The organism is Streptomyces sp. NPDC051211, assembly GCF_040689505.1.
Taxonomy (GTDB): domain Bacteria; phylum Actinomycetota; class Actinomycetes; order Streptomycetales; family Streptomycetaceae; genus Streptomyces.
On the sequence record NZ_JBFBAV010000053.1, the window covers coordinates 1 to 44,317 of the forward strand.

A 44,317-nucleotide genomic window follows, 5' to 3' on the forward strand; every position below is an offset into this window, starting at 1 on the left:
GACCCGCGCCTCAACCGCCGGCGAGGCTGGGGGTACCCCCGGCGGGGCCGGGAGGCTTGGGGCTCCGCCCCAGACCCCGCTCCTCAAACGCCGGCGAGGCTGGGGGAGGTACCGCCCGGCCGGGCTCCGCGCCGGGCGCCGACGGCGAGGCTGGATGTGCCCGGCGGGGCTGCGGTGTCGGGGCGCGGACCGAAAAGGGCCCGGACCTTGCGGTCCGGGCCCTTCGGGCGTCGCGTTCGGGCGGGGTGGCGGTCAGCCGGCCGGGAGGGATGCGATCTGGGTCTGGATGCGGGCGATGTCCGCCTCCGCCTTGGCCAGGCGCCCCTTGATCTTGTCGACCACGTTGTCCGGCGCCTTCGCCAGGAACGCCTCGTTGCCCAGCTTGGCCTCGGCCTGCTGCTTCTCCTTCTCGGCGGCGCCCAAGTCCTTCGTCAGGCGCTTGCGCTCCGCCGCCACGTCGATCGTGCCGGACAGGTCCAGCGCGACCGTGGCCCCCGCGACCGGCAGGGTCGCAGTGGCGCTGAAGGAGTCGCCCTCCGGCTGGAGCCGCAGCAGCTGCCGGATCGCCGCCTCGTGCGCGGCCAGCTGCGTGCCGGCCAGGTCCAGGCGGGCCGGGACCTTCTGGCCCGGCTGCAGGCCCTGGTCGGCGCGGAAGCGGCGGACCTCGGTGACGACCTGCTGCAGGTTCTCGATCTCCGCCTCGGCGGCCTCGTCGCGGAACCCGCTGTCCTTCGGCCAGTCGGCGATGACGATGGACTCACGGCCGGTGAGGGTCGTCCACAGCGTCTCGGTGACGAACGGAACCACCGGGTGCAGCAGCCGCAGGGTGACGTCCAGGACCTCGCCGAGGACCCGCCCGGAAACCTTGGCCGCCTCGCCGCCCGCGAAGAAGGTGGTCTTCGAGAGCTCGACGTACCAGTCGAAGACCTCGTCCCACGCGAAGTGGTAGAGCGCCTCCGACAGCTTCGAGAACTGGTAGTCCTCGTAGAACGCGTCGACCTCGGCCACCGTCTTGTTCAGCCGCGACAGGATCCACCGGTCGGTGGCCGACAGCTGCTCGGCCGCCGGCAGCTCGCCCTCGACCGTGGCGCCGTTCATCAGCGCGAAGCGCGTGGCGTTCCAGATCTTGTTGGCGAAGTTGCGGGAGGCCTGGACCCAGTCCTCGCCGATCGGGACGTCGACGCCCGGGTTGGCGCCGCGGGCCAGCGTGAAGCGGACCGCGTCGGAGCCGTAGGCGTCCATCCAGTCCAGCGGGTTGACCGCGTTGCCGAAGGACTTCGACATCTTCTTGCCGAACTGGTCGCGGACCATGCCGTGCAGGGCGATGGTGTGGAACGGCGGGGTGCCGTCCATCGCGTACAGGCCGAACATCATCATCCGGGCGACCCAGAAGAAGAGGATGTCGTAGCCGGTGACCAGGACGGAGTTCGGGTAGAACTTCGCGAGGCTGTCGGTCTGCTCGGGCCAGCCCAGCGTGGAGAACGGCCAGAGACCGGACGAGAACCAGGTGTCCAGGACGTCGGTGTCCTGGTGCCAGCCCTCGCCGGTGGGCGCCTCGTCGTTCGGTCCGACGCAGACGATCTCGCCGTTCGGGCCGTACCAGACCGGGATGCGGTGGCCCCACCACAGCTGGCGCGAGATGCACCAGTCGTGCAGGTTGTCGACCCAGTCGAAGTACCGCTTCTCCATCTCCTGCGGGTGGATCTTGACCCGGCCGTCGCGGACCGCGTCGCCGGCGGCCTTGGCGAGCGGGCCGACCTTGACCCACCACTGCATGGACAGGCGCGGCTCGATGGTGGTCTTGCAGCGCGAGCAGTGGCCGACGGAGTGGACGTACGGGCGCTTCTCGGCGACGATCCGGCCCTCGGCGCGCAGCGCGGCGACGATGGCGGAGCGGGCTTCGAGGCGGTCCAGGCCCTGGAAGGGGCCGTGGGCGGTGATGACGGCGCGCTCGTCCATGACGGCGAGGTTCGGCAGGCCGTGGCGCTGGCCGATCTCGAAGTCGTTCGGGTCGTGGGCCGGGGTCACCTTGACGGCGCCGGTGCCGAACTCGGGGTCGACGTGCTCGTCGGCGACGACCGGGATGCGGCGGCCGGTGAGCGGCAGCTCGATCTCGGTGCCGACCAGGTGCTTGTAGCGCTCGTCCTCGGGGTGGACGGCCACGGCGGTGTCACCGAGCATCGTCTCGGCGCGGGTCGTGGCGACGACGATGGAGGAGTCGCCCTCGCCGTACCGGATGGAGACGAGCTCGCCGTCGTCGTCCTGGTACTCGACCTCGATGTCGGAGATCGCGGTGAGGCAGCGGGGGCACCAGTTGATGATGCGCTCGGCGCGGTAGATCAGCTCGTCGTCGTAGAGCTTCTTGAAGATGGTCTGGACGGCCTGGGACAGGCCCTCGTCCATGGTGAAGCGCTCACGGGACCAGTCGACGCCGTCGCCGAGGCGGCGCATCTGGCCGGAGATCTGACCGCCGGACTCGGCCTTCCACTGCCAGACCCGCTCGACGAAGGCCTCGCGGCCCAGGTCGTGGCGGGACTTCCCCTCCTTGGCGAGCTCGCGCTCGACGACGTTCTGGGTGGCGATGCCGGCGTGGTCCATGCCCGGCTGCCACAGCGTCTCGTACCCCTGCATGCGCTTGCGGCGGGTGAGGGCGTCGATCAGCGTGTGCTCGAAGGCGTGGCCCAGGTGGAGGCTGCCGGTGACGTTCGGCGGCGGGATGACGATGGTGTACGGCGGCTTCTCGCTCTTCGGGTCCGCCGTGAAGTAACCCCGCTCTACCCAGCGCTCGTAGAGCTTCCCCTCTACCTCGGCCGGCGCGTACTGGGTCGGCAGTTCGGAGTTGGGGCTGCTGGGTGTCTGCGAGTTCTCGGTCACGGGGCACAGGATACGGGCGGCTCCGCCTCCGTTACGAATCCAATCCGCTCGGCGTCGCCGGTGGTCCCGGCGTCGTAGTTCGGTAACGCCTGGGACCCCGGCGCCCCGGCACGGCCGTGCTTCCGACAGGATGGGAACAAACATAAGAAGTTCCTAAAGGGGGACCGCAGGGATGAGCTACAACCAGCCGGGGCCGTACGGCCAGCAGCCGCAGCAGCCCAACCCGTACGGCGGGCAGCCGCAGCAGCCCAACCCGTACGGCCAGCCGCCGCAGGGCCAGCCGGGCTACGGCTACCCCCAGCAGCCGCCGCAGGGCGTGCCCCCGCAGGGCTACCCGCAGCAGCCGGGCGTCCCGCCGCAGGGCCAGCCGGCCTACGGCTACCCGCAGCAGCCGGGCACGGCCCCGCAGCCGCCGTACGGCCAGCCGCCGAAGAAGTCGAAGACCGGCATCATCGTGCTGGCGGCCGTGGTGGCGGTAGCGGCGATCGGTGGTGGCGCGTGGTTCCTGCTGGGCGGTGGCGGCGCCGACAACAGTGACGTTTCGGCGTCCACCAAGGGCTACAAGATCGTCCCGCCGGAGTCGGTGGACGAGTTCAAGAAGCCCGCGAAGGCGGACTCAGACGAGGGCGACTTCACCGAGAAGGAGAAGAAGGAAGCCGAGGAGCTCGGCATCCAGAACGCGCAGGAGGTGGAGCAGAGCTACGAGTCCGGCAGCGCCAAGGAGAACCCGCTCCAGGCCAAGATGCTCATCTTCGGCGGCTTCTACGGCGAGATCGCCGACCCCGGCAAGACCCTCGACGCCTCCTTCACCTGGATGAAAAAGGAAACCGAGGACAAGGACAAGAGCGAGGTCACCTTCGTCGGCACGGCCAAGACGATGGAGCCCGCCGGGTTCTCCGGCGCGCTGATGAAGTGCCAGGAAGTCAACGTCAAGCCGAAGGAGAAGTCGGACAACCCCATGGCGCCGAAGGAGTTCACGATGCCGCTGTGCATCTGGACCGACTACAGCACCATGGGCGTGTCCATGCCCATGGACCTCGGCGCGGTGATGACCGGCAAGAAGGGCCACACCCTCGAGGAGACGGCCGACCTCGCGGCGAAGCTCTACAACACCTCCCGCGTCAAGAAGTGATCGCCTTGCGGCCAGCCGGCAACCATTGGGGTGCAGGCTGGCCGCGGCCAGATCAGGCCAGTTGGCAGGCCTTGCTGGCGTGCTCCGGCTTGACCCCTATGTTGCCCAGGGACATGAAGCACTGCCCCCAGGCAGCCGGATTCATGACCTCGCCACCGCCATCGCCGTCGCCGCCATCACGCCGGTCACGCGCTTGAACCTGGACATCCCGCCCCTTGCCCAGAAGTTACCTACCGGCAAATCAAATAGGCATATCCGGCCACTTGTTGCCATATTTGACGCGGAAGTGACACGCGCGAAAGGGCGCCCCGGATTCCCGGGGCGCCCTTTCGCGTACGGTGCGGCGCGCGGCTAGGCCGACTTCTCGTGGGGGCCCTGGTCCTTCGGGACGATGCGGGGGACCAGGGTCGGGTTGACGTTGGAGCGGACCACGTCCGCGGTGATGACCACGCGGGCCACGTCCTTGCGGGACGGGACCTCGTACATCACCGACATCAGGACCTCTTCCATGATGGCGCGCAGGCCGCGCGCGCCGGTCTGGCGGAGGATCGCCTGGTCCGCGATGGCTTCCAGCGCCTCGCGCTCGAAGTCCAGCTCCACGCCGTCGAGTTCGAAGAGGCGCTGGTACTGCTTGACCAGGGCGTTGCGGGGCTCGACCAGGATCTGGAGGAGGGCTTCGCGGTCCAGGTTGTGGACGGAGGTGATGACGGGGAGGCGGCCGATGAACTCGGGGATCATCCCGAACTTCACCAGGTCCTCCGGCATGACCTCCTGGAACTGGTCGCTGGCCTCGATCTCCCGCTTGGAGCGGATGGTCGCGCCGAAGCCGATGCCCTTGGCACCCGCCCGCGACTCGATGATCTTCTCCAGGCCGGCGAAGGCCCCGCCCACGATGAACAGCACGTTCGTCGTGTCGATCTGGATGAACTCCTGGTGCGGGTGCTTGCGGCCGCCCTGCGGCGGGACCGAGGCCGTGGTGCCCTCGAGGATCTTCAGGAGGGCCTGCTGGACGCCCTCACCCGATACGTCGCGCGTGATCGACGGGTTCTCGCTCTTGCGGGCGACCTTGTCGATCTCGTCGATGTAGATGATCCCGGTCTCGGCCTTCTTGACGTCGTAGTCGGCCGCCTGGATGAGCTTCAGGAGGATGTTCTCGACGTCCTCGCCGACGTATCCGGCCTCCGTCAGCGCCGTCGCGTCGGCGATGGCGAACGGGACGTTCAGCATCCGGGCCAGGGTCTGGGCGAGGAGCGTCTTGCCGGAGCCCGTGGGCCCGAGCAGCAGGATGTTGGACTTCGCGAGTTCGATCGCGTCGTCCCGGCCCTGCGCGCCGCCGTTCTCGCCGGCCTGGACCCGCTTGTAGTGGTTGTACACCGCTACCGAGAGCGCCTTCTTCGCCGGCTCCTGGCCGACGACGTAGCTCTCCAGGAACTCGTAGATCTCGCGCGGCTTCGGGAGCTCCTCCCACCGCACTTCCGAGGTCTCGGCGAGTTCTTCTTCGATGATCTCGTTGCAGAGGTCGATGCACTCGTCGCAGATGTACACACCGGGCCCTGCGATGAGCTTCTTCACCTGTTTCTGGCTCTTTCCGCAGAACGAGCACTTGAGCAGGTCGCCGCCGTCACCGATGCGTGCCACGAGGTGCTTCCCCTTCGCCTGGGAGACGCCTGGTTCAGCGCTCCTGGTGCCTCATATCCGACGGTACCTTGCCGGGGCCCCGCTGCGGGGCCCCGTGCAAGTATCAGGCCGCGTTGCTCTTGCGGGTGGAGATGATCTGGTCGATCAAGCCGTACGCGAGCGCGTCCTCGGCAGTGAGGATCTTGTCGCGCTCGATGTCCTCGCGGATCTTCTCGATCGGCGTGGTGGAGTGCTTGGCCAGCATGGTCTCCAGCTGGTCGCGCATGCGCAGGATCTCGTTGGCCGCGATCTCCAGGTCGGAGAGCTGCTCACGGCCGGTACCGCCGGACGGCTGGTGGATCAGCACGCGGGCGTTCGGCAGGGCCATGCGCTTGCCGGGGGTGCCGGCGGCGAGCAGGACCGCGGCGGCGGAGGCCGCCTGGCCCATGCAGACCGTCTGGATGTCCGGCTTCACGAACTGCATGGTGTCGTAGATGGCCGTCAGCGCGGTGAAGGAACCACCGGGGCTGTTGATGTAGATCGAGATGTCGCGGTCCGGGTCCATCGACTCCAGGCACAGCAGCTGCGCCATGACGTCGTTGGCGGAGGCGTCGTCGATCTGCACGCCGAGGAAGATCACGCGCTCCTCGAAGAGCTTCGCGTACGGGTCGTACTCGCGCACGCCCTGCGAGGTGCGCTCGACGAAGCGCGGGACGACGTAGCGGTTGTCCACCTGCGCGCCGGTGTAGAGGCCGCTGGCGGAGAAGTTGTTCTGCATCTGGGTGTTCACCATCCTGGTGGCGTTCTGCGGGCTGTCGGCTGCTGGGTACTGACGGTGACTGCGGGGATCAGGCCCCGGTGCCGCCGCCGCCCGGAACGTTGGACGCGGCCGAGATGATCTCGTCGATGAGGCCGTACTCCTTGGCCTCCTGAGCGGTGAACCAGCGGTCGCGGTCACCGTCGCGGATGATCGCCTCGACGGTCTGGCCCGAGTGGAACGCCGTGATCTCGGCCATGCGCTGCTTGGTGCGCAGCAGGTACTGGGCCTGGATCTTGATGTCCGACGCGGTGCCGCCGATGCCGGCGGAGCCCTGGTGCATCAGGATGTCGGTGTTCGGCAGGGCGAAGCGCTTGCCCTTGGCGCCGCCGGTGAGCAGGAACTGGCCCATGGAGGCGGCCATGCCCATGCCGATGGTGACGACGTCGTTCGGGATGTACTGCATGGTGTCGTAGACCGCCATGCCGGCCGTCACCGATCCACCGGGGCTGTTGATGTACAGGTAGATGTCCTTCTCCGGCTCGGCGGCCAGGAGGAGGAGCTGCGCAGTGATCTTGTTGGCGATCTCGTCGTCGACCTGCTGGCCGAGGAAGATGATGCGCTCTCCGAGCAGCCGGTTGTAGACATGGTCGCCGAGGCCACCACCGATGGACGGCTCACCCGCGGCGTAAGGCATCAGATTCGTCACGTATCCACCTGCTCGTCTCCGACGGCTCACGTGCCGTCTCAGCGTCTCGTTCGGAGGGCAGTGCCCTCATAGTCATGGACCCTAACGCGCAGGTCGGACAACGCCATCCCGGTTCCCGAACTGTTCGCTCGGAGCGCAAGGTGCGCGGGCCCGCCCGCGGGGATGCGGAAGGGCCCGGACGCGCGCGCGTCCGGGCCCTTCCGTCGCAGCTCAGAGAGCCGTGCCGGACTTACTTGGACTCGGCCTCGGCGTCGTCCTCGACAGCGGCCTCGACGACGTCGGCGGCCTGCTCGACCTCGTCCTCGTCGTCGGAGAGGTCGACGACCTCACCGTTGGTGTCGACGACCTTGGAGCCCTCGACGACCAGCGCGAGCGCCTTGCCGCGGGCGACCTCGCCGACCAGCATCGGGACCTGGCCGCCCTCGACGACCGCCTGGGCGAACTGGTCGGGGGACATGCCGGAGGAGGCCGCACGACGCATGAGGTGCTCGGTGAGCTCCTCCTGGTTGACGTTCAGCTTCTCCTTGTTGACCAGGGCGTCCAGCAGGAACTGGGTCTTGATGCCCTTGACCGCGGCTTCCTTGGTCTCGGCCTCGAACTCCTCGACCGTCTTGCCCTGGAACTCCAGGTACTTCTCGAGGGTCAGACCCATCTGGCCCAGCTGGTGGTTCACCAGGTTGTGCTTGCGGGTGTTGACCTCGTCCTCGAGGAGCTTCTCGGGGACCGGGATCTCCGCGAGCTCGATGAACTTCTCCAGCACGCGCTCCTGGGCCTGGGTGGCCTGGTCGTACTGCTTCATGTTCTCGAGGCGCTTGCGGCTGTCCGCCTTGAGCTCCTCCAGGGTGTCGAACTCGCTCGCCATCTGGGCGAACTCGTCGTCCAGCTCCGGGAGCTCCTTGGCGGCGACCTTGGTGACCTTGACGGTGACCTCGGCGTCCTTGCCCTCGGCGGAGCCGCCCTTCAGCTGCGAGGTGAAGGTGGCCTCGCCGCCGGCCTCGAGGCCCTTGACGGCCTCGTCGATGCCTTCGAGCAGCTCGCCCGAGCCGATGGTGTAGGCGACGTCGGTGGCGACGCCGTCCTCCAGCACCTCGCCCTCGACCTTGGCCTCGAGGTCGATGGTGACGACGTCACCCTCCTCGGCGGCGCGCTCGACGGTGTTGGTGGAAGCGAAGCGGTTGCGCAGCTGCTCGACCGACTTCTCGACGTCCTCGTCGGAGACCTCGATGGCGTCGACCTCGACCTCGATGCCGGAGTAGTCCGGGATCTCGATCTCGGGGCGGACGTCGACCTCAGCGGTGAAGGAGAGCAGCTCGCCGTCCTTCAGCTCGGTGATGTCGACCTCCGGCTGGCCCAGCGGGTTCAGGTCGGCCTCGTTGATCGCCTCGGTGTAGAACTTCGGGAGGGCGTCGTTGACGGCCTCCTCCAGAACCGCACCGCGGCCGAAGCGCTGGTCGATGACCCGGGCCGGGATCTTGCCCTTGCGGAAGCCCTTCACCGTGACCTGCTGGTTGATCTTCTTGTACGCCGCGTCGAGGCTGTCCTTGAGCTCCTCGAAGGGCACCTCGACAGTGAGCCGAACCCGAGTCGGGTTCAGGGTCTCCACGGCGCTCTTCACGGTTCGGTCTCCTTGTGGCTGACTTCGGGGGGTTCTGCCGACGCTGATCTTCAGCGGTTCGGCGGATCGGGCCCGGCACATCAGACACACGGGCACGCAGCTTGCATAGTAACCGCAAGCGGGAAGCAGCCCACAACGCGATCATCGCGGGTGGAGGTGGTGATGGTGGTCGGGGTGGCCGGATTCGAACCGACGACCTTCCGCTCCCAAAGCGGACGCGCTACCAAGCTGCGCCACACCCCGTCGGTGCGACACGTAGGGTACATGCCCGCGGACCGTCCGACGCGCAGGGTTTTTCGGCAGGCGGCGGGGTCCCCGGGAATGGGGTGTGCGAGCGGCGGACCGGACCCGCTAGGATGCTCTTCGTGCCGCGGTTTCCGACCTGCGGCGCGCGCTGTGCGGGCGTAGCTCAATGGTAGAGCACTAGTCTTCCAAACTAGCTACGCGGGTTCGATTCCCGTCGCCCGCTCTGAACGGCTCAGGGCCAGGTCAGAGGATGTTTCCTCCGCCTGGCCCTGATGCGTTTCCGGGACTGCCGCCGATCGCGGAGTCCCTGCCTCCGCTGCGGACCCCCGCACTCCTTTTCGGCCTTCCCGCGTGGGTTCGTGCCGCGCGCGGGAGGTCGCTTCGGTCCGGCCGGGGCTGGGGATGGCGGTGCGCCGGCTTGTTCGATCCGTCAACTCCAGGCCACCGGACCGCGTCCGCCGGGTCCGCCGGGTCCGCTGTCAGAGCTTGATGCCGGAGATCGTGTCGGCGAGGGAGTTCAGGAAGCGGTTGACGTCCGGGGCGATCGAGCTGGATGCGAGGAAGAAACCGAAGAGGACCGCGACGATGGCGGGGCCCGCCTTGAGGTGGTTGCTGCGGATCAGCACCACCATGATGACCGCCAACAGAACCACCACTGACAGCGAAATGGCCACTACTGATCACACCTTCGGTCGTCCCCTGGTCGGCCCGAGGGTACGGCCGCGCACCCCCACACGGACCATCGTGCCACCAACGGGCCTCCGCTATCCGCCCCATGAGGACGATTTCTGCCAACTCGGCTGTACTCAGAGCCCCAAGAGGCCCCGGACGTGCGCATACTTCGCGGTCAGCCGGGCGCGGGTGGGCTCGTCGAGTACGGACAGCCGGGCCGGGTCGGCGTTGTGGGCGAGGTCGGCTTCCTTGACCAGGAGGGCGCCCGGGGTGGCGAGGATGCGGGCGGTGTAGTCCTCCGGGGTTTCGCCCGGCCGCTTGGTGACGGCGAGGACCATCTCCTTGACGGACTGCGGGAGGGCTGCGGACTCCAGCCAGCCGAGGGAGAGTGCGTGGTCCTCGACGGCGTCGTGCAGCCAGGCGGCGGCCTGCTGGTCCGGGCTGCCGCCGCGCGCCCGGACGCCCTCGGCCACGGCCGCGAGGTGTTCCGCGTACGGCCGGCCGGCCTTGTCGGTCTGCCCCTCGTGCGCCGCGCGGGCCAGCGCCTCCACCTCGGCGAGGGTGAGGTGCGGTGCGCCCTCCGCGGGGGGCGTGCCGGGTGTGGTGCCGGGTGTGGTGCCGGTCATGCGAGTCCCTTCGCCGCGGTACGGAGGGCCTCGGCGGCCCGGCGCACATCGGCTTCGGTGGTACGCCAGTTGGAGAACGCGGCGCGCAGCGCGGGGGTTCCCGCGTGGACGGTGGGGGTGACGAACACCTCGTCGGCGGCGGCGAGCCGCAGGGCGGTCAGGCGCTCGGGGGTGGGGTCCTCGGCGAGGGTGAAGCAGACCACGTTGAGGCGGACCGGGGCGAGGAGGCGGAAGGCGGGGTCGGCGGCGAGCCGGGCGCCGAGGGAGCGGGCACAGGCGATATCGCGTTCGACGATCTCCCGGTGCCCTTGGCGGCCGTACGCGCGGAGGGTGAACCAGGCGGCGAGGGCGCGCAGCCGGTGGGAGTTCTCCGGGGTGAGGTGGACGAGGTCGGGGTCGGCGCCGAGGGGGCCGAGGTAGGCGGCGGCGTTCTGGAAGACGCGGGCCTGGAGGTCCTGGCGGCGGGTGAACTGGACGGCGCTGTCGTAGGGGACGTTCAGCCATTTGTGCAGGTCCACGCAGATGGAGTCGGCGAGGCCTAGGCCCGCGGTGAGGTGGGCGTGGTCCGGGGAGAGGGCGGCGAAGGCGCCGAAGGCGGCGTCGGTGTGGAGCCAGAAGTCGTGGCGCTGTTTGAGGGCGGCGATGGCGTTGAGGTCGTCGAAGTCGACGGTGTTGACGGTGCCGGCGTTGGCGACGACGACGGCCGGGCCGGGCGTGTCGGCGAGGGCACGGGCCAGGGCGGCCGGGTCGACGGCCTCGCGGCCGGGCAGGGTGGGGACCCGGACCAGGGCGTTCCGGCCGAGTCCGAGGACGGCGAGGGCCTTGGCGATGGAGGAGTGCGGGGCGCCGGAGAGGACGCGGACCGGGCCGAGGGCGCCGGCGCCGTCCTCGGCCGGGGAGACGCCGAGCCGCTCGCCGAGCCATTCCCGGGCGATGGCGAGGCCGGTGGTGTTGGACATGGTGGCGCCGCTGACGAAGGTGCCGTTGTGCTCGGGACCGAGCCCGAAGAGGTCGCGCAGCCAGCCGACGGTCAGGCGCTCCAGGTCCTGGCCGGCGCCGTCGAGGGCGGAGTTCGAGTTCTGGTCGTGGGCGGCGGTCAGCCAGTCCCCGGCGAGGGCGGCGGGGGTGGCGCCGCCGGTGACGAAGCCGAGGTAGCGGGGGCCGGCGGAGGCGGACAGGCGCGGGGCCCACTGCTCGGCGAAGGCGGCCAGGGTCCCGGTGAGGCCTTCGCCGCGGTCCGGGAGCGGCGGTTGCTCGGCGGCCGTGCCGGCGGGCGGTACGACGGGCCGGTCGGGGAGGGCGGCGAGGGCTTCGGCGGCCTGGCGGGCGGTGGCGCCGAGCAGTTCGGGGAGGCGGTTCAGGTCGGCGGCGAGGGAGGCGTCCATGGGGGGCACGGTAGGGGGCCGGGCCGGTGGCGCACCGGGCCAATCGCCGACAAGTGGCCGCCGCTGTGCGCGGGTCCGGCAGAGCCCGGGGGGTGGAGCGGGGTGGGCCGGAATCGTAGGGTCGGGCGGGTGATCGTGAAACGGTGGGGACGCAGGGTGGTCGGGGGTCTGGCCGTGGTGCTGGTGCCGGTGCTGGCCGGATGTGAGGCGGCGCCGCCACCGGAGCGGGCGCCGCGGCCGACCGCCGCCCTGCCGGTCCCGTCGGAGTCGGCGAAGCCGTCGATGCCCGGGGACGCGGCGAAGGTGTCGCAGGCTCCTCCCGGTCCGGAGTGCCCCGAGGGCGGGGTCCGGCTTTCCGAGGGGACCGGGGACTCCGCGATGGGGCTGCGGGTGGAGAGCGTACGCCTGGTCAACTGCGGCACCGAGCCGTACGTCCTGGACGGCTACCCGGACCTGCGGGTGCAGGACGAGGACGGGACTCCGGTGCAGGTGCAGGTGGGCCACGGAGCCAACGGCATCGCCTCGGGGACGGGTTTCGACAGGCCGGCGCAGAAGGTGGTCCTGCAGCCGGGCGAGGCGGCCTCGTTCGGGCTGCTGTGGCGCAACCTGGTCACCGAGGTGAACGCGTCGGCGGTCGAGGGGTGGTCCCTCGACATCGCGCCCGGGCCCGGCCGGCCGCGCCAGGTCCTCGAGCTGACCCGCCCGGTGGACCTGGGGAACACCGGCAGGCTGGGCATCTCCCCGTGGAGCAGGGAAGGGCGGTGACCCCGGGAGCGGCTCCCGGAGGTCAGCCCCTCCGCAGGATGTGGCGGGCCGGGAGGGTGGTGGCGGTCAGGCCGAGGGTGAGGATGGCGGCCACGAAGGCTCCGTAGACCGTCGGCGGGATGTACGGGGACTCCCCCGTGATCGCTGCCACCAGCGGGAACAGGGTGGCCAGGGCGATGGCGGAGCCGAGGGTGAGGCCGGTTCCGGTGACCAGCAGGGCCTCCCAGCGGATCATATGGAGGACCTGGCGGCGGGTGGAGCCGACGAGGCGGAGCATCTTCAGCTCGCGCCGCCGGTCCAGGACGGTCATCACCAGGGTGTTCGCCGCGGCGATCGCCGCGAACCCGCCGAGGACGGCGGCCATGGTGGTGTTGGCCCAGGCGCTGAGCTGCCGGTCCACGCTCTGTGCGGTGGTCCAGCCGGCCCGGTCGGTGACCGTGCCGAGGGCGCCCAGGGCTGCCGGTGAGCCGCCGCGGACCAGGAGTTCGGTGGCCGCTGCCGAGGCGGTGTGCCCGGCGAGGTCGGCGGCCGGCAGGGTGACCTGGCCGAGACCGAGGCCGCGGGTGTAGACGGCGACGATCTCCGGGGTGACGGGGGTGCCGTCGGGGAGCCGGGCGGCGAGGCGGTCGCCGACGCCCAGCCGCGCGGAGTCGGCGAGGGTGCGGTCGACGGCGACGGTGCCGGGACGCAGGGAGGCGAGGCTGCCTTCGCGCACCCCGAGGTCCTGTACGGCGGTCAGATCCCCCCGTACGCCCTGTGCGGGCGCGCCGAGCAGGTAGCGGTCGCCACCCGACCCGGCGGTGACCAGCAGGGTGGTCCGGATGACCGGGACGGCGGCGGTGACGCCGGGGGCCGCCGCGGCGCGGGCGGCGGCGTCGGAGGCGAGGCCGGTGGTGCCGGGGGCGGGGATGACCACGTGGTCGGCGAGCAGTCCGGCGGACTGCTGCCGGGCGGTGGCCCGGTCCTCGCTGGTGTGCAGGAAGACCAGGACCGAGGAGAAGGACGTCGCGAGCACGATCGGGGTGATCGCGGAGGCGAGCCGGCGGGCGTTGCTGCGGGAGTTGGCGGCGGCCAGCGAGGCGGCCGGTCCGGCCGCGCGCAGCGGGAGCCCGAAGAGCGCGGCGCAGGTGCGGGCGATCAGCGGGCCGAGCAGTGCCACGGCCAGCATGAACAGCATGACCACGCCCAGCGCGGCATTGGCGGCGTCGTCGCCCCGGCCGGTGGCGGCCAGGCCGGCGCAGGCGATGCCGCCGCCGAGGGCGAGCAGGCCCAGCGGGGTGCGGACCCAGCCGGGGCGTACGCGTTCCACGGCGGCTGCGGCCAGGGCCTGGCCGGGGCGGATCCGGGCGGGCCGGCGGGCGGCGGCCCAGCCGGCGAGCAGGGCGGTGATCAGGCCGATGCCGGCGGCGGAGAGCAGCGGGAGCCAGGAGACCGTCAGCTGGACCGGGCCGGGGACGGCGCCCTTCTCCTGGAGCTGCCCGAACCACCAGCGGGCGAGGGCGATCCCGGGTACGCAGCCCAGCGCGCCGGAGACGGGGGCGACGAGCAGGGCTTCGGTGGCGACGGTACGGCGGATCTGGCGCGGGGTGGCTCCGACGGCGCGCAGCAGGGCGAACTCGCGGGAGCGCTGGCCGACCCCGAGGGCGACGGTGCCGGCAGCGGTGAACACGGCGACCGTGGTGGCGATTCCGCCGAAGGAGCCGCCGAGGGCGGTCAGGGCCTCCTTGGCGGTGACGAGTCCGCCGTCCACGGCGCGGTCGTTGCCGGTGAGGACGTGGGCGTTGGTGCCGGCTACGGCCTCTTCCGCCCGCTCGGCCAGGGCGGCCGGGGCGGCCGGGGTGGTGGCGTCGGTGCCGGGATGCGGGAGCAGGGCGATGGCGTCGAGGGCCTGCGGGTGCCCGGAGAGGGTGCGGGCCTGGGCGTCGGTGAACCAGACGCCGGGGGCCTCGGACCGGCCGGAGACGCGGAACTCCCGCTTCCCGACCGGGGTGTCGAGGCTGATCCGCTGCCCGGTGGCGGCTGTGGCGGGGGCGTCGGCGCCCAGTACCACCTCGCCCGTGCCCGGCGCGCGGCCCGAGCCGAGCGGCGCGGGCGCGAAGGCGGTCGAGCCCCAGCCGTGGGCGGTGGCCTCGCCTGACACGGAGCCGGACGCGGACGCGGAGCCGGGCCCGGACACCGAGCCGGGCCCGGACACCGAGCCGGGCCCGGACACGGAGCCCGCGGTGGATCCGGCGGTGGATCCGGCAGTGGAGCGGACCGGGAAGGACACGTCGGGGACGGCCCGGCCCAGCGGGGCGAGCCGGTCGAGGAGGGCCGCGTCGACGCGGGCGTGGTCGGGGATCGGGGCGTGGACGTCGTAGGCGCCCTCGCCGCTGCCCACCCGCAGGGTGGCCTGTTGGTCGGCGGCGATGACCACGGGCGCGTCCGCGTACCGGGTGGGCGGCAGGGACGCCCGCAGGCCGGTCTCCAGGAGGATTCCGCAGGCGGAGACGATGGCCACGGTCAGGAACAGGGCGACGAAGGTGCCGACGAAGGCGGCCGGCCGGAAGCGGATGGCCGCCCGGGCGAGGCCGTTGGGGCGCATCATGCCGCTGCCCCCGCGTACGGATGGGCGGTGCGGGCGGCGACGGCGGTGAGGGCGGTCATCCGGGCGGCCACCGCCTCCGCGGAGCCGCGCGGCATGCGGTCCGCGATCAGCCCGTCGGCCAGGAAGAGGACCTGGTCGGCGTGGGCGGCGGCGGACGGGTCGTGGGTGACCATGACCACGGTGGCGCCCAGGGTGTCCACCGCGCCCCGCAGCAGGGCGAGGACCTCGGCGGCGGTGGTGGTGTCCAGGGCGCCGGTGGGTTCGTCGGCGAAGACCACGTCGGGGCTGGTGACGAGTGCGCGGGCGATGGCGACGCGCTGCTGCTGCCCGCCGGAGAGTTCGGCGGGCCGGCGGCGGCCCTTGCCGGCGAGGCCGACCTGTTCGAGGAGCCGGGCGGCCCGCTCCCGGTCCTGCCGGGCGGAGCGTCCGCCGGCCAGCCGGGTCGGGAGCAGCACGTTCTGTTCCACGGTGAGGGAGGGCAGGAGATTGAAGGCCTGGAAGATGAAACCGAGGCGGGTGCGGCGGAGTTCGGTGAGCCGGTTCTCGTTCATGCCGGTGATCTCGGTGCCGCCGAGGCGGACGGAGCCGGCGTTGGGGCGGTCGAGTCCGGCGGCGCACTGGAGGAAGGTGGACTTGCCGGAGCCGGAGGGGCCCATCACGGCGGTGAAGGTGCCGCGGGGCAGGGTGAGGTCGATGCCGCGCAGGGCGTGCACGGTGCCGGAGCCGCGCCCGTACTCGCGCCGTACGCCGCGCAGTTCGACCGCGGCGTCGTACGCCGGGTCGGCCGGGCCGTCCGGGCCGGCCGACGGCGCCGCCGTCCCGGTCCGCTGCTCGGCCTGCTGCCGGCGTGTGCTCCTGCGCAACCCCATGGGGTGCCTGCCTTCCCTTGCTCCGCTGTGCCCGGTGGTGTGCTCCTCACCGAAGCTACGGATCACGGGGCGGGCCGGGCCATGGCGGAAACCGGCGGATGGGGGGTGGGGCAAACCCCACCGGTGACCTTCCGGACCGGGCGGGACGGCCACGGCGGGACGGCCACGGCGGGAGGACCCGAGCGTGAGGGCCCGGGCGGACGGCCCGGGCGGGGCCCCGGGCGGACGGCCAGGGCGGACGGCCAGAGCGGGACCCCGGGCGGACGGCCAGGGCGGACGGCCAGAGCGGGACCCCGGGCGGACGGCCAGGGCGGGACACCCGGGCGGACCAGGGCGGGACCCCGGGGGGCGGGACGGGACTATGGGGAGCGGCGGAGTAGGAGGAGGGCGCGGTCGTCGTTGACGTCCTTGGCGACCTTTTCGATCAGGTGCCAGGCCGCGCCCTCCCAGCCGGCCGCGACGTAGCGGTCGGCTTCGCCGGTGAGCCGGTCGATGCCCTCGCTGATTTCCCGGTCGGCGGTTTCCACCAGGCCGTCGGTGAAGAGCATGAGGACGTCGCCGGGGCGCAGGTTGCCGCGGGCGGGTTCGAATGCGGCGCCGTCGTAGACGCCGAGGAGGGGGCCGGTGCCGGACTTCTCCTGCCAGCGGCCGGTGCCGGCCGAGAGCTGGAGGGCGGGCAGGTGGCCGGCGGAGAGGAGTTCGTAGTCCCCCGTGTCCAGGTCCAGGACGAGGTGGACGGAGGTGGCGAAGCCCTCGTCCCAGTCCTGGCGGAGCAGGTAGCCGTTGGCGGCGGGGAGGAAGTCGTGCGGGGGAAGGGAGCCCAGCAGGCCGCCGAAGGCGCCGGAGAGCAGCAGGGCGCGGGAGCCGGCGTCCATGCCCTTGCCGGAGACGTCGGTGAGGACGACTTCGAGGGTGCGGCCGCGGGGGCCGGTGCGGGCGGCGACCACGAAGTCGCCGGAGAAGGACTGGCCGCCCGCCGGGCGCAGGGCCATCTCCCGGTGCCAGCCGCGCGGCAGGTCGGGAAGTTTGCTCTGGACCCGGATGCGTTCGCGGAGGTCGAAGAGCATGGTGCCGCCGCGCCGCCAGGGCACCCCGACGCGGCTGCGGAACTGGGCGATGACCAGCCCGAAGAATCCGCAGGCGGCGACCACGAGGACGGTTCCGGGGGTGACCCGGGCGGGCCCCTGGGTGTAGGGGCCGAGGACGAGCGCCTCGACGATCAGGGCGGCCGCGGAGGCGGCGTACAGGGCGAGCAGGCTGGCGGGGCGCAGCAGCAGGCCGCCCGCGACGATGGGGAGGACGAGGGCGGACGGCGAGAACCAGACGGGCATCATCAGCGTGCCCCAGGTGATCGCGGGGATGGTGAGCAGCAGTCCGCCGAAGGCGAGCCAGTCCGAGGCGTCGCCGCGGAAGTAGTCCACGGCGGATTTGCGCATGGCGGTACGGGCCCGGTGCGACAGCTTCCGCATCCGGGCCATGAGGGTCTCTGCACGTGCTCCGGCCATTGTCCGGGACCCTATCCATCCTGGCTGTGCGCGCGCAGGGGTACCCCCTGAGCAGGGGTCGGAAGGGGTCCGGGAGGGGTGCGAAATATGGTCGACGCGCGACTAATGCCCTGATAGGTATGGCCTTATGCCTTATGAGATGCGGGTCGTGCGGCCGGACGAGTGGGACACCTGGTACGACTGCCTGGAGCTGGCCTTCGGCGGTGTCCCGGAGGCGCCGGAAGAGCGGGCGTTGTACAAGTCTCTGACGGAGACGGAGCGTTCGCTGGGGGTGTGGGACGGCGGGGACTGTGTGGGTTCGGCCGCCGCGTTCAGCTTCCGGCTGTCGGTTCCGGGCGGCTCGCTGGTGCCCGCGGCCGGCGTGACCATGGTGGGGGTGGCCCCGACGCACCGGCGTCGCGGCATCCTGAAGTCGCTGATGCGCCGTCAACTCGACGACATCCGGGCGGGTGGCGAGCCGCTCGCGGTACTGACGGCCTCGGAGCCGGAGATCTACGGCCGGTTCGGCTACGGCGTCGGCACGCACTCCCTGTCGCTGGACATCGATACCACCCGGGTGCGGCTGTCGGTGCCGCCGGGCACCGATGCGGTCCGGCTGCGGCTGGCGGATGCGGAGAAGGCGCTGCCGGAGTGCGAGCGGGTGTACGCGGCGCTCACCGCGCGGCGGGCCGGGATGCCGGCCCGGCAGCCGGGCTGGGAGCGGCAGGGGGTGCTGGATCCGCCGGGTGGGCGGGGCGGCGGTTCGCCGTTGAAGTGCGTGCTGGCGGAAGGGGCGGACGGCGAGGTGGTGGGCTACGCCCGCTATCACGTGAAGCCGGACTGGGATCTGGACGGTTCGGCGGGCAGCGTCGAGGTCCGCGATCTGGACGCGCTGGATCCGGCGGCGTACGCGGCGCTGTGGCGGTACGTGTTCGAGATCGATCTGACCTGGCGGGTGCGGGTGCACAAGCGGCCGGTGGACGATCCGCTGCTGCACCTGGTGTCGGACGTCCGGCGTTCCCGGCCCCGGACGCGGGATTCGCTGCACCTGCGGCTGGTGGACCTGCCGGCGGCGCTGACGGCCCGGACGTACGGCTCTCCGGTGGACGCGGTGTTCGAGGTGGCGGACGCGTTCTGTCCCTGGAACGAGGGCCGCTGGCGGCTGACCGGCGATGCGGAGGGGGCGGTCTGTGTGCGTACGGAGGAGCCGGCGGACCTGGCGCTGTCGGTGCGGGAGCTGGGCTCGGCCTATCTGGGCGGGGTGACGCTGAGCGCGCTGGCCGGGGCCGGCCGGGTCACCGAACTGCGGCCGGGCGCGCTGGCCCGGGCGTCCCGGGCCTTCCGGGGTGAGCTCGCGCCGTGGCTGCCGCACCAGTTCTGACGTACCGGCCCTAGCGGGTCTGGCAGTCCGGGCACCAGAAGAGGTTGCGGGCGGCGAGACCGGCGGTGCGGATCTCGCCGCCACAGATGTGGCAGGGCAGGTTGGCCCTGCGGTAGACGTACACCTCGCCGCCGTGGTCGTCCACGCGCGGCGGGCGGCCCATCGCTTCCGGGGTGTGCTCGGGGCGCACGGTGTCGATGCGGTTGTTGCGCACGCCCTCGCGCATCAGCTCCACCAGGTCGAGCCAGACGGCGTCCCATTCGGTCCGGCGGAGGTCCTTGCCGGGCCGGTACGGGTCGATGCCGTGCCGGAAGAGCACCTCGGCGCGGTAGACGTTGCCGACGCCCGCGACGATCTTCTGGTCCATGAGGAGCGCGGCGATCGTGGTCCGGGAACGGGAGATCCGCGCCCAGGCACGGTCGGGGTCGTCCGTGCGGCGCAGCGGGTCGGGGCCGAGGCGGTCGTGTATCGCCTGCTTCTCGGCTTCCGTGATCAGCTCGCAGGCGGTCGGGCCGCGCAGGTCCGAGAAGTGGGTGCCGTTGGCCAGCCGGAGCCGTACGGTGTCGCCGGCCGGCGGGAGCGGCGCGGTGCCGAGGGTGTACTTGCCGAAGAGTCCCAGGTGGATGTGGACCCAGTCGCCGCCCCGGAAGCCCAGGAAGAGGTGCTTGCCGTGGGCGTCGACGCCGTCGAGGACGCGGCCGTCGAGCAGTGCCGCGCTCCCGGCGAACCGGCCCTGGGGGCTGCTCACCGCCACGTCCCGTCCGGCGAACCGGTCGAGGTGGTCCTCGGCGAGGCGGTGGATCGTATGCCCCTCGGGCACGGCACTGCTCCTGTGTACGTACGGGTGCGGGTGGGCGTCAGCCCTGCTGCGGGTGGTGGGCCGGGATCGGGGGGAGCTCGCCGGTGGTCTCGTAGGCGGAGAGCATGTCGATGCGGCGGGTGTGACGCTCCTCGTCGGAGTACGGGGTCGCCAGGAAGGCCTCGATGAAGCCGGTGGCCTCCTCCTCCGTGTGCATGCGGCCGCCGACGGAGATCACGTTGGCGTTGTTGTGCTCACGGCCGAGCTTCGCGGTCTCCACGCTCCAGGCGAGGATCGCGCGGACGCCCTTGACCTTGTTCGCGGCGATCTGCTCGCCGTTGCCGGAGCCGCCGATCACGATGCCGAGGCTGTCCGGGTCCGCGGCGGTCTTCTCCGCGGCGCGCAGGCAGAACGGCGGGTAGTCGTCCACCGCGTCGTAGATGTGGGGCCCGCAGTCGACGGGCTCGTGGCCGTTGTTCTTGAGCCAGTCCACCAGGTGGTTCTTGAGCTCAAAACCGGCATGGTCGGATCCGAGGTACACGCGCATGGTCACGAGTGTGGCACGAGGGGCGCCGCGGACCCGCAGCGGGTGTCGCGTAGGTCACTCCCCAAGCTCAAGTAATCCCAAAGTGCCCAGTTCAGACAGGGGTGCGGCATTCGGGACCAACGTCCTGGACCTTCGCCTCACGGAAACGATCCGGATTCAGGTCTTCCGCCTCGCGTTCATCCCGGGTTTTACTTCCGGGGCTCGCAACCCGAGAACTTAAGGATTCGTCCATGAGCTCCACGACGACCCTTCAGAAGGCAGGCGGCCCCACCGGTGAACCCGGCGCCCCCCAGTCTTCCGACGGTCTGAAGGCCGGTCTCAAGAACCGCCACCTGTCCATGATCGCCATTGGCGGCGTCATCGGAGCGGGACTCTTCGTCGGCTCCGGCGGCGGCATCGCCAAGACCGGTCCCGCCATCCTGATCTCCTACGCGCTGGTCGGCGCGATGGTGGTCTTCGTCATGCGGATGCTGGGCGAGATGGCCGCGGCCAGCCCGAACTCCGGCTCCTTCTCGGCCTACGCCGACCGGGCGCTGGGCCGCTGGGCCGGTTTCTCCATCGGCTGGCTGTACTGGTTCTTCTGGGTCGTCGTCCTGGCCGTCGAGGCCACCGCCGGCGCGGTCATCCTCGAAAGCTGGGTCCCGGCCGTCCCGCAGTGGGCCTGGGCCCTGATCGTGATGGCCGTCCTGACCATCACCAACCTCGGCTCGGTCGCCTCCTACGGCGAGTTCGAGTTCTGGTTCGCCGGCATCAAGGTCGTCGCCATCGCCGCCTTCGTCGGCATCGGCCTGCTGGCCGTGTTCGGCGTCCTGCCGGGCTCCGACAACCCGGGTGCGGGCTTCGCGCACCTCACCGACACCGGCGGCTTCATGCCGAACGGCTGGGGCTCCGTCCTCACCGGTGTGCTGATGGTCGTCTTCTCCTTCATGGGCAGCGAGATCGTCACCCTGGCCGCCGGCGAGTCCGAAGACCCGCGCCGCGCCGTCACCAAGGCCACCAACTCGGTCATCTGGCGCATCGGCGTCTTCTACCTGGGCTCGATCTTCGTCGTCCTGACCCTGCTGCCGTGGAACGACGAGTCGATCACCGAGAAGGGCTCGTACGTCGCCGCCCTGGACTCCATCGGCATCCCGGCCGCCGGCCAGATCATGAACGTGATCGTCCTGACCGCCGTGCTGTCCTGCCTGAACTCGGGCCTGTACACCGCCTCCCGCATGGCGTTCTCGCTGGGCGAGCGCGGTGACGCTCCCAAGGCGTTCGCCAAGGTCAACAAGCGGGGCGTGCCGACCGTCGCGATCCTGGGCTCCACGGTCTTCGGCTTCGTCGCCGTCGTCTTCAACTACACCAACCCGGACACCGTCTTCAGCTTCCTGCTGAACTCCTCCGGTGCGATCGCGCTCTTCGTGTGGCTGGTCATCTGCCTGACCCAGCTGCGCATGCGCCGGATCCTGGAGGCCGAGGCGCCGGAGAAGCTGACCGTCAAGATGTGGCTGTTCCCCGGGCTGACCTGGGCGACCGCGGCACTGATCACGTTCGTGATCGGCTACATGTTCTACGACGACGCCAACCGGGAAGTGGTCACCCTGTCCACCCTGGTCGCCGGCGCCGTCGTGGCCGTCGGCTTCGTGCTCGACCGGCGCCGCAAGGCCGCGGCCCGCGCCGCCGCCTAGCCGCACCCCGTACACACGAAAGGGCCCGGCCCGCCGATCACGGCGGGCCGGGCCCTTTCGTACGCAGGCGGGTCAGCCGCGGCGGCCGGCCAGCTTCCAGGCGGCCGGCAGGGCACCCATGGCCAGGGCCGCCTTGAGGGCGTCGCCGATCAGGAACGGGGTGAGCCCGGCGGCGACGGCAGCGCTCAGGGACATGCCGGTGGCGGCCATCAGGTACGGCACACCGACCGCGTAGATGATCGCGGAGCCCAGCACCATGGTGGCGGCGGTACGCGCCACCGAGCGGTCGGCGCCGCGGCGGGCCAGCGCACCCACCACGGTCGCGGCCAGCACCATGCCCAGGACGTAGCCGAAGGAGGCGCCGCCCGCACCCGAGGTGCCGCCCGCGAACCACGGCATGCCGGCCATGCCGACCAGGGCGTACACGGCCAGCGCGAGGAAGCCGCGGCGGGCGCCCAGGGCGGTGCCGACCAGCAGGGCCGCGAAGGTCTGGCCGGTCACCGGGACCGGGGAGCCGGGGACGGGCACCGCGAGCTGCGCGGCCAGGCCGGTGAGCGCGGCACCGCCGGCGACCAGGACGGCGTCCCGGACGCGGGTCGCGGGCAGCAGATCGGCGAGGACCAGGCCCGGCCGGGTGACGACGGAAGCAGTGCTCATCAGGGGACTCCGCGGGGATGCAGGGGAAAGCGGGACAGCACGAAGCTAATCGCGGTCACCGGCCGGTCACACCGCGTTCCGGGACAAAGCCGTGAGGGCGCTCTTGGTGGGGAGTGCACAAAGCCGGGGCGCGAGATCGACAGCGGAACGCCCGAAGTGATGCGAATCACGCAGGGCTTTGGTTGTAGTGAGTCTGTTTTGCGTGGCCGCGCGCCACTCGGAGACACTGTCGGGATGTCACAAGCACCACTGCCGGAACTCGCCGAAGAACCCCTCGGCCACGGCCTCAAGCAGCGCCACCTGACCATGCTGGGCCTCGGCGGCGTCATCGGTGCCGGCCTCTTCGTCGGATCCGGCGCCGGGATCAGCCTGGCCGGCCCCGGCATCGTCCTCTCCTATCTCTTCGCGGGCGTGCTCGCGATGCTGGTGATGCGGATGCTGGGCGAGATGTCCGCCGCGATGCCGGCCTCCGGGTCCTTCTCCGTGCACGCGGAGCGGGCGATGGGCCGCTGGGCCGGGTTCTCGGTGGGCTGGCTGTACTGGTTCCTGCTGGTGGTGGTGCTCGCGGTGGAGGCGACCGGCGCCGCGAAGATCGCGAACGGGTGGGTGCCGGCCGTGGACCAGTGGGTCTGGGTGCTGGTCTTCATGGTGGTGTTCACCGCCAGCAACCTGGCCGCGGTGCGGAACTTCGGCGAGTTCGAGTTCTGGTTCGCCGCGCTCAAGGTGGGCGCGATCGTGCTCTTCCTGATCCTCGGCACGCTGGCCGTGTTCGGCGTGCTCCCCGACACCGACCCGATCGGGTTCGCCAACCTGACCGGCCAGGGCGGCTTCCTGCCCAACGGCTGGGAGGGCGTGATCTCCGGGGTGCTCGCGGTGGTCTTCGCCTTCGGCGGCCTGGAAGTGGTCACCATCGCCGCGGCCGAGTCCGACGATCCGGCCCGCTCGGTGGCGCGCGCGGTGCGCAGCGCGGTGTGGCGGATCCTCTTCTTCTACGTCGGCTCGATGCTGGTGATCGTCACGCTGCTGCCGTGGACCTCGATGAAGCCGGGCCAGAGCCCGTACGTGGCGGTGCTCGACTCGATCGGCATCCCGGCGGCCGGGCAGATCATGAACGTGGTGGTGTTCGTGGCGCTGCTGTCGGCGCTCAACGCCAACCTGTACGGCTCCTCGCGGATGGTGTTCTCGCTGGCCGAGCGGGGCGAGGCGCCGAAGGCGCTGCTGGCGGTCTCCCCGGGCGGGGTGCCCCGGCGGGCCGTGTTCGCCTCGGTGGCCTTCGGGTTCGTGTCCGTGGTGCTGAACCTGCTGTGGCCGGACACGATCTTCCTGTACATGCTCAACGCGGTCGGCGCGGTCCTGCTGTTCGTATGGGCGCTGATCGCGGTGTCCCAGCTGCGGCTGCGCCGCCGGATCGAGCGCGAGACCCCGGAGCGGCTGACCCTGAAGATGTGGGCCTTCCCGTATCTGACGTGGGCGGCGCTGGCCGGGATGGCGGCGGTGCTGGTGCTGATGCTGACCGACGCCGACGCGCGGCCGCAGGTGCTGTGGTCGGCGGGGGCGGCGGCCGTGGTGCTGGCGGTGGCCGGCCTTCGCGAACTGCGGGCCCGCCGCGCCGCTTGAGCCGTGGTCCGGTGGGGCCCCGGGGGGCGCGCTTGAGCCGTGCTCCGGCGGGGTCCCGGGGCAGCCTCGCCGACGGCGGTGGCCCCGGCGCTCGATCGCCGCTCGGGCTCGAAGTGCCGCTGCGCGGCATCTCGGCCCGGCGGCATCGCCGCCGGACGGCGGGTCAGCGGAGGTGGGAGGCGCCGTTGACGTCCAGGACGGTGCCCGAGCTCCAGAGGGCGGCGGGCGAGGCCAGGTAGAGCACGGCCGAGGCGATCTCCTCCGGGGCGGCGACCCGGCCGAAGGGGCTCTGGGTGCGGATCTGCTCGCCCTCCGGCCCGGTCAGCCGGTCCGCGACCCGCTCGGTGGCCACGAACCCCGGCGCCACCGAGGCGACGGCGATCCCGTGCGGGGCGAGGGAGACGGCCAGGGACTGGCCGAGCGCGTGCAGGGCCGCCTTGGTGGCTCCGTACGCCGGGTGGTCCGGCTCGCCGCGGAAGGCCCCGCGCGAGCCGATGTTGACGATGCGCCCCGCCCGGCCGTCGTCGATCATGCGGCGGGCCGCGCAGTAGCTGAGGTTGGCGGCGCCGAACAGGTTGACGGCAGCGGTCCGCTGCCAGGCCGCCTGCCAGTCGGCGTACGAGGTCCCGGGCAGCGGGTGAGGGACCATCACCGCGGCGTTGTTGACCAGCACGTCCACCCCGCCGAGCGCGTCGGCGGCCTCGCCGGCCAGGGCTTCGACCCGCGCCGGATCGGCGAGGTCGCCGGTGACGAGCACGTGCCCTCGCCCTTCCAGCGCGGCCAGGGTCTCCTCGGCGTCGGCCTGCCGGCCGGTGCTGTGCACCGCCACCCGGTCGCCCTGCCGGGCGAAGGCGGTGGCGATGGCGCGGCCGATGCCCCGGGAGGCGCCGGTCACCAGCACGCCCCGGCCCGTCGCGGCCAGTTCGCGCACCCGGCCGCCGTTGCCCGGGTTGCCGCTGCCCGCGTTGCCGCTGCCCGCGTTGCCGTTGCGCTCGTCGCCGTTGCCCTCGTTGCCGTTCCCGCCGCGCATCCGGATCCCCCTCGGTCCGCTCCCCTGCTGCCGCCGACAGCGTACGGACCTGATCACTGCGGGTGAGCCGCCCGTCCGGATAACGGACACCAAACGTCCGCTGAGCGGACCGGGACCACACTGGGGCGCGTTTCCCCCGTCCACCCGCACACCGGACAGGCACACCCAAGATGAGCCAGACCACCCTCACACCTCCCGAGCAGGCGGCGCCGGCCGGCGCCGCCGGATCCCCGCTGTCCAACGGTCTCAAGCAGCGCCACCTCTCGATGATCGCCCTCGGCGGGGTCATCGGCGCCGGGCTCTTCGTCGGCTCGGGCGCCGGCATCGCCGCCGCCGGTCCCTCGATCGTGCTCGCGTACGCCGCGTCCGGTCTGCTCGTGATGTTCGTGATGCGGATGCTCGGCGAAATGTCCGCGGCCAACCCGGCCTCCGGCTCCTTCTCGGTGCACGCCGAGCGGGCCATCGGCCCGTGGGCCGGCTTCACCGCCGGGTGGATGTTCTGGACCCTGCTCTGCGTGGGCGTGGCCATCGAGGCCATCGGGGCCGCCGCGATCCTGACGGGGTGGTTCCCCGGCACCCCGCCCTGGATGTGGGTGCTGATCTTCATGGCGGTGTTCTGCGGCACCAACCTGGCCGCCGTCTCCAACTTCGGCGAGTTCGAGTTCTGGTTCGCCGCCCTGAAGATCGGCGCGATCGGCCTGTTCCTCACCCTGGGCACGCTCGCCGTTCTCGGCGTGCTGCCCGGCACCGACTCCCCCGGCACCGCGAATCTGCTGCACGACGGCGGCTTCCTGCCCCACGGGGTGGAGGGCCTGCTGGTCGGCCTGCTCGCGTCCGTCGTCGCGTACGGCGGTCTGGAGACCGTGACCATCGCGGCCGCCGAATCCGACGACCCGGTGCGCGGGGTGGCCAAGGCCGTGCGGACCACCATGTGGCGCATCGGCATCATCTACGTGGGCTCGATGCTGCTCATCGTCACCCTGATCCCGTGGAACTCCGAGGGCGCCGCGAAGGCCCCGTACGCCACCGCCCTGGACCACCTCGGCATCCCCGGCGCCGGCCAGATCATGAACGCGGTCATCCTGATCGCCCTGCTGTCCGCGATGAACGCGAACATCTACGGCTCCTCCCGCATGGCCTACTCGCTGGTCTCCCGCGGGCAGGGCCCCAAGGCCCTCGGCAAGGTGACCGGCCGGGTGCCGCGCCGCGCGGTGCTGGCCTCCTCCGGTTTCGGCTTCGTCTGCGTACTGCTGTCGTACTGGTACCCGGACACCCTCTTCACCTGGCTGCTGAACATGGTCGGCGGCGTGATCCTGGTGGTCTGGGGCTTCATCGCCGTCTCCCAGTTCGTGCTGCGGCGCCGGACCGAGCGGGAGGCCCCGGAAAAGCTGGTCGTGAAGATGTGGGGCTTCCCCTATCTCACCTGGGTGGCGCTGGCCGGCGTGCTCGGCGTGCTGGTGCTGATGGCCTGGGATGCCGACACCCGGGTGCAGGTGGTCTTCACCGGCGGGCTGACCGCCGCGCTCGCCGCCACCGGCTACGCGATGCAGCGCCGGGCCGCCGCCGCCCGCGACTGACCCGGCCACACCTCCGCGAAGGGCCCCGTGCACCGCACGGGGCCCTTCGCCGTTCCCGTGTCGATCAAGAGAGGTAACCCTTACGTGTGAGACGGAATAGATACTGCTAGCGTGCAGTTGCGCATTGATTGCAATAAGCAGTTGGCACGCTGAGGGGACCGGACACACGCATGGCCATCTACACGCTTCCTGAGCTTCCGTACGACTACGCGGCGCTGGAGCCGGTGATCAACCCGGAAATCATCACGCTGCACCACGACAAGCACCACGCGGCTTACGTCAAGGGCGCCAACGACACCCTCGAGCAGCTGGAAGAGGCGCGCGACAAGGAGAACTGGGGCGCGCTGAACGGCCTGGAGAAGAACCTGGCCTTCCACCTCTCCGGCCACATCCTGCACAGCATCTACTGGCACAACATGGCCAGCCCGAAGACCGGCGAGGGCGGCGGCGAGCCGACCGCGGCCGACGGCGTGGGCGAGCTCGCGGACGCGATCACCGAGTCCTTCGGCTCCTTCGCCAAGTTCAAGAAGCAGCTCACCTTCGCCTCTTCCGCCACCCAGGGCTCGGGCTGGGGCGTGCTCGCGTACGAGCCCATCAGCGGCCGCCTGATCGTCGAGCAGATCTACGACCACCAGGGCAACGTGGGCCAGGCCTCCGTGCCGATCCTGGTCTTCGACGCCTGGGAGCACGCCTTCTACCTGCAGTACAAGAACCAGAAGGTCGACTTCATCGAGGCCATGTGGAACGTCGTCAACTGGCAGGACGTGGCCAAGCGCTACGCCGACGCCAAGGCGAACACCCCGCTGCTGATCCCCGTCAAGGGCTGACCGGCACCCCCGGTCCGTCCGCCTCGTGATCGTCTTCTCAACCTTCACGGCGGACGTGTCAAGCAGAAGGCCCTCGCGAGGACGTGACTCGCGAGGGCCTTCTGCCGTGTACCGATGCCCGGGTGACCGGGTGACCGGATCACTCGAAGGACGGCTCGGCGGTCCGGGTGCGCTTGATCTCGTAGAAGCCCGGGGTGGAGGCCACCAGCAGGGTGCCGTCCCACAGCCGGGCCGCGTCCTCGCCGCGCGGGGTCGGGGTGACCACCGGGCCGAAGAACGCCACCTCGCCGTCGGCGCCGGGCACCGAGATCACCGGGGTGCCGACCTCCTGGCCGACCCGCTCGATGCCGTCGTTGTGCGAGGCCCGCAGGACCTCGTCGTACTCGTCGGAGTCGGCGAAGTCGAGCAGCTCGGCCGGCAGGCCGACATCGGCCAGGGCCGCGGCGATCGCCTCGCGGGTCGGGCCCTCGCCGTTGTTGTGGAAGCGGGTGCCGAGCGCGGTGTAGAGCTTGCCGACCGCCTCGTCGCCGTGCTTCTGCTGGGCCGCCGTCACCACCCGGACCGGGGCCCAGCCCTTGGGGCCGAGCAGCTCCCGGTAGATCTCCGGGAGTTCCTCCAGCCGGTCCTCGTTGAGGACGGCGAGGCTCATCACGTGCCAGCGGACCTCCACGTCGCGGACCTTCTCGACCTCCAGCATCCAGCGGGAGGTCATCCAGGCCCACGGGCAGAGCGGATCGAACCAGAAGTCGACGGGGGTCTTCTCGCGCACCTGGGTGTCCGACATGTCACTCCTCATGCTCAATGGATACTCAATGGCCGTGACGCTGTTCCCCCTGGCCAACCGGCCGGGGGCGCGCCGCATTCCCGTGGGAGGATTCGAAACGTAGAAGGCGAGATCGCACGAAGGAGTGCCTGTGCCCGGAGAGAATCTGTCCCGCGACGAGGCCCGTGAGCGGGCCGAGCTGCTGTCCGTCGACGGGTACGAGGTGGTCCTCGACCTGAGGTCCGCGGTGGACGAGGCCGAACCGGCCGAGGGACCGCGCACCTTCCGCTCGGTGACCACCATCCGCTTCCGGGCGGCCGCACCGGGCACCGCCACCTTCGCCGACCTGATCGCCCCCTCCGTGAACTCGGTGACCCTCAACGGCCAGGAGCTGGACCCGGCCGCCGTCTTCGACGGGGCGCGGATCGCGCTGCGGGACCTCGCCACCGAGAACGTCCTGGTCGTGGACGCGAACTGCGCGTACAGCCGGACGGGCGAGGGCATGCACCGGTTCGTGGACCCCGAGGACGGCGAGGTCTACCTGTACACCCAGTACGAGCCGGCCGACGCCCGCCGGGTGTACGCGAACTTCGAACAGCCCGACCTGAAGGCGCCCTACCGGTTCGAGGTGACCGCGCCGGAGGGCTGGCAGGTCTGGAGCAACGGCGCCGAGGAGACCCGTTCCGAGGACGGGCTGACCCGCCGCTTCGCCGAGACCGCGCCCATCTCCACGTACATCACCTGCGTGGTGGCCGGTCCGTACCACTACGTCACGGACACCTACACGCGCGGGGACCTGACCATCCCGCTGGGCGCGATGTGCCGCAAGGGGCTGGCCAAGCACTTCGACGCCGACGACATCTTCCTCGTCACCAAGCAGGGCTTCGACTTCTTCCACGAGAACTTCGACTACCCGTACCCCTTCGGGAAGTACGACCAGGCCTTCGTGCCCGAGTACAACCTCGGCGCGATGGAGAACCCGGGCATGGTCACCTTCCGCGAGGAGTACATCTTCCGCGGGAAGGTCACCCGGGCCTCCTACGAGCGCCGGTGCAACACGATCCTGCACGAGATGGCGCACATGTGGTTCGGCGACCTGGTCACCATGAAGTGGTGGGACGACCTGTGGCTGAAGGAGTCCTTCGCGGACTTCATGGGCTCCTTCTCCCAGGTCGAGGCCACCCGCTTCGACCAGGCGTGGGTGACCTTCGCCAACAACCGCAAGGCGTGGGCCTACCGGGCCGACCAGCTGCCGTCCACCCACCCGATCACGGCCGACATCCGCGACCTGGAGGACGCCAAGCTCAACTTCGACGGCATCACCTACGCCAAGGGCGCGGCGGTGCTGAAGCAGCTGGTCGCGTACGCCGGGCGGGAGGCGTTCCTGGAGGGCGCGCGCCGCTACTTCAAGGCCAACGCGTACGGGAACACCACCCTGGAGGACCTGCTCTCGGTCCTCGCCGAGGTGTCCGGCCGGGACATGACCGAATGGTCGCGGGCCTGGCTGCAGACGGCCGGGGTGAACGCCCTGACCCCTGCGGTGACGTACGACGCGACGGGCCGGATCACCGAGCTCGCGGTGCTGCAGGAGGGCGACGCCCTGCGCCCGCACCGGGTCGGCATCGGCCTGTACCGGCTGGAGTCGGACGGCTCGCTGGTCCGGTACGCGCGGACCGAGGCGGACGTGGCCGGCGCCCGTACGGTGATCACCGAGCTGGGCGGGTCGGCCCGCCCCGACCTGATCCTGGTCAACGACGAGGACCTCACGTACTGCAAGATCCGCTTCGACGAGGGTTCGCTGGCCACGCTGCGCAAGCACCTCGGCTCGGTGACCGACCCGCTGGCCCGGGCCCTGTGCTGGTCGGCGCTGTGGAACCTGACCCGGGACGCGCTGATGCCGGCCCGGGACTTCCTCTCCCTCGTCCTGGCCTTCGCCGGGCGGGAGTCGGACGTGGGCGTGCTGCAGATGCTGCACGGGCAGGCGCTGGGCGCGATCACCCACTGCGCGGCGCCGGACTGGCGCGAGCAGGGCGGCCGGGAGCTCGCGGCGGGCGCGCTGCACGAGCTGCGGCTGGCCGAGCCGGGGTCCGAACACCAGCTGACCTGGGCCCGCTTCTTCGCGGCGAGCGCCTCCTCGGAGGGCGACTTCCAGCTGCTGCTCGGCCTGTTGGCGGGGACGGCCCGGATCGACGGCCTGGAGATCGACCAGGAGCTGCGCTGGGACTTCCTGCTGCCGCTGGCCGCGCACGGCGCGGTCGACGAGGCCGTCCTGGCCGCCGAACTCGCCCGTGACGACACGGCTTCGGGCAAGCGGCACCAGGTGCGGTGCCTGGCGGCGCGGCCGTCGGCGGCCGTGAAGGAGCAGGCGTGGGCGGCGGTGGTCGAGTCGGACGCGCTGTCGAACGCGCTGGTGGAGGCGACGATCGCGGGGATGCAGCAGTCCTCGCAGCGCGAGCTGCTGGCGCCGTTCGCCGAGCCGTACTTCTCCGTCCTGGAGCGGGTGTGGTCCGAGCGGTCGATCCAGATCGGCATGGACGTGGTCCGGGGGCTGTTCCCGTCCCTGCAGGACGAACCGGCGACGCTCGCCCGGACCGATGCGTGGCTTTCCGCCCACCCGGACGCGGCGCCGGCGCTGCGCCGCCTGGTCCTGGAGTCCCGCGACGACCTGGCCCGCGCCCTCCGCGCCCAGTCCTGCGACGCCGCCTCCTCCACCTCCTGACCCTGCTTCCCGAACTGGGGCTCCGCCCCAGACCCCGCGCCTCGAACGCCGGCGGGGCTGGAATGTGCTGCGCACATCCGGCCCGTGCGGCGTTTGAGCGCACGTACGGGGGTCTGGGGGCCTGCCCCCAGTTCGGGAAGGGGTGGGTAGGGGAAAGGCCCGCGCAGCGGCACCCAGGGAGGGGCCGGGAGCGGGGGGCCTATTCGGTCGTCGAACGTCCGTACTTTAGCCCCAGGTTGTCCCGTTTTGGCGACGGCCGTGTAACACGGGTTAGCACCCCCCTCCCCGCCGGGAATCCCAGCCGCATGAACCACAACACCCCCCTCCCCCTCCGGCACCTCGCCGGCAACGGCTCCCGCCCCCGCGTCCTCACCCTCGCCCAGCTCCGCGAGCACGGCGTCACCCCCGCCGATGCCGCGGAGCGGCCCTGGCAGCAGATCCTGCCGGGTGTGTTCCTGCTGCACGCCGGGCCCGCCACCAGTGAGGAGCGGCTGCACGCCGTGCTGTTGTACGCCGGGCGGCGCGGCGGGGAGGCGATGATCACCGGGCTGGCCGCGCTCGCGCTGTACCGGTTCGCCTCCGCTCCCCCGCTGCTCGCCCTCCAGCACATCGACGTCCTCGTGCCGAGCACCCGCCGGCTGCGTTCGGCGGGTTGCGCCCGGCTGGTGCGGGCGCAGGCCCCGCCGCGGCCGAACGAGGTGACCGGGCTGCCGGTCGCCCCGGTGGCCCGGGCCGTCGCCGATGCCGTCGCGCAGCTCTCGGACGCCGGTACGATCCGCCGGCTGCTCAGCGAAGCCGTCCGCGGCGGGCACTGCGAACCGGCCGCGCTGGTCCGGGAGCTGACCGTCGCCCGGCTGCTGAACCGGGCTCACGTGGTGGACGCCGTCGAGTCGCTGCTCGCCGAGGGCCGCGGGATCGCCGAGGACCGGCTGTACGACATGGTCCGCCGCCACCAGCTGCCGGAGCCGGTCTGGAACGTGGACCTGCGGGTCCCCGGCGGCCCCCACCTGGGCGGGGTGGACGCGTACTGGCCCGACCACGCGGTCGCGGTCGAGCTGGACACCCGGGCCCCGCGGCAGGGCGGGGACGACCAGTGGTCGGAGTACGCCCGCAAGCGGGAGGCACTGGAGCGGCTGGGGGTGACGGTCATCCACATCACCCCGCGCAAGCTGCGCGATCACGCCGAGCAGCAGGCCGCGGTCGTCCGGACCGCCCTGACGGCGTCCGGCGATCGCGACCCGGCCTCCTATCTGGTGGTGCTGCCCCGGTGAGGGCCGACAGGAGGGTTGGCCGGGGAGTATTCCGGCCGGCTCCAGCGGAGCCGGCCGGCCGGCAGGCTCTCGATCACCGACTCGATCCGGAAGACCACCGTGCGCGCCCCGTCGTCCCCGAAGGCGGTCCGGGCCCGGCCGCTGAGCTGGAGCACCGCCCCGGTTTCCCAGTCGGGGAAGAGGAGGCCGGCTCGGGAGTCGGCCGCCAGGTTGCCGAGGGTGAGGAACATCCCGTTGCCCGCGTAGTCCGGCCAGGCCAGCTCGTGCGGGGAGCGAACCTCCACGAAGCCCGGGTTGCCGCCCCGGTGGCTGGCGTCCACCCCGTCTTCTGCAGTGGTCGCGACGAAGAAGGTGTCGGCGGTGCGGACGGTCCGCACCTGGCCGGGTTCGAGCGCACCCCCGTGCCGCACGACCCCGGCTCCCTCCGTCACCGTCTCCAGCGGCTCCCGTTTCTGCAGGTACTTCGGGCAGTTGGCGAATACCTGCTCTGCCAGGACGGCGAAACCGCCGCCGACCGCAGGCGGCGCCAGCGTGCCGTTGAGCCGCATCCGGCGCCGGGTGCGCGGATCGAGGGCGATGGTGCCCACGGGCAGCCCGGGCAGCGTGAGCGCCTCGGCCAGCGGGTCGCCGTCGGGGACGCTGCCGGAGACCTCCATCCAGCGGGGACCGACGGCCCGGACGAAACCGGGCTCACCGTCCACCACTGAGGCCCAGACCCGGCCCTCCCGGTCGGCCGCGCCGATCACCAGGAACGGCTGCCGGGCCAGGAAAGCGGCCGCGACGTCCCGGATGTCCGTGCCGATGGAGCGGCCAACGTGCTCGGCGAGCTCCCGCACCCCGACCCTGTCCTGCACCGCCCGGGTGCCCGGGTGATACGCCCCGATGACGCCGTTCATTAGAAGAATCCGCAGGTGGGGGCCCCGGCGACCGGTGCGGGCGCGCCCTCGGCGCCGGTAGGGGCGGAGATCTCCAGCCGGGTGCCGTCGGGGTCGTGGAAGAAGATGCCGCCGGAGGACGCGCCCTCCCCGTGGGCGACGATCCCGTCGTACGCGAACTGCACGCCCAGGTCGTGCAGCCGGGCCTCGTACGCCCGGACCTCCTCGACGGAGCCGGCCGAGAGGGCCAGGTGGTGCAGCCCGGCGGCGGCCGGGGCGAATCCGCCGTCCGCCTGTTCCCAGAGGGTGAGGACGAGCTCGCCGTCCTGGCCGAGGAGGGCGAACCGGCGGCCTTCCTCTTTGCCCTCCGCCAGCACCTCGAAGTCGAGGGCGTCCCGGTAGAAGCCGAGCGACCGGGCGAGATCGGTGACGTTCAGGCCGACGTGGCCGGTGCGCAGCGCGCTGATGACAGCCGTCATGGCGGTTCCCTCTTCCTCGTTGTTGCCGCTTCCCATTCCTAACCTTCTAAATTTAAGTTAGGGGTTAGGAGGGGAGGTGTCAACCGGTCACGTACTCTTGAGGGGTTAGCGACGACAGGAGAGGGATCATGACGGCCGCGACCGACCCGCGCCCGCTGACCGGGGAGCCGGTGGCACTGGACCTGCTGAACACCCGCTGGGTGCAGGAGGGTGTGGTATTGGACCTCTTCGCGGGGGCCGGGGCCGGGCTGAGCCGGGTGGAAGGGCTGGCCGTCTGGCTGCGCAGCACGGGGCTCGACGACCGGTTCCGGGCCGATGCCGCGACCCTGGTGCACCTGCTGACCGCCCGTGAGGCGCTGGCCCGCGCGGTGGCCGATCCGGCCGATCCGGGCGCCCGCTCGCTGGTCGACTCGGTACTGGAGCACGGCCGGATCCGGGCCACCCTGACCACCGAGGGGCCGGGCGAGCGGGCCGAGTTCGCCGATCCCGCCTGGGGGCCGGCCTGGACGGCCGCCCGCGACTACCTCGACCTGCTGGGCTCGGGGCCGGACCGGATCCGCAAGTGCGCAGGGGAGAGCTGCGTGCTGCACTTCTACGACGTGTCGCGCAACGGCACCCGCCGCTGGTGCTCGATGGCCGCCTGCGGCAACCGCGCGAAGGCTTCCCGTCATTACGCGCGCACGCGCGAGCGCTGACCGACCCGAAACTGTCACACCCGGATCGTCGGGAAGTCAACAAAACGATTCTTCAGCATCCTCGGCTCGTCCCGGTATACCCCGGTACGGCCTTCCTGGCGTATCCCTCGCAGTGGCGAGAGTGCGCCACACCCCGAATCGGTATCCGGCAACCCTCCCCAAGCAGCAGTCATTTACGCAAGGCTGACCGGTCATCCGGCACCGAAATCCGGACCGTTTCTTTCACTTACAGGGATGCTGATGACCCTCGAATCCCCCAGCTCCATATCCGGGGCCAGACGCGCCGCCCGCGTCGCGGCCGCGGCCGGTCTGGTGGCCGCCCTCGCGGCCACCGCCGTGCCCGCGTTCGCGGCCGGCAGCGCCGATGACCCCTGGGTTGCACCACCGGTCAAGTCGGCCGACCAGAAGCTCGGTTCGGCCGACGCCGAGCTGCTGCAGGAGGCGCAGGCCAAGGGCGAGAAGACCGTCACCGTGATGGTCGCCACCGCCCCGGGCGAGACCAAGCAGGTGGCCCAGCAGCTCGACGCCGTCCAGGGCAGCTCGGTGGGCCAGACGTACGACAAGCTCGGCTACGTCCGCGCCACCCTGCCGACCGACAGGGCGGAGGCCGCACTCAAGGCCGCCGCCAAGCTGTCCTCCGTGCACGGCATCGACCTGCGGCACGAGATCCAGCTGCCGGACCCGCGCCCGGAGGCCGACCGCGCCTCGGGCACCGTCAAGCGCACGGTCGCCGAGACCTACCCGGCGCCCGGCAAGGACACCCCCGCGAAGAACCCGTACAACCCGTCCTTCGAGACCGGTGCGGTCGACTTCGTCAACCAGAACCCGCAGGCCGACGGCCGCGGCGTGACCATCGGCATCCTGGACTCCGGCGTCGACCTCGGCCACCCGGCGCTCCAGCAGACCACCACCGGCGAGCGCAAGATCGTCGACTGGGTCACGGCGACCGACCCGATCACCGACTCGGACGGCACCTGGCGCGCCCAGATCACTCCGGTCACCCCGAGCGCCGGCACCTTCAGCGCCGGCGGCCAGAGCTGGAAGGCCCCCGAGGGCAGCTTCCAGTGGAGCCGGTTCAGCGAGTCGATCACCGCGAACGGCGACATGAAGGGCGACGTCAACCGGGACGGGGACACCACCGACCGGTTCGGCCTGCTCTACGACCCGGCCGCCGGCACCGTCCGCGTCGACACCGACCAGGACGGCGACTTCACGAACAACGAGCCGATGAAGCCGTACAAGGACGGCTACCAGATCGGCTACTTCGGCACGGACAACCCGGCGACCGAGGTCGCCGAGCGGATCCCCTTCGTGATCCAGATCCGCAAGGACGTCCCGATGGACCCGCTGGGCGGTGACTGGGTCGGCAAGAAGGCCGACTTCGTCAACGTCGGCATCATCGAGTCCGAGCACGGCACCCACGTGGCCGGCATCACCGCCGCCAACAGCCTGTTCGGCGGCAAGATGAACGGCGCCGCGCCCGGTGCCAAGCTGGTCTCCTCGCGCGCCTGCTCCTGGTCGGGCGGCTGCACCAACGTCGCGCTGACCGAGGGCATGATCGACCTCGTCGTCAACCGCGGCGTGGACATCGTCAACATGTCCATCGGCGGCCTGCCGGCGCTCAACGACGGCAACAACGCGCGCGCCGAGCTCTACACCCGCCTGATCGACACCTACGGTGTCCAGCTGGTCATCTCGGCCGGCAACTCGGGGCCGGGCCTCAACACCATCGGCGACCCCTCGCTGGCCGACAAGGTCATCAGCGTGGGTGCCTCGGTCTCCAAGGAGACCTGGGCCGCCAACTACGGCTCCGCGGTGGCGAAGAAGTACAACATGTTCAACTTCTCCTCGCGCGGCCCGCGTGAGGACGGCGGCTTCACGCCGACCATCAGCGCCCCCGGTGCCTCGATCAACACGGTCCAGACCTGGGTGCCCGGCCAGCCGGTCGCCGAGGCCGGGTACCAGCTGCCGGCCGGCTACGGCATGCTCCAGGGCACCTCGATGGCCTCGCCGCAGGCGGCGGGCGCCAGCGCCCTGCTGATCTCGGCCGCCAAGCAGCAGAAGGTCGCGCTCACGCCGGCCGTCCTGCGCACGGCGCTCACCAGCTCCGCCAAGAAGATCGACGGCGTCCCGGCGCACGCCCAGGGCTCCGGTCTGATCAACATCCCGGCGGCGTGGGAGTCCATCCAGCGCGGCGCCAAGGCCAACGACTTCACCGTCAAGGCCCCGGTGGACACCGCGATCGACCAGTTCCTGAAGACCCCGGGCTTCGGTGCCGGCCTGTACGACCGCGAGGGCGGTCTCAAGGTCGACCAGAAGAAGGTCTACGACGTCGTCGTCACCCGCACCACCGGCGTGAAGTACGGCACCCGGCACAACCTGAGCTGGCGCTACAACGACGGCACCTTCAAGGTCCTCGGCGGCTACGACTACGTCACCCTGCCGCTGAACAAGCCCGTCACCATCAAGGTCGAGGCCAAGGCCGGCTCGGCCGGCGTCCACAGCGGCATCCTGCAGCTGGACGACGAGACCACCGAGGGCATCGACAAGCAGATCCTGGCCACCGTCGTGGCCTCGGCTCAGCTGGCCAAGCCCTCGTACGGCTTCTCCAACACCTCCACGGTGCAGCGCAACAGCCACAAGTCGTACTTCGTCACGGTCCCGCAGGGCGCCAAGTCCCTCGAGGTCGCGCTCGGCGGCCTGGGCGCCGGCAGCCAGACCCGGTTCATCGCGATCCACCCGTACGGTGTGGCGGTCGACCCGACGTCCACGGTCAACTGCTACCCGAACTACAACAACCCGGCCAACACCTGCCGCCCCGACCTGCGGTCGTACACCGACCCGCAGCCGGGTGTCTGGGAGATCGAGGTCGAGGCGCGCCGTACCTCGCCGCTGCTCGACAACCCGTTCAAGCTGGACGTGGCCGTCCTCGGCGCCACCTTCGACCCCGCGGTCAAGGTGCTCCCCGAGGTCAAGCAGGGCGTCCCGGCGCCGGTCTCGCTGACCGTCAAGAACGACTTCGCGGGCATCACCGGCGGCAAGCTCCAGGGCGGCGCCCTCGGCTCCGCCAAGGTCGCCAAGCCGACCATCTCCGAGCACGAGACCCAGACCAGCACCGTCACCATCGGTGAGGGCGTCTCCCGTCTGGACATCGCGATCGGCAACGTCTCCGACGCGGCCGCCGACCTGGACCTCGACGTCTACAAGGACGGCGTGAAGGTCGGCTCCTCCGCGGACGGCGACTCCGAGGAGTCGGTCAGCCTGGCCAACCCGGCCGCCGGCACCTACACCATCGAGGTCCTCGGCTACGCGATCCCGGCCGGGACCACCACGTACGACTACCGCGACGTCTTCTTCTCGGCCGCCCTGGGCTCCGTCCAGGTCGACGAGTCGGCCGCGGTGAACCTCGCCAACGGCGCCTCGGCGCAGGTCTCGGCGAACGTCCTGGTCAACAGCGCGGCCCCCGAGGGCCGGCAGTTCTTCGGCCAGGTCCAGCTGCTGAACGCCCGCGGCACCGCCGCCGGCACCGGCAGCGTCCAGATCGAGAAGGTCACCCCGTAACACCGCAGGACCGCATGACCGCATGACGAAGGGGCCGGTGCTCGCGACGAGCACCGGCCCCTTCGGTCTGTCCGGCCGGCCGGTCACCGGCCGGCCGCTAGCGGCCGCTCACTTGCCGAGCGGGCGCAGGTCTTGCGCGTAGGTGCCGACCGCGTGCGCGATGACGTCCACGTTGGTGTCGAAGACCTTCAGGTCCAGGTTCTTCAGGGTGTCGCCGGCCCCGTGGTAGTTCGGGTCGTACGGCTGCCCGGCCGTGCCGCCGTACCGCTTGGCCTGCTCCTCGGTCTTGATGCCGTCGGCGCCGGTGAAGGTGCCGCCGGCCGGGATGCCGTTCGCGATGAACGGGCCGTAGTCGGAGCGGCCGTCGAAGTCGCTGCCCTCGTGCGGCTTGCCCTGCCGGTCGAGGAACCCGTTGATCAGGGACTCGATCTGCGCGGAGCCGGCCGGGCCGGCGCCCGCCCCCTTCTTGTCCGAGTCGTCGCCGTCGTACACGAACTGCACCGCGTTCGGCGAGGCGATCATGTCGAAGTTGAGGTAGAGCGCAATGTCCTTCTTCTGCTGCTCGGACAGCCGGGCCACGTAGTGGTCGGAGCCGAGCAGGCCCAGCTCCTCGCCCGACCACCAGGCGAAGCGGACCTTGTTGGCGGGCTGCTTGCCCTTGCCCTTGCCGCGCGTCTCTTCCGCCAGCTTGAGGGCGACCTCCAGCAGGCCCGCCGAGCCGGAGGCGTTGTCGTTGATGCCCGGACCCTCCGCGACCGAGTCCAGGTGGGCGCCGACCGTGACCACCTTGTCGGCGCGGCCGCCGCGGGTCTCCGCGATCACGTTGCGGGTCTTCTTCGCGACGTGCTCCTGGTCGAGGTCGAGGCGGACCTTCACCTCCCCCTTGGCGGCGGCCGCGGTCAGCGCCTCCCCGTCGGCGAGGGTGATGCCGGCGCTCGGGATGAGCCCGTCGGCCGGCCTGGAGAAGCCGCCGCGGATCGGGGTGGTGCCGCTGTGGTTGTAGACGATGACGCCGAGGGCGCCGGCCGCATGGGCCGCGTTCTGCTTCTCCACGAAGGTGCAGGAGCCGCGCTTCACCAGGGCGATCTTGCCGGCGAAGGCCCCGGCCGGGTAGTCGGCGGCGTCGCAGCCGGGGGTCTCGTCGACCCGGGCGAGGGCGATCGGGGCGGTCAGGCCGCCGGCGGGGGTGCTCGTGGTGAAGTCGAAGGCGGCGGTTGCCAGCTCGCGGTCCGCGGCGCCCCCGGTGCCGAGGACGGTGGTCTTCTCCGTCTTCGTCTTCGCCTCGTGGAACTCGAAGTCCTGGTACGAGACCTGGTAGCCGGCCTTCTTCAGGGTGTCGTGGACATAGGCGGCGGATGCCTCGTGGCCGGGGGTGCCGGCGGCCCGGTTGCCGCCGTTGGCGTCGGCTATGCGCTGGAACGCCGCCAGGTGCCGGTAGGCGCTGCGGCCGGAGGACTCCTCCACGAGCTCCTTGGCGAGCTTCCGGGCCGCCTTCTCCGGGTTCTGGTGGGCGGTGGCGGGCGTGGCGGTCAGCAGGACCGGGGCCGCGAGGGCGGCAGTGACGGTGGCAGCGAGGACCGCTGTGGAGCGGCGGCTGTGGCGGTGGGCGCGCACGGTGGATCTCCCCCATGGTCGGTTTCGTTCTTCGGACACCGTGTCCGGATAGCGGTCACGGCCGAATCGACTCGACGGTAACCAGCCCCCACCTGCAAAAACAGCCATTTTTTGGCCGTGCAACAAGCCCGCCACACACTTGTCACGGCCGGCGGCTGTGCACCGGGCCCGGGACGTACGCGGTACCGCCCCGACCGGCCCGGTCGGAATCCACAGCTCCGGCAAGTGGAGCCCGGAGGTCCGCCGCTGACCGGCGCCACGGACCGGGCCGCGCCGGAGGGAACCCGTCCGCTGGGACAGATCGTCCGTACTACGGACAATGGATTGGACAAGCCTGCCGGGGTCGCACGCATGATGGAGCAGGCTTGACCGAGCTGTACGCACCAGAAGGAGTCACCGTGAGGGTCGGAATCGTCGGAGCCACCGGACAGGTCGGCGGCGTCATGCGCCGCATCCTCGCCGAGCGGAAGTTCCCGGTGGACGAGCTGCGGCTGTTCGCCTCGGCCCGGTCGGCCGGCTCGACCCTGGAGTGGGAGGGCCGGGAGATCACCATCGAGGACGCGTCCACCGCGGACTACTCCGGCCTCGACATCGTGCTGTTCTCGGCCGGCGGCGCCACCTCCAAGGCCCTCGCCGAGAAGGTCGCCTCCCAGGGCGCCGTGGTGATCGACAACTCCTCCGCCTGGCGCCGCGACCCCGAGGTCCCGCTGGTCGTCTCCGAGGTCAACCCGCACGCGATCAAGAACCGCCCCAAGGGCATCATCGCCAACCCCAACTGCACCACCATGGCCGCCATGCCGGTGCTGCGCCCCCTCCACGAGGAGGCCGGGCTGAGCGCGATGGTCGCCACCACCTACCAGGCCGTGTCCGGCTCCGGCCTGGCCGGTGTCGCCGAGCTCAAGGCCCAGGCCTGTGCGGTGTCGGAGGCGGCCGACCAGCTGACCTTCGACGGCGAGGCCGTGGACTTCCCGGAGCCCGGCGTCTACAAGCGCCCGATCGCCTTCAACGTGGTCCCGCTGGCGGGCAACCTGGTCGACGACGGCTCCTTCGAGACCGACGAGGAGCAGAAGCTCCGCAACGAGTCCCGCAAGATCCTGGAGATCCCGGAGCTCAAGGTCTCCGGCACCTGTGTGCGCGTCCCGGTGTTCTCCGGCCACTCCCTCCAGGTCAACGCCCGCTTCGAGCGCCCGATCAGCGTGGAGCGCGCCTACGAGCTGCTCGCGGAGGCGCCGGGCGTCATCCTCTCGGAGATCCCGACCCCGCTCCAGGCGGCCGGCAAGGACGCCTCGTACGTGGGCCGCATCCGGTCCGACGAGACCGTGGAGAACGGCCTCGCCCTCTTCCTCTCGAACGACAACCTCCGCAAGGGCGCGGCCCTGAACGCGGTGCAGATCGCCGAGCTGGTGGCGGAGGAGCTCCGCCAGGCCTGAGCCCTTGCTCACCTGCGTACCTGCGTACCTGCGCACAAGGGGCGGCACCGTGACGGTGCCGCCCCTTCGCGTCTCCCGGGCCGCCGCGGCTCAGGGCCGGCGGACCTCGAAGAGGAAGCAGCCGAACTCTGCCGCGCGGAGGTGGACCAGGGCCACCGCCGGGTCGGCGAAGGCCTCCGCGAGGGCGGTTTCGAGGGCGGCGGACGGGTCGGGGCCCAGGTCGAGGACGCGGCCGCCGAGGATGTGGCCGGCCGCGCCGTAGCGGCGGGCGGTGCGCAGGGCGCCGGGGCGGGCGAAGGGCCAGGCCGCATCCGGGGCTGCGTCGGGGGCCGGGGCCGGGCCGCCGCAGTCCGCCGCGTGGATGAAGAGCGGGCCCTGTTCGTCGTACGCGCCCGGATCCGCGCCGGTCTCGGCGGCCCAGCGGCGCAGCGGGGCGTACGAGACCAGCGCGATCCGCTCGCCCTGCTCGCTCAGGCGCAGGCAGCAGCGCAGCGGGGCGCCGCCCTCCTCGTCGGTGTACGGGCGGCAGGGCCGGCCCGCGTCGTCCCGGTCGCGGAGTGCGGCGAGGGCGGCGGGCCCGATGGGCAGCGGAGTGTAGGTCGTCATGGGCTCCAGGGTGCGGGCCGGACCGGGGCAAAGCTGGCCAAAATCCGACCTCGCGTTCGCCCGTGGGTTAGTCCGGCACGGTGCGCCAGCGCGCGTGGAAGGATGGCGGGGCAACGTCACCATCGAAGGAGATGAACGCGTGCCTGGCACGAACCTGACCCGTGAAGAGGCTCAGCAGCGGGCGAAGCTGCTCACCGTCGACTCGTACGAGATCGAGCTCGATCTCAGCGGTGCGCAGGAGGGCGGCACCTACCCCTCCGTGACCACCGTGCGCTTCGACTCCGCGGAGGCGGGCGCCGAGACCTTCATCGACCTGGTCGCGCCGGCCGTGCACGAGGTCGTCCTGAACGGCAAGTCGCTCGACGTGGCGGCGGTGTTCCGGGACTCCCGGATCGCGCTCAAGCACCTCGCGGCCGGGCGGAACGAGCTGAAGGTGGTCGCCGACTGCGCGTACACCAACACCGGCGAGGGCCTGCACAGGTTCGTCGACCCGGTCGACGAGCAGGCCTACCTGTACACGCAGTTCGAGGTGCCGGACGCGCGCCGCGTCTTCGCCTCCTTCGAGCAGCCCGACCTGAAGGCGACCTTCCGGTTCACCGTGAAGGCGCCCGAGGGCTGGACGGTCATCTCCAACTCGCCGACGCCGGAGGTGCCCGCCGACCACATCTGGCGGTTCGAGCCGACGCCGCGCATCTCGACGTACATCACGGCGCTGATCGTGGGCCCGTACCACGCGGTGCACAGCTCCTACGAGGGCCCGGACGGGCAGACCGTCCCGCTCGGCATCTACTGCCGGCCCTCGCTGGCCGAGTTCCTCGACGCGGACGCGATCTTCGAGGTCACCCGGCAGGGCTTCGACTGGTTCCAGGAGAAGTTCGACTACGACTACCCGTTCGCCAAGTACGACCAGCTCTTCGTTCCGGAGTTCAACGCCGGCGCGATGGAGAACGCGGGCGCGGTGACCATCCGCGACCAGTACGTGTTCCGGTCGAAGGTGACCGACGCGGCGTACGAGGTGCGGGCCGAGACCATCCTCCACGAGCTGGCCCACATGTGGTTCGGCGACCTGGTCACCATGGAGTGGTGGAACGACCTCTGGCTGAACGAGTCCTTCGCGACCTACACCTCGATCGCCTGCCAGGCCTACCACCCGGACTCGAAGTGGCCGCACTCGTGGACCACCTTCGCCAACTCCATGAAGACCTGGGCGTACCGGCAGGACCAGCTGCCGTCCACCCACCCGATCATGGCCGACATCCGTGACCTGGACGACGTCCTGGTCAACTTCGACGGCATCACCTACGCCAAGGGCGCGTCGGTGCTGAAGCAGCTCGTCGCCTACGTCGGCATGGACGCCTTCTTCCAGGGCGTGCAGGCGTACTTCAAGCAGCACGCCTTCGGGAACACCCGCCTGTCGGACCTGCTGGGCGCGCTGGAGAAGACCTCCGGCCGCGACCTGGCCGCCTGGTCGAAGGCGTGGCTGGAGACGGCCGGCATCAACATCCTGCGCCCGGAGATCGAGACGGATGCGCACGGCCGGATCACCTCCTTCGCCGTCCGCCAGGAGGCCCCGGCGCTGCCGGCCGGCGCGAAGGGCGAGCCGGTCCTGCGGCCGCACCGGATCGCTATCGGCTTCTACTCGCTGGACGAGACGACCGGGAAGCTGCTGCGCGAGCGGCGCGTGGAGCTGGACATCGCGGCCGCCGAGCTGACCGAGGTGCCGGAGCTGGTGGGCCACCACCGCCCGGACGTGGTGCTCCTCAACGACGACGACCTGTCGTACGCGAAGGTCCGGCTGGACGCGGAGTCGCTGGCCAAGGTCACCGCGCACCTGGGCGACTTCGAGGCCTCGCTGCCGCGCGCCCTGTGCTGGGCCTCGGCCTGGGACATGACCCGGGACGGCGAGCTCGCCACCCGCGACTACCTCGCGCTGGTCCTCTCCGGCATCGCCAAGGAGACCGACATCGGCGTGGTGCAGTCGCTGCACCGGCAGGTGAAGCTGGCGGTCGACCTGTACGCGGACCCGGCGTGGCGGGAGACCGGCCTGGCCGCGTGGACCGAGGCGACGCTGACGCACCTGCGGGCGGCGGAGCCGGGCAGCGACCACCAGCTGGCGTGGGCCCGCGCGTTCGCGGCGACCGCCCGCACCCCGGAGCAGCTGGACCTGCTCGCCGCCCTGCTGGACGGCACGCAGACCGTCGAGGGCCTGGTCGTCGACACGGAGCTGCGCTGGACGTTCCTGGAGCGGCTGGCGGCGACCGGGCGCGCGGACGAGCCGGAGATCGCGGCGGAGCTGGAGCGGGACAAGACGGCGGCGGGCGAGCGGCACGCGGCCACGGCGCGGGCGGCGCGCCCGACGGCCGAGGCGAAGGCGGCGGCCTGGGCCTCGGTGGTGGAGTCCGCAGACCTGCCGAACGCGGTGCAGGAGGCGGTGATCGGCGGCTTCGTCCAGACCGACCAGCGCAAGCTGCTGGCGCCGTACGCGGAGAAGTACTTCGCGGCGGTCAAGGAGATCTGGGAGACCCGCAGCCACGAGATCGCGCAGCAGATCGCGGTGGGGCTGTACCCGGCGCTGCTGGTCTCGCAGGAGACACTGGACGCGACGGATGCGTGGCTGGCTTCGGCGGAGCCGAATGCGGCGCTGCGCCGGCTGGTGTCGGAGTCGCGCTCGGGTGTGGAGCGGGCCCTGAAGGCCCAGGCGGCGGACGCGGCCGCGGCTGCCTGACCCTCCCGGGAAGCGAACGGGGGCGCCCCCCCCGGTGCGGTCCGGGGTGCCGGCGTTCGCGGCGGCGGCGGCCGCGCTGAAGCGGGAACTGACCGTCCCGACGGTCGGGCAGACCGTCATCCTGACCCGGATCGCG

Annotated in this window: 33 protein-coding genes, 2 tRNA genes and 1 pseudogene; 15 read left to right on the forward strand and 21 right to left on the reverse strand. The window is 71.4% G+C overall.

The features are described 5' to 3' along the window. Positions 1-252: 252 nt before the first annotated feature. Entirely contained in the window at positions 253-2,874 is a 2,622-nt protein-coding gene (locus AB0447_RS32205; protein WP_366480415.1) for a valine--tRNA ligase, read from the reverse strand. A gap of 172 nt (positions 2,875-3,046) precedes the next feature. Here AB0447_RS32205 and AB0447_RS32210 point away from each other — a divergent pair, with 172 nt between their 5' ends. Beyond that, positions 3,047-4,006, forward strand: a complete 960-nt coding sequence (locus AB0447_RS32210) for a hypothetical protein (RefSeq protein WP_366480416.1) — start codon at positions 3,047-3,049, stop codon at positions 4,004-4,006. Between the two features lie 351 nt (positions 4,007-4,357). Here AB0447_RS32210 and clpX read toward each other — a convergent pair whose 3' ends face one another. The 5 genes from clpX to AB0447_RS32235 form a co-directional block, all read right to left on the reverse strand. Further along, positions 4,358-5,644: an ATP-dependent Clp protease ATP-binding subunit ClpX gene (gene clpX, locus AB0447_RS32215; protein WP_007264060.1), complete on the reverse strand. Its 1,287-nt coding sequence runs from the start codon at positions 5,642-5,644 to the stop codon at positions 4,358-4,360. Between the two features lie 103 nt (positions 5,645-5,747). After that, the gene (locus AB0447_RS32220) at positions 5,748-6,416 is read right to left on the reverse strand and encodes an ATP-dependent Clp protease proteolytic subunit (protein WP_366480417.1); all 669 of its coding nucleotides are present in this window, start codon (positions 6,414-6,416) and stop codon (positions 5,748-5,750) included. A gap of 55 nt (positions 6,417-6,471) precedes the next feature. Continuing rightward, positions 6,472-7,089: an ATP-dependent Clp protease proteolytic subunit gene (locus AB0447_RS32225; RefSeq protein ID WP_366480418.1), complete on the reverse strand. Its 618-nt coding sequence runs from the start codon at positions 7,087-7,089 to the stop codon at positions 6,472-6,474. A gap of 229 nt (positions 7,090-7,318) precedes the next feature. Next, entirely contained in the window at positions 7,319-8,704 is a 1,386-nt protein-coding gene (gene tig / locus AB0447_RS32230) for a trigger factor (RefSeq protein WP_366480419.1), read from the reverse strand. A 166-nt stretch (positions 8,705-8,870) separates the two neighbouring features. Further along, a tRNA-Pro gene (locus AB0447_RS32235) sits at positions 8,871-8,947 on the reverse strand. A 155-nt stretch (positions 8,948-9,102) separates the two neighbouring features. Here AB0447_RS32235 and AB0447_RS32240 point away from each other — a divergent pair. Continuing rightward, positions 9,103-9,173 (forward strand) — tRNA-Gly (locus tag AB0447_RS32240). 256 nt (positions 9,174-9,429) lie between these two features. On the opposite strand, the gene AB0447_RS32245 is transcribed toward AB0447_RS32240, so the two are convergent. The 3 genes from AB0447_RS32245 to AB0447_RS32255 all read right to left on the reverse strand — a co-directional run bounded on the left by AB0447_RS32245 (position 9,430) and on the right by AB0447_RS32255 (position 11,633). After that, entirely contained in the window at positions 9,430-9,624 is a 195-nt protein-coding gene (locus AB0447_RS32245; protein ID WP_366480420.1) for a DUF2304 family protein, read from the reverse strand. A gap of 132 nt (positions 9,625-9,756) precedes the next feature. Then, a complete protein-coding gene (locus tag AB0447_RS32250) occupies positions 9,757-10,248 on the reverse strand; it encodes an HD domain-containing protein (RefSeq protein ID WP_366480422.1) in 492 nt (163 codons plus the stop codon). Further along, on the reverse strand, positions 10,245-11,633 hold the full coding sequence (locus AB0447_RS32255; RefSeq protein ID WP_366480423.1) for a pyridoxal-dependent decarboxylase: 1,389 nt from the start codon (positions 11,631-11,633) through the stop codon (positions 10,245-10,247). The genes AB0447_RS32250 and AB0447_RS32255 overlap by 4 nt, the downstream gene beginning before the upstream one ends. A 129-nt stretch (positions 11,634-11,762) precedes the next feature. Between AB0447_RS32255 and AB0447_RS32260 the strand changes: the two genes are divergently transcribed. Further along, positions 11,763-12,398, forward strand: coding sequence for a DUF4232 domain-containing protein (locus tag AB0447_RS32260; protein WP_366480424.1), 636 nt, complete (start codon positions 11,763-11,765; stop codon positions 12,396-12,398). Positions 12,399-12,420: 22 nt separating this feature from the next. Here AB0447_RS32260 and AB0447_RS32265 read toward each other — a convergent pair whose 3' ends face one another. The 3 genes from AB0447_RS32265 to AB0447_RS32275 all read right to left on the reverse strand — a co-directional run bounded on the left by AB0447_RS32265 (position 12,421) and on the right by AB0447_RS32275 (position 17,359). Further along, positions 12,421-14,985, reverse strand: coding sequence for an ABC transporter permease (locus tag AB0447_RS32265; protein ID WP_366480425.1), 2,565 nt, complete (start codon positions 14,983-14,985; stop codon positions 12,421-12,423). Next, on the reverse strand, positions 14,982-15,854 hold the full coding sequence (locus AB0447_RS32270; protein WP_366480426.1) for an ABC transporter ATP-binding protein: 873 nt from the start codon (positions 15,852-15,854) through the stop codon (positions 14,982-14,984). Before AB0447_RS32270 ends, AB0447_RS32265 begins: the two co-directional genes overlap by 4 nt. Before the next feature lie 359 nt (positions 15,855-16,213). Further along, a complete protein-coding gene (locus AB0447_RS32275) occupies positions 16,214-17,359 on the reverse strand; it encodes a PP2C family protein-serine/threonine phosphatase (RefSeq protein WP_366480428.1) in 1,146 nt (381 codons plus the stop codon). Between the two features lie 127 nt (positions 17,360-17,486). Between AB0447_RS32275 and AB0447_RS32280 the strand changes: the two genes are divergently transcribed. Beyond that, the gene (locus AB0447_RS32280) at positions 17,487-18,719 is read left to right on the forward strand and encodes a GNAT family N-acetyltransferase (protein ID WP_366480429.1); all 1,233 of its coding nucleotides are present in this window, start codon (positions 17,487-17,489) and stop codon (positions 18,717-18,719) included. Positions 18,720-18,729: 10 nt separating this feature from the next. Here the strand turns inward: AB0447_RS32280 and AB0447_RS32285 are convergent, their stop codons facing one another. Beyond that, complete coding sequence (locus tag AB0447_RS32285) at positions 18,730-19,539, reverse strand: DNA-formamidopyrimidine glycosylase family protein (RefSeq protein ID WP_366480430.1); 810 nt, start codon at positions 19,537-19,539, stop codon at positions 18,730-18,732. A 37-nt stretch (positions 19,540-19,576) separates the two neighbouring features. Beyond that, complete coding sequence (locus AB0447_RS32290) at positions 19,577-20,065, reverse strand: ribose-5-phosphate isomerase (protein WP_366480431.1); 489 nt, start codon at positions 20,063-20,065, stop codon at positions 19,577-19,579. Between the two features lie 230 nt (positions 20,066-20,295). Here AB0447_RS32290 and AB0447_RS32295 point away from each other — a divergent pair, with 230 nt between their 5' ends. Then, positions 20,296-21,735, forward strand: a complete 1,440-nt coding sequence (locus tag AB0447_RS32295) for an amino acid permease (RefSeq protein WP_366480432.1) — start codon at positions 20,296-20,298, stop codon at positions 21,733-21,735. A gap of 72 nt (positions 21,736-21,807) precedes the next feature. Here AB0447_RS32295 and AB0447_RS32300 read toward each other — a convergent pair whose 3' ends face one another. Further along, positions 21,808-22,392 (reverse strand): biotin transporter BioY, encoded by a 585-nt coding sequence (locus tag AB0447_RS32300; RefSeq protein ID WP_366480433.1) that lies wholly within the window; start codon positions 22,390-22,392, stop codon positions 21,808-21,810. A 234-nt stretch (positions 22,393-22,626) separates the two neighbouring features. On the opposite strand from AB0447_RS32300, the gene AB0447_RS32305 reads away from it, so the two are divergent. Further along, positions 22,627-24,009, forward strand: coding sequence for an amino acid permease (locus AB0447_RS32305; protein ID WP_366480434.1), 1,383 nt, complete (start codon positions 22,627-22,629; stop codon positions 24,007-24,009). Positions 24,010-24,172: 163 nt separating this feature from the next. Here AB0447_RS32305 and AB0447_RS32310 read toward each other — a convergent pair whose 3' ends face one another. Beyond that, positions 24,173-25,039: an SDR family oxidoreductase gene (locus AB0447_RS32310; RefSeq protein ID WP_366480435.1), complete on the reverse strand. Its 867-nt coding sequence runs from the start codon at positions 25,037-25,039 to the stop codon at positions 24,173-24,175. Positions 25,040-25,209: 170 nt separating this feature from the next. On the opposite strand from AB0447_RS32310, the gene AB0447_RS32315 reads away from it, so the two are divergent. Together AB0447_RS32315 and AB0447_RS32320 are read left to right on the forward strand one after the other, a co-directional pair. Further along, positions 25,210-26,616 carry an amino acid permease gene (locus AB0447_RS32315; protein WP_366480436.1) on the forward strand — a complete coding sequence of 469 codons (1,407 nt, stop codon included), beginning with the start codon at positions 25,210-25,212 and terminating at the stop codon, positions 26,614-26,616. 170 nt (positions 26,617-26,786) lie between these two features. Next, positions 26,787-27,443 (forward strand): superoxide dismutase, encoded by a 657-nt coding sequence (locus AB0447_RS32320; RefSeq protein ID WP_366480437.1) that lies wholly within the window; start codon positions 26,787-26,789, stop codon positions 27,441-27,443. 139 nt (positions 27,444-27,582) lie between these two features. Here the strand turns inward: AB0447_RS32320 and AB0447_RS32325 are convergent, their stop codons facing one another. Next, the gene (locus AB0447_RS32325) at positions 27,583-28,227 is read right to left on the reverse strand and encodes a DsbA family protein (RefSeq protein ID WP_366480438.1); all 645 of its coding nucleotides are present in this window, start codon (positions 28,225-28,227) and stop codon (positions 27,583-27,585) included. A 130-nt stretch (positions 28,228-28,357) separates the two neighbouring features. On the opposite strand from AB0447_RS32325, the gene pepN (AB0447_RS32330) reads away from it, so the two are divergent. Then, positions 28,358-30,925, forward strand: a complete 2,568-nt coding sequence (pepN, locus tag AB0447_RS32330; RefSeq protein WP_366480439.1) for an aminopeptidase N — start codon at positions 28,358-28,360, stop codon at positions 30,923-30,925. 305 nt (positions 30,926-31,230) lie between these two features. Continuing rightward, complete coding sequence (locus AB0447_RS32335) at positions 31,231-32,196, forward strand: hypothetical protein (protein ID WP_366480440.1); 966 nt, start codon at positions 31,231-31,233, stop codon at positions 32,194-32,196. On the opposite strand, the gene AB0447_RS32340 is transcribed toward AB0447_RS32335, so the two are convergent. Both AB0447_RS32340 and AB0447_RS32345 read right to left on the reverse strand, forming a co-directional pair. Further along, positions 32,172-33,092, reverse strand: coding sequence for a pyridoxamine 5'-phosphate oxidase family protein (locus AB0447_RS32340; RefSeq protein WP_366480441.1), 921 nt, complete (start codon positions 33,090-33,092; stop codon positions 32,172-32,174). The two genes, AB0447_RS32335 and AB0447_RS32340, sit on opposite strands and share 25 nt — an antisense overlap. Further along, complete coding sequence (locus tag AB0447_RS32345) at positions 33,092-33,550, reverse strand: VOC family protein (RefSeq protein WP_366480442.1); 459 nt, start codon at positions 33,548-33,550, stop codon at positions 33,092-33,094. Before AB0447_RS32345 ends, AB0447_RS32340 begins: the two co-directional genes overlap by 1 nt. A gap of 128 nt (positions 33,551-33,678) precedes the next feature. Here AB0447_RS32345 and AB0447_RS32350 point away from each other — a divergent pair, with 128 nt between their 5' ends. Then, positions 33,679-34,245, forward strand: coding sequence for a CGNR zinc finger domain-containing protein (locus AB0447_RS32350; protein ID WP_366480443.1), 567 nt, complete (start codon positions 33,679-33,681; stop codon positions 34,243-34,245). 240 nt (positions 34,246-34,485) lie between these two features. Beyond that, entirely contained in the window at positions 34,486-37,806 is a 3,321-nt protein-coding gene (locus AB0447_RS32355; protein ID WP_366480444.1) for a S8 family serine peptidase, read from the forward strand. Positions 37,807-37,914: 108 nt separating this feature from the next. Here AB0447_RS32355 and AB0447_RS32360 read toward each other — a convergent pair whose 3' ends face one another. Continuing rightward, entirely contained in the window at positions 37,915-39,420 is a 1,506-nt protein-coding gene (locus AB0447_RS32360) for a M28 family peptidase (RefSeq protein WP_366480445.1), read from the reverse strand. Between the two features lie 398 nt (positions 39,421-39,818). On the opposite strand from AB0447_RS32360, the gene AB0447_RS32365 reads away from it, so the two are divergent. Continuing rightward, complete coding sequence (locus AB0447_RS32365) at positions 39,819-40,850, forward strand: aspartate-semialdehyde dehydrogenase (RefSeq protein WP_366480446.1); 1,032 nt, start codon at positions 39,819-39,821, stop codon at positions 40,848-40,850. A 90-nt stretch (positions 40,851-40,940) separates the two neighbouring features. Here AB0447_RS32365 and AB0447_RS32370 read toward each other — a convergent pair whose 3' ends face one another. Beyond that, the gene (locus AB0447_RS32370) at positions 40,941-41,456 is read right to left on the reverse strand and encodes a DUF1203 domain-containing protein (RefSeq protein WP_366480447.1); all 516 of its coding nucleotides are present in this window, start codon (positions 41,454-41,456) and stop codon (positions 40,941-40,943) included. 139 nt (positions 41,457-41,595) lie between these two features. Here AB0447_RS32370 and pepN (AB0447_RS32375) point away from each other — a divergent pair, with 139 nt between their 5' ends. Together pepN (AB0447_RS32375) and AB0447_RS32380 are read left to right on the forward strand one after the other, a co-directional pair. Beyond that, on the forward strand, positions 41,596-44,181 hold the full coding sequence (pepN, locus tag AB0447_RS32375; protein WP_366480448.1) for an aminopeptidase N: 2,586 nt from the start codon (positions 41,596-41,598) through the stop codon (positions 44,179-44,181). Between the two features lie 43 nt (positions 44,182-44,224). Beyond that, a pseudogene (locus tag AB0447_RS32380) lies at positions 44,225-44,317 on the forward strand (precorrin-4 C(11)-methyltransferase); the annotation flags it as partial.

Excerpts from the sequence above, each read along its gene's own strand:
- AB0447_RS32210 (WP_366480416.1), top strand. The coding sequence starts at position 3,047 with ATGAGCTACAACCAGCCGGGGCCGTACGGCCAGCAGCCGCAGCAGCCC.
- AB0447_RS32220 (WP_366480417.1), bottom strand. The coding sequence starts at position 6,416 with ATGGTGAACACCCAGATGCAGAACAACTTCTCCGCCAGCGGCCTCTAC.
- AB0447_RS32250 (WP_366480422.1), bottom strand. The coding sequence starts at position 10,248 with ATGACCGGCACCACACCCGGCACCACACCCGGCACGCCCCCCGCGGAG.
- AB0447_RS32255 (WP_366480423.1), bottom strand. The coding sequence starts at position 11,633 with ATGGACGCCTCCCTCGCCGCCGACCTGAACCGCCTCCCCGAACTGCTC.
- AB0447_RS32265 (WP_366480425.1), bottom strand. The coding sequence starts at position 14,985 with ATGATGCGCCCCAACGGCCTCGCCCGGGCGGCCATCCGCTTCCGGCCG.
- AB0447_RS32270 (WP_366480426.1), bottom strand. The coding sequence starts at position 15,854 with ATGGGGTTGCGCAGGAGCACACGCCGGCAGCAGGCCGAGCAGCGGACC.
- AB0447_RS32275 (WP_366480428.1), bottom strand. The coding sequence starts at position 17,359 with ATGGCCGGAGCACGTGCAGAGACCCTCATGGCCCGGATGCGGAAGCTG.
- AB0447_RS32280 (WP_366480429.1), top strand. The coding sequence starts at position 17,487 with ATGCCTTATGAGATGCGGGTCGTGCGGCCGGACGAGTGGGACACCTGG.
- AB0447_RS32290 (WP_366480431.1), bottom strand. The coding sequence starts at position 20,065 with ATGCGCGTGTACCTCGGATCCGACCATGCCGGTTTTGAGCTCAAGAAC.
- AB0447_RS32295 (WP_366480432.1), top strand. The coding sequence starts at position 20,296 with ATGAGCTCCACGACGACCCTTCAGAAGGCAGGCGGCCCCACCGGTGAA.
- AB0447_RS32300 (WP_366480433.1), bottom strand. The coding sequence starts at position 22,392 with ATGAGCACTGCTTCCGTCGTCACCCGGCCGGGCCTGGTCCTCGCCGAT.
- AB0447_RS32305 (WP_366480434.1), top strand. The coding sequence starts at position 22,627 with ATGTCACAAGCACCACTGCCGGAACTCGCCGAAGAACCCCTCGGCCAC.
- AB0447_RS32310 (WP_366480435.1), bottom strand. The coding sequence starts at position 25,039 with ATGCGCGGCGGGAACGGCAACGAGGGCAACGGCGACGAGCGCAACGGC.
- AB0447_RS32315 (WP_366480436.1), top strand. The coding sequence starts at position 25,210 with ATGAGCCAGACCACCCTCACACCTCCCGAGCAGGCGGCGCCGGCCGGC.
- AB0447_RS32320 (WP_366480437.1), top strand. The coding sequence starts at position 26,787 with ATGGCCATCTACACGCTTCCTGAGCTTCCGTACGACTACGCGGCGCTG.
- AB0447_RS32325 (WP_366480438.1), bottom strand. The coding sequence starts at position 28,227 with ATGTCGGACACCCAGGTGCGCGAGAAGACCCCCGTCGACTTCTGGTTC.
- AB0447_RS32335 (WP_366480440.1), top strand. The coding sequence starts at position 31,231 with ATGAACCACAACACCCCCCTCCCCCTCCGGCACCTCGCCGGCAACGGC.
- AB0447_RS32340 (WP_366480441.1), bottom strand. The coding sequence starts at position 33,092 with ATGAACGGCGTCATCGGGGCGTATCACCCGGGCACCCGGGCGGTGCAG.
- AB0447_RS32345 (WP_366480442.1), bottom strand. The coding sequence starts at position 33,550 with ATGACGGCTGTCATCAGCGCGCTGCGCACCGGCCACGTCGGCCTGAAC.
- AB0447_RS32350 (WP_366480443.1), top strand. The coding sequence starts at position 33,679 with ATGACGGCCGCGACCGACCCGCGCCCGCTGACCGGGGAGCCGGTGGCA.
- AB0447_RS32355 (WP_366480444.1), top strand. The coding sequence starts at position 34,486 with ATGACCCTCGAATCCCCCAGCTCCATATCCGGGGCCAGACGCGCCGCC.
- AB0447_RS32370 (WP_366480447.1), bottom strand. The coding sequence starts at position 41,456 with ATGACGACCTACACTCCGCTGCCCATCGGGCCCGCCGCCCTCGCCGCA.